The sequence below is a fragment of the Martelella sp. NC20 genome, from assembly GCF_013459645.1.
GTDB lineage: Bacteria > Pseudomonadota > Alphaproteobacteria > Rhizobiales > Rhizobiaceae > Martelella.
Genome location: NZ_CP054861.1, coordinates 5,545,645 through 5,586,823, shown reverse-complemented (window position 1 = coordinate 5,586,823; position 41,179 = coordinate 5,545,645). Strand labels below are relative to the sequence as shown.

The window sequence follows — 41,179 nt, the reverse complement described above, 5'->3', positions numbered from 1 at the left end:
GTCCTTCCTCCCTTTTTGTCCGTTCAGGCGGCGGCTTCGCGGGTCGCCGTCGCCATGAGCGTATGCGCATCGACGGGCTCATCGAAGCTTTCGGCGGCAACGCCGTCGATGAGCACCGTGGACCCGTCCGCCAGTCCGCCGACTTCCTCCGCGTCGGTCGAAATCACGATGATGGCGAGCCCCTGGTCCGCCAGCCGCCGCAGATGGGCGTAGATGTCCTTGCGCGCGCCGAGATCTACGCCGCGCGTGGGTTCTTCCAGAATGAGCAGCTTCAGGTCATCGACCAGCCAGCGCCCGATGCAGACCTTCTGCTGATTGCCGCCGGACAGGCCCGAGATCTTCTGGTCGACGCCGGTGGTGCGCACGCCAAGCGCCTCGATCCATTTGCGGGCATAGCCGCGCTGCGAGGCGGTCGACATGTGCTGGCCGCGGCTGTGGCGATCGAGAAAGGGCAGGGTGAAATTGTCAGCCAGCCCAAGATCTGGCACGATCCCCTCGGACTTGCGCTCGGCGGAGACGAAGCCGACGCCGGCGCGGATTGCATCGTTGACGCCTGCGGGCCGGAATGCCGACCCCACCAGCGTCAGGCTGCCGCTTTCGGGGTGGCGGGCGCCGAACAGAACCTTGCCGAGATCCTCGATGCCCGAGCCGATCAGGCCGAAAATGCCGTGAATTTCGCGTGCATGGACGTCGAAGGTGACATCGCGCACGCGCGGCGGGGCGCTGAGGTTGCGGGACGAAAACACCGTTTCGCCGAAACCCGACGAATGCGACGGAAACAGGTCGGTCAGCTCGCGCCCGAGCATGGCCGTCAGCACCGAATGGGTGTCGGTTTCGACTGTCATGAAATTGGCGACGTTGCGGCCGTCGCGCAACACCTCGATCCGGTCGGAGATCTGGAACACCTCGTCGAGGAAGTGGGAGATGAAGATCGTGCATACCCCGCGCGCCTTCAACCGCCGCATGATTTCGAAAAGACGGTCGCATTCGGGCGCCGAAAGCGAGGCGGTCGGCTCGTCCAGAACCAGAATGCGCGCATCCGCGGCCAGTGCGCGGGCGATCTCGACAAGCCGCTGCTCCGAGACCGAATAGCGCGACAGCCGGTGCGTCACATCGATATGGCTGATGCCGAGACTGTCGAGGATTGCGCTCGCCCGTTCGCGAAGCGTCGTCACGTCGACGCGCGACAGGGGACCGTCGCCATGGGTTGGCAGCGCCCCTAGAAAGATGTTTTCGGCGACGCTGAGATCGGGCAGGACCTGCAGCTCCTGCGGCACCAGCCGGATGCCGTGACGCATCGCGTCGGCGGGATTGCGGATCGTCGCTTCCCTGCCGTCGATGAAAATCGCGCCGGCATCGCCGGAATAGATGCCGGTCATGATCTTCATCAGCGTCGACTTGCCGGCGCCGTTGGCGCCGAGCAGCGCCACGATCTCGCCCTCATCGAGGGTGAAACGGACATCGTCGAGAACCTTGCCGGACCCGAAGCTCTTGGTGATCCCGGTCATTTCCAGCAGCATGACAAATCTCCTCCGCAAGACGCGGGCCCCGCGAACGGGACCCGCCTTTTTCTTTCATTCGGACGGAATCAGGTCCTGGTAATCCGACAGGTCGGGATTTTCGGCCTGAACCTTCAGATGTGCGGCAAAGGCCTCGGCCGGGAATGCGAAGTCTATCTCGTTCACGTCCGCGCACTGGCTATCGGGATAGAACTGGCAGAGATTGCCGCGGGTCACCATTTCATGGGTGACCAGCACTGCCGGCGGCAATTCCCTGCCGGCAAGCTCCATCAGCGCGAGCGGCACAAGATAGTTGCCGTAATTCTCCGGAAAATAGCCGACGGAGGCGATGAAGGCCGGGGCGGCGGCCATCGCCGCAATCTCGTCGGCGCCCATGCCGACGAACATCGCCTCGTCGCCGCGGTTGGCCTGCTCGACGGCGCGCAGCATGCCAAGGATCGACTGGTCGTTGATCGCAAGACCCAGGATCGGTGCGTCCTCGGGGATCCGGCCGATGAGGTCGTTCATCACGCGGAATCCTTCCTCCAGCGTTCCCTTGGTGTCGATCTTGATGATGTGATCCTCGGGAAAACCGGGATATTCGGCAAGGAAGCCCGCGACCTGACCGTCGGTGCGCATCGCCGGAATGGCGCCCGACTGCGGTAATTCGCCGATGACCAGATAGCCGGTCTCGACCTTGTCGTCGCCCCATTTCTCCCGGGCGGCCTGGCCGAGATAGGCCCCGCCCATGAAGCCCGAACGCGGGTTGTTCGCGCCCATGAAGGTCGCACCCGGCATCGGAATGTCGATCGCCGTGACCGGGATGTTCTCCTGGTTGAAATTGGTCATGATCGTCGGGCCGAAATTGGCGTCGGTCTGGAATTCGATCACGTAGTCGACATTGCGGCGCACATAGCTCTGCGCATTGGCAAGCGCGGTCGCGCCGTCGAAGGCGTTGTCGGTGACCAGCACCTTGACGCCGGCGAGTTCGGCGTTTTCGAGAATCCCCTTTTCCACGTTGAGGAAGAACGGGGCGTTGCGGCCGAGATTGGCGAAGCCGAAGGTGTAGCTATCGCCGTTCTTCGGCGGCGTGACCTTGCTGGCGGCGTCCACGAGGGCCTGATAGTCGGCCTCGCTCAGCCTCTGTCCGGCAAGATCGCCCGGCTCCAGCGCATAGGCTGGAAGTGCCAATAGTGAAACTCCGATGATCAGCATGCTGCGAAATGTCATCATTTCCTCCATACGAAACATTTCATTGGTTTATGCGAACACGCATCTCAGGCGGGCACGGGCTTGCGCAGGTTCCTGCCGGAAAGGTGATTGGTTATGTCGGCGGCCACCAGTTCCTGCAGCCGGTCGATCGCATCCTCCGAATACCAGGCGGCATGGGGAGAAAGCAGAAGGTTGGGCGCCTCGCGCAGCGGTGAATCCGCTGCAAGCGGTTCCTGTTCGAACACGTCGAGTGCTGCACCGCCGATCACGCCTTCGGCAAGTGCCGCCGCAAGTGCTGCCTCGTCGATCAGCGCCCCGCGCGCCGGATTGACGATCACGGCATGGGGCCGCATCTGCGACAGCCGATCGGCGTTGACGAAGTGACGTGTCGCGGGCGTTGCCGGCGCGTGCAGGCAGATGGCGTCGGCGCTGCGGAACAGGTCATCGGCGGACACTTTCGAAAGTCCGAGGGCCGCCGCATCCGTCTCCGACAGCGCCGGATCGGCAACCATGAAGGTGAAGCCGAGGCCGGAAAGGTTGGCATGCACCGCCCGCCCGATCTGGCCGAAGCCGAAGAAGCCGACCACGGTCTTGCCGAATGGCAGCACCGGCTTGGCGGCGCGCACCGCTTCCCATTTGCCGGCGCGCACGGATCTGTCGAGCGTGTGCAGCTTGCGCAACAGGGCAAGAAGGCTGGCGCAGGTATGCTCGGCCACCTCGCTGGTGCAGTAGTCGGGGACGTAGCCGACACTCATGCCGAACTCGCGCGCGGCGGCGACGTCGATATTGTCGAAGCCGATGCCGTAGCGCACCAGGGCAGCGCCGCTTGCCATCCCGGCGATGGCGCGGCGGTCAACCGCCGCGAACTGGACGAGCGCCATCGCCGCGCCGGCGATCGCCTCGGCGACCTCGTCGGCCGTCCGGCACTGGAAGGCCTCGAGCGTGTAACCCGCGGCCTCCGCGGCGGCGGTTTCCCTTTTAAGGTCGGGAAAGGTGTAATCGGTGACCACGACCCGGCGCGACATGTCTTCAGTCCTTCTTGTCGGAATTGTTCGCGGACACTTCGTCGAGCGCCCTGCGGGTGGTGGTGTAGACCTGCTGCATATGCGCGCGCATGGCCTCGCGGGCGGCGTCCGGTTTCCGGCTCTTGAGGGCAGCGAGAATGCGGCGATGGTCCTCTATCGACCGGCTCTGCGCATGACCGGCTTCGGCGGAGGCCCGGCGGAATTCGATGCCGAGCACATTCATGCTCTGCGCCGCGCGCGCCAGGAACGGATTGTCCGAGGCCACGGCCAGACGCTCATGGAAGGCGGAATCGAGCGCCAGATAGGCATCGACATCCTCGATAACCTCGATCTGGCCGGCGATCAGCTCCTCGAGCGCCTCGCACAGCGCGTCGTCGGCATGCTTTGCGGCAAGCGCGGCAAGCTCGCCCTCGATCAGGACGCGCGCCTCATAAAGCCTCTCGACCGAAACATCCGAAAGCGACAGGAAAAAATTAAGCGGCTTGAGCAGGTCCGCTGCATCGAGTTCGGTGACGAAGGCCCCGCCACCGTGGCGGATCTCGAGCACGCCCAGCACGGAAAGTCCGCGCATGGCCTCGCGCACCGTTGGGCGGCTGACGCCGAACCGTTCGGCGAGATCACGCTCCGAGGGAAGCTTGTCGCCCGGACGCAGACGCCCTGCCTTCACGAAGCCGAGAATCTGCTCCACGAGCAAATCCGAGACGCCCGTTCTGGAAATGGGTGTGATGTCAGCATCATTCAGAATGACCCCGTCCTCCCGATCAGGATTTAAATTGCCCAGGCTGTGTCGTTAAATGACCAAGTGGCCTGTCCACTTATTGACTAACCAAGGAATCCCGGCTAGTCAAGTCCCGACATTGAAGGTTTCCGGGAGGAGAGAAATGAAGGCTTCTGCAAGCGGCACGGACGGGAAGGCGCCCCGGAACGGCCTGAAGGACCTTATGGGGCGTGAATGCGCGGGCGTTGCATTGCTGGGGGCGTTCTACGTCCTTATCTTCGTCGTGTTCAGCCTGCTTTCCCCGTATTTTCTGCAGTCACGCAACTTGATGTCGATCGGGCTCAACATGTCGGTGATCGGGTTGATGGCGATTGCCGGTACGCCGCTGATCGTGGCCGGCGCGCTCGATCTGTCGGTGGCCGCGGTCGCCGGTCTATCCGGCGTCGTCGTGTCGCTGCTTTATTCGATGGGGATCAACATCTGGGCCGCAAGCGCGATCGCGATAGCGGTGGCCGTGGCGCTCGGCGGCCTCAACGGCGTGCTCGTCACCCGGCTCAGGCTCAATCCCCTCATCGTCACGTTGGGCACGATGAGCATCTATACCGGCGCCGCCCTGGTGCTGACCGGCGGTCTCAGCAAGCCGCTGATCGTTCCGGGGTTCAACTGGCTCGGTTCCGGCCGGCTGGCCGGCATACCGGTGCCGCTGCTGCTGATGGCATTGCTTGCGATTGCCACATGGTGGGTCATGAGCAAGACCCGGTTCGGCCGCGAAATCTATGCCTCGGGCGGCAATCCCGATGCGAGCCGGATCATGGGCATCCATGTCGGCCGGGTGCAACTCGTACTCTATCTGATCTCGGCGGCGGTCGGCGCCTTTGCCGGCATCGTGCTTGCCGCCATGCTGGGTGCCGCGGCCCCCAACGCGGCGGGCTCCCAGCTACTGACGGTGATTGCGGCGATCATCCTCGGCGGCACCAGCCTCTACGGCGGGCGCGGCAGCGTCTGGGGTACGGTGCTTGCGGTGCTGATCCTCGGAACCCTCAATAACGGCCTTACGCTGCTCGACATTTCGAGTTTCTGGCAGGAGATCACCCGCGGCGTCGTTCTAATCCTGGCGGTCACGTTCGACCAGTTGCGCGTCCGGAATGCAGAATAGGTAAAGGGGCATTGTCACGTTAAGTTTGCCAGGCCGAGAAAGGCCAGCGGCTCCAGAATTTTTAGGCGATGCAGGCCGCAGTTTTCCATGCATCGAACGCTTCGAGGCGATGGTAGCGAATTGTTTGTGCGGCACGACGGCGGGACGGAACTGAAAAGCAATTGCGGGTAGCGGAGTGCATGGCGACGAACCGCTGCAACGCTCCCGGTGACCGGTGGCCTTGCATGGTTCGTTCCCGTTTTCGAAACGGCAGGTGGTTATTCTCAGCCCTTTTGTCGCGTCGCTTTTGCAAGACTTCTTCGAGAACGGTGCCATGTTGGTCGACCACGCGCCAGAGCCAGAACTTGGTTCCAGCGCATTTCACAACGACTTCGTCCAGATACCAAACATCGCCGGGGCGGGCTTGCGGCCGCCGCAAGTTGCTAGCGATCTGGGGTCCGAAATTGGCGATCCAGCGGCGGACCGTCTCATAGGAAACGTCGATACCACGCTCGAGCAGGATTTCCTCAACTTCACGCAGGCTCAGATTGAACCGCAGGTAAAGCCAAACTGCGTGAGCAACGATTTCAGGCGGGAAACGGTGACGCTTGAAACTGATATCTGGTGTCTGCATCGTCGAAATTTACGCCCAACCGAAAACGCAGGCAAAGGCAATACAGGTTTACCTGACAACGCCGCGTAGACATAGTTCTCATCGCTATCCCGCATGCCCCGCCAGATTTTCCTCTACACATAGTGCCGCTCACGCGGGCTGCAACTGGCCGGTATCGAGGAACCGGTCGAGTTGATCGACGTAGGGGGCGATGTCGAGGTCGTTTTCCTTCAGCCAGTCGGGATTGTAATAGGTGTCGGCATAGCGCGCGCCGCTGTCGCAAATCAGCGTGACGAGCGAGCCTTCGCGCTTCTCCTGCATCATCTGCGCCGCGATCTGGCAAAGGCCGAAGAAATTCGTACCCGTCGAACCGCCGACCTGGCGGAATATGCGCTGCGAGAGCACGTGCATGGCCGCAAGCGATGCCGCATCGGGGACCCGGATCATGTGGTCGATGACCGTCGGCAGGAAGGATGGCTCGACGCGCGGACGGCCGATGCCCTCGATCCTGGAGCCGTCATCGCGGCTGACGGTGCGGTCGCCGCTGACATAGCTGTCGTAAAACACCGAGTTCTCGACATCGACGACGCAGAGCCGCGTCGGCAGGTTGCGGTAGCGGATGTAGCGGCCGATCGTGGCCGATGTGCCGCCGGTGCCGGCGCTCATCACCACCCATTCGGGGGTCGGATGCTCCTCGTTCTCCATCTGCGCGAAAATGCTCTCGGCGATATTGTTGTTGCCGCGCCAGTCGGTGGCGCGCTCGGCGAAGGTGAACTGATCGAGATAATGGCCGCCGGTTTCACCGGCGATCCGCTGCGCCGCCTCATAGACCTCGCCCGAGCGCTCGACCAGGTGGCAGCGGCCGCCGAAGCGCTCGATTTCCTCGATCTTCTGGCGCGACGTCGTGCGCGGCATCACGGCGATGAACGGCAGATGCAGGATCCGGGCGAAATAGGCCTCGGACACCGCCGTGGAACCCGACGACGCCTCGACCAGCGTCGTGCCCTCGCGGATATGCCCGTTGCAGATGCCGTAGAGAACCAGCGAGCGGGCGAGGCGGTGTTTCAGGCTGCCGGTCGGATGCGTGCTTTCATCCTTCAGATAGACGGACAGGCCGGCAAGGCCCGGGAAAACCGGCTTGATCAGGTGGGTGTCGGCGGAACGCCGGGCGTCCCCCTGCAACAGCCCGATGGCGCGGCGCGCCCAGGCGCGTTCGGCGCAGGCGGGCAGTGCGATCGAAAGACTGTCGGCCAACAGGCTGTTGCTGCTCATGGGTCAGATCCCGATGATCGCTTCGATCTCGACCAGCGCACCCTTCGGAAGGGCCGAGACTTCATAGCAGGCCCGCGCCGGGAAGGGTTCGGAAAAAGCCTTGCCGTATTCCGCATTGACATCGTTGAAACCGGAAAGGTCGGTCAGCAGCACGGTGGTTTTGAGCGTTTTCGTCAGGTCTGTTCCCGCCTCAGTGGCGATGGCCGCGATATTCTTCAGGCATTGCCGCACCTGCTCGACCGCGCCGCCTTCCACGAACGCGCCGGTTGCCGGGTCGATCGGCAGCTGGCCCGATACGAACAGCAGATCGCCCTGGCGGATGGCCTGGCTGTAGGGGCCGATTGCGGCCGGAGCGTTTGCGGTGGAAATGGCTTTCATGACGAGGTCCTCTTGTCTTCATTGTCTGAATGGCCGAGCGGATGCATCAGGCGGTTGGCCCAGCCGAAGATTGCAATAGCATGGATGAGGTCGATGATCTCGAAAGGTTCGAGGCCTGCGGCCTTCAGATTCTCGATATGCGTGCCGTCCGCGCGCGGCGGCGTCGCCGTCAGCGCTTCGGCGAAATCGACGATCGCGGCATCGCGGGCGGACAGCGCCTCCCGGTTTTCCGTCCACAGCGCGGCAATCACGGACGAGGAGCCGGAGAGGCGGATATGCTGACGGGCGTGGACATTGGCGCAGTAGCGGCAGCCATTGACCCCGGAGGCGGCAAGCGCGCCCAGCTCCCGTTCGGCGCGCGGCAGACCGCCCTCGGCATACATGATCGCATTGAACAGCGTCGTGCGCGCGACATAGCTTTCCGGATCGTGGGCGAGGGTGCGCACATAGGGCGAAACCTTCTTCGCCGACGGCGTCACCTTCATCGCTTCCAACTGTTCGGCCGTGGCGTGTTCGACTTCCACCGGCGGCAGATGCGGATGCCAGGTGAGCGGCTTGATGCGGATGGCTCCGAGAGCGCTCATGCTGATTGCTCCAGCAGGTGAAGACCGTGAGCGACCCTGATCTGAAAGCATGCGAAGGCCAGAAGCTCTGAAAGTGCGACCACCTGCGGCACGGTCAAACCGGCCGCAAGCAGCGCGTCAAGGCTTTCGCGGGTGCTTTGTCCTGGATCGGCGGCGATCATGTCTGTATGGGCGGCGATCGCGGCAAGGCGGCCATCGTCCGGCATCTTGCCGCGCGAAAGCTGTGCAAGGGCCTTCTCCCCGGGGACCGGATATTCGGCAAGCAGCCGTTCATTGCCGGCCGTCAGCGCCACCCGACGGGCGATTGCCGCGCGCAGCGCCGGAGAGAGACCGAGATCGTCTTCAGGGGCGAGAACGGCCACGCGGCAATCCTCCGCGCCGTTGAGGAATTCAGGGCGAAGCGCGCGAAGGGCGAAGACGGCGTCGTTTTCGGCAAGGCCGCCGGCGCGATCCAGCGCGTCGGGCCGGGCATGATGTATTGTCATTGTGGTCCCATGATGAGATTGGGGAGCCAGAGCGTGATCGCCGGCACGGTCGCCAGCAGGACAAGCACGATGATCGGCGGGATCAGCAGTGGCAGGATAGAGATCGCCAGCTTTTCGAAGCGCACGCCCGAAACAGCCGACATCAGATAGAGCCCGACGCCAAGGGGCGGCGTGGCGATGCCCAGAAGCAGGGCAAGGGTGATCACCATGCCGAACTGCACCCGGTCGATGCCAAAGGCATCGGCGGCGGGCAGCAACAGCGGCAGGAGGATGATCTTGGCCGGCGTCGCCTCCATGAAGCAGCCGATAATGATCAGCAGCACGATGGTGAACCCCATGAACACCCACGGCTTGCTGATCGCCTCCAGAATGCCCGAGGCGAAGGCCTGCGGCACCTGTTCGAAGGCAAACAGCCAGCCCATGATCTGTGAAAAGCCGATGATCATCATGATCAGCGACGAAAGCACGGCGCTTTCAACCAGTGCATTGCGGACGCCCTCCCAGGTGACCGAGCGATAGCAAATGCCGATCAGCAGCGAATAGCCGCAGGCGATCACGCCCGCTTCCGTCGCCGTGGCAAAGCCGAAGATGATGGAACTGAGAATGATCGCGGGCGCAATCAGAGCCGGCAATCCCTCGATCGTGGCGCGGCGCAGATCGCGCATGCTGGCGCGTTTTTCGCGCGGCATCGGCGTCCAGATCGAGATGAAACGGATATAGAGGATGAAGGCCAGCGCGACCAGGATGCCGGGAACGATGCCGGCGAGAAACAGCCGGGCCACCGACTGGTTGGCAAGCCAGGCATAAACGATCAGGCTGATCGAGGGCGGGACGATCGGCCCGACAAGCGAGGTCGCGACGGTGAGGGCCGCGGAGAATTCGAGCGAATAACCGCGCTCGCGCATCGCCTTGACTTCAAGCTGGCCGAGGCCGGCGATATCCGCGGTCGCCGCCCCGGATACGCCTGCAAACAGCAGCGAGGCGATGACGTTGACATAGGCGAGGCCGGCCCGGAAATGGCCGATCAGCGCCAGGCAGAAATTGAAGATGCGGTCGGTCAGGCCGATCGTGTTCATCAGGTTGCCCGCCAGCACGAAGAACGGGATGGCCAGAAGCGCGGGCTTCGCCGCGCCGTCGAGAATCTGTTGCGGGATGACGAGGCCCATATCCCCGAAACCGGCCCAGTAGAGACCGATGATGGCCCCGGCGCCGATGGCGATTGTAACCGATACGCCGAGAAGCATCAGCAGGACGAAGCCGCCGATGACGATCAGACCGAGGATCATTCGACCGCTCCTTTTTCCACCGGTTCGATGTCGCGCGGAAAGGCTTCGACCCGGCCCGTGGCGATCTCGATGAAGGATAAGAGAAAGTGCAGGAAAACCAGCGCCGAGGAGATGAACAGCGGCAGCGACTGGGTCCAGATCGGAAGGCCGGTGCCATCCATCGGCGCGCGCTGCAAGGCGATCAGCGCCGGGGCTGCGCGCAGGATCGCGATCATGACGGCCATGCCGACAAGACAGGCGAACAATCCGCCGATCCGGCGCCATAACGGCGGCAGGCGCGACATGAAAATGTCGACAACCACATCGCGGCGGTTGCGCATGTAGACGAAGAAGCCGAGCAGCAGCATCCAGACGAACAGCAGCAGCGTCCAGGAGAATATCCAGCCGAAGGCATGATCGAACACCGCCCGGAAGGCGACGTTGAACAGGTTCAGGGCGACCATGACGGCGAGACAGAGGGTTGCCAGCCCCTTGAAGAGGCTGGCGATGGCGTCAAGAAGGCCGTCAAGCGTCCGCATCACGATCACTCTTGCTTTGCGGCCTGAACGGCTTCGATCAGGCCGGCCGGTAGTTCGCCGTTGTCGGCGCGGTCCTGATAGAAAGCGGCCATCTTGTCGCTGAACTGCGTGGTGTCAAAGTCGAAGTTCACGGTGACGCCCTTCTTCGATTCCAGGTCAGACTTCAGCGTCGTGGCCTGCTCTTCCAGCAACTGGCGGGCATAGGCGGCCGCTTCCTGGTGCGCGCGTTCGAAGGCTTCCTGCTGCTCGCCCGTGAGCTTGTCCCAGGCATTGGCGTTCATCATCCATGCCACGGCCTGCGGATATTCGTCGGTCCTGATGATATAGGGCGCGACTTCATAGAACCGCGTCGATTCGATCAGTTCCGCCGGAGATGTCACGGCGTCGACGATGCCGCGATTGATGCCGTCATAGACCTCGCCCCAGGGCAGGACGCGCACTTCCGCGCCGAGATAGGTCCACGCATCGATGACCAGCTGATCCTGAAACTGGCGCAGCTTCAAGCCCTTGATGTCGTCGACCGACGCGATCGGCTTGTTGGACAGGAGCGTGCGGAACGTGCCGCGCGGCATGTCCGGAATGCTGCCGAGAATGGTGATGTTGGCCTTTTCGTTCACCGCGCCGAGCCAAGACTGGAACAACTCGCCATCGATGAAATTCGACCACTGATCGTAATTGTCGAACAGGAACGGCGCCGAGGCATAGCGGATGCTGTCTTCCCAGCGCGACATGAAGGACAGGCTCGACGGGGCGAGCTGGATGATCCCCTGGCTGAGCTGCTCGATGACCGAATCCATCGAGCCGATCTGCTCATTGGGATAGATTTTCACCTCGATGTCGCCATCGGTGTATTCGGACACCAGATCGGCGAATTTCTGGTAGGCCTTGCCCTCGAAACTGTCGGGCGTCATCATCGAGCTCAGTCGCCAGACCTCGGTTGCTGATGAAGGCTGCGCCAGGGCGATGGTCCCGATGGCGATCGTCGCGATACCCGCGATGCGTGTTATCAAAGACATGCTGCTATTCCTCTGTTTTTATCGTGTCGTTGCGTTTGCCGCGCATCGCCGCTTGACGGCGTGTTGCGCATCGATGACTTAATCTGCACTTGCCAATATCACATATATGGATAATGATGAGTTCAATATGTCAATATCGAATGATAAAATTTCTGATGTGAAGACGCTGGAAGCCTTCCAGGCCGCCATGGCCTGCGGCTCTATGACGGCGGCTGCCAGACAGCTTGGCATCGGTCAGCCGGCCGTGACCCGGCAGATCAGGGAGCTGGAGGATTCGGTGGGCTTCCCGCTGTTCCATCGCAACGGGCCGCGCATATCGCCGACCGAACGGGGCCTCCAGTTCTACGATGAAGTGCAGCGTCTGATGTCGGGCCTGCACCAGATCCGCGAACGCGCCGCGGCCATCCGGGACGGCCGCATCGCGGCGATCGATATCGCCGCAACGCCGACCATGGCGGGCGGGCTGTTGAGCCCCACTTTGGCGCATATGGGCGACGACCTGCCCGGCGTCGTCAATATCGAGACCATGAATGCCGAGCATGTCGCGCGCGCGCTTACCAGCCGGACGGCGGATTTCGGCATCTCCGCCCTGCCGCTCGAACATGCCACGCTGGAGGCAAAGGTGATCTGCGGCTCCCGGCTGGTGGCCGCCATTGCCGAAGGCGGCCCGTTCGATGTCAGCGAACCGCTGCCGCTTGAAAGCCTTGCCGTAACGCGGCTGCTGACCGTCGGCAATGCCTATCGCATCCGCGGCAAGATCAACGGCGCTCTGGAGCGGGATCGCATTGTCCCCGCCGCCGAGATCGTCACCAATTCGTCGCTCAACGCGATGATGGCCGCCCGCGCCGGGCTCGGCATCGCCATCATCGATCCGGTCACGGCGTTCGGCATTCCCGTCGAGGGCGTGTCGATCCGGCCGCTTGCCGTGGACCTGCCCTATGTCTGGGGCCTTTTCAGCGCCGCCGGTCGGGTGCTTCCGAGCGAACTTCTTTCTTTCGTGGCAGGTTTCGAGGCTGCCTGTTCGACGACAATACCAGACTGCGTGTTTCACGACCCCTCGGATGTCCGGTCGCTGGAACGCTCCGGTGTGTAACGCAAGGAACTGAACCCGAATGACGGAAACCTCTGGCCTTGTGGCGCTGGAAGCCGAACTTGAGCGGCAGCGCACACTGCTGAACCTGCCTCCCAAGGCATGGATGCCGGCGACGGGCGGCCCGGATGGCGCCGAGGTCCTCGATGTGGCGATCATCGGGGCCGGATTGTGCGGCCTTGTCGCCAACCTTGCCCTGCGGATGGAGGGGATTTCCAATGTCCGCCTGTTCGACCGGGCGCCGAAGGGGCGGGAGGGGCCGTGGATCACCTATGCGCGAATGGAGACGCTGCGCACCGTCAAGGCCGCCGCCGGCCCCGCCATGGGCATTCCCGCGCTGACCTTCCGCGCCTGGTTCGAGGCGCAATGGGGCGGGAAGGCCTGGGACCGCATGGATCTCGCGCCGCGCACCATTTGGATGGACTATATGAACTGGTTCGCCCGGGTGACCGGGGCGGATGTCGTCAACGACTGCGATGTCGCGGGGATCGCGCCGGAGGGCAATCTGCTGCGCCTGACGACGACGAATGGGCCGGCGCTCGCCCGCCGGGTGGTGATCGCCACCGGGCTTGACGCCATGGGCGCGCCGCGCCTTCCGGCTTGCGCGCGCCATATCCCGAAGGGCAAGGTCTATCATTCCGCCGATGTCTTCGACACGAAAACGCTGAAGGACAAGCGCGTCATCGTGGTTGGGGCCGGGGCCTCGGCCATGGACAATGCCGCGACCGCGCTGGAGCAAGGCTGCGCGCGGCTCGACCTGCTGGTGCGCCGCCCCGCCATTCCGGTGATCGACAAGTTCACCGGAACCGGTTCGCGCGGCATGACGTCCGGCTATGTCGGCCTTCCCGACCGGGTCAAGTGGGAGATCATGAACGAGGGCGACCGTTTTCCCGTTCCTCCGCCGAAACACTCGGTCGAGCGCGTCGCCCGCCACGGCAACGCCTTTCTCCATGTCGGCGCGCCGGTCACCGCGGTTGAGGAAACCGCGGACGGCATCCGCGTGGTCACGCCCAAAGGCGCGCTTGAGGCCGATGTCGCCATTTTCGCCACCGGCTTCGGCATCGATCTGGCCGAGCGGCCGGAGCTTCAAACCTTCGCGCCGCATATCCGCACATGGGGCGATGTCATGGGCCCGGAAAAATCGGCTGAAAATCCCGGTCTTGCCGCCCATCCCTATCTCGGACCCGACTTCGCCTTCACCGCAAAGACGGAAGGGGCCTGCCCGGCGCTTTCGAAACTCACCTGCTTTGCCTATCCCTCCGTGCCCAGTCACGGCAAGGTGACCTCCGGCATTCCGTCCTCGAGCGAAGGCGCGCGTAGGCTTGCCTCCGGCCTTGTGCGCTCGTTCATGGCGGAAGACGCCGAAATCCATCTCGCCCGCTTCCGCGACTATGATGTGCCCGACATGACCGGCGAGGAATGGCTTGCGAGCGACCTCACCGTCACGGCCTGAATTTTAGGAAAACTGCCATGAACGAACTCCATTCCTCCTCGATCGTCATCGACGCGCTGCAATGCTCCGATTTCAATCGCGACATCCTGCTGGAAGCCCGGAGCGGCGGCGTGACTGCGATCAGCGCTTCCTCCGTCCTGTGGGAGAATTTCCGCGGCGGCATCGACTATGTGATCATGTGGAAGCAGAAGCTTGCCGAAAACGCCGATATCGCCATGCCGGTCAGGACGCTGGACGATATCCGCCGCGCCAAGGCGGAAGGCAAGGTCGGGATCATTTTCGGCTGGCAGAACACCTCGCCGGTCGAGGACCGGCTGGATTATTTCGGCATCTTCAAGGATCTCGGCGTCAACATCATGCAGTTGACCTATAACACCCAGAACCTGTTCGGCGCCGGCTATCTTGAGGAAAAGGACAGCGGCCTGACCGGTTTCGGGCGCGAGGCGGTCGACGAGATGGGACGATGCGGCATTCTCATCGACCTGTCCCATGTCGGCATCCAGACGTCGCTGGATACGATCGCCTGTTCGCAAAAGCCGGTTGCCATCACCCACTGCCTGCCGCGCGGGCTGAAGGATGTGCCGCGCAACAAGCCGGATGAGGTGTTCAAGGCCTGCGCCGAAAAGGGCGGCGTCATCGGAACCTCGCTGTTTGCGCCCGGCCTTGCCAGGGGCAACGACGCGACGGTTGCCGATGTGATCGACGCCATGGAATACACGCTGGATCTGGTCGGCGAGGACCATGTCGCGATCGGCACGGACTTCAACCACAACCGGCCGCGTCCGGGCCCATGGCTGTTGTGGGCCAACAAGGACAAGGGCACCGGCCGTACGCTGACCGAATTCGGCTCGGCGAAGATTACCAAGCCGGAAGGAATCCGCCGCAATGACGAATTCCCGAACCTGACCGCGGAAATGCAGCGCCGGGGCTGGTCGCAAGCCCGCATCGAAAAGATCCTCGGCGGCAACTGGATGCGGCTGTTCGGCACGGTCTGGGGCTGAAGGGCTTCAGCGCTCCCGGATGGGTCAGAGGCGTTGCGCGCCGGAGGCGGAAAAGGTCCGGTTCGCCAGTTTCGGCAGCATCAGCCGGAAGACGATCGAGCGTACGCCCTGAAACAGCAGCATCGCGATCCAGAGGCCGTGATTGCCGAACAGCGGCTGCAGCACGGCCCAGGCGGCGAAATAGCACGCCAGCGACACCAGCATCAGCGTGCGCATCTCGCGCGACCATGTGGCGCCGATGAACACGCCGTCCATCTGGAACGCGATGACGCCGATGAGCGGCATGATCGCGGCATAGGGCAGGTAGGTGTTGGCGAGCGCCTGCGTTTCGGGGATCGGCGCGATCAGGGCCACCACGGCGGGGCCGGTCAGGAAGAAGGCTGCCGACACCAGCAGCGCCATCACAATGCCCCAGAGCGTGGTGAGCTTGATGACGCGATCGAAGGCCGGGCGGTAGAACGCGCCGACCGCTCGCCCCGCGAGCTGTTCAGCGGCGGTCGCAAAGCCATCGAGAAAGGCAACGCCGAGGAAGTAATAGCGCAGCAGCACGGTATTGGCGGCCAGGATTTCGGTGCCCAGCACGCCCGACTGGCGGGTGAAGAAGGATAGGCCGATCAGAAGGGCGAACGAGCGGATCATCATGTCGCGATTGACCGAGAACATGCGCTTGACGGTGGAAAGATCGGGCCACTCCCAAAGCTGCCGGTCGGTGCGCTGTAGGATGAGGATCGCGCCGATCGCGGCCGTCAGCCCCTCCGCGATCAGGCTTGCGGCCCCGGCTCCGGCAAGCCCCAAACCGAGCCACAATACGCCGGCGAAAGCCAGAAACAGGTTGAGGGCGTTCAGGACCACCTGCAGTAGCAGCGCCGTCACCGCTTCCCCCCGGCCGATCACCCAGCCGAACACCACGAAATTGAACAGCGCAAACGGCGCCGACCAGACCCGCCAGGCATAATAGGTCCATGCCGCCTCGCCGACCGCGCCGTCGGCATCAAGCGCTGCCAGACCCAGATGGCCGATCGGCACATGAAAGAGCAGGATGAGAAGGCCAGCAGCCAGCGCGATCAGGATGCCGCCAAGCAGCATGCGCTGCTCGAGGCGGCGGTCGCCGGCGCCGACGGCCTGCGCGGTAAAGCCCGTGGTCGCGCCGCGCAGAAAATTGAAGGTGACGAACAGGACATCGAAGATCACTGCGGCAAGCGCCACGCCGCCGATCAGCACCTGATCGCGCAACTGACCGACCACGCCGGTCGCGGCGAGGCTGACCAGTGGCGTCGAGAAATGAGCGATCATCATCGGCAGCGCGATCGTGAAAACCTGCCGGTGCGTGACCTGAAAGGGGCGCGAAACCCGACCGGCGGTATTCTCCACGATGACCTGTTCCCTGATTTTCAGTCCGTCGATTGCAGCCGGGTGATCCGGTGCGAGAAGCGAGGTCATGGATTAGGGCGAGGATCTCCGGGTCGTCAAGGTCGGTCGCCTGATTGCGATGACCCGGAAAGCTTGGATACGGGAACCGGATCTTCCGGGTCGGACGCCAGACCTTCAGAGCGACGACAGGACGCTCGTGACGCCCCAGATCACCACGCCCAACGGAACGAGGGCGAAGAGGGCGAAGATGCCGTCGCGGGTCAGGATCGAGAATGCGATCAGCGTGACGGCGACGCCGATGAGGGATGACGAGAACGGGATGAACTCCATCAGCGGCATCATTGCGCCGAAGATCACGCAGGAAAGCGGCAGCAGCCAGAGGAACGGAGGTTTGAACAGGAAGGTCAGGCGTTCGCGTGCGGCCCTGTCGATGAGGCGCGTCAGCGGCAGAAGCCTCCGCATGGCGGGATGCAGCTTATCGCTATTTACCTGCCTGTTGCGGATCCAGCGGGGGAGCCAGATCTGGCTGTGACCGACGAGTTGCTGGGCGGCGATCATCATGATGATCAAACCGCATACGGTCGAAAGACCGGGCACCCCGCTCAGCGGCGTGATCAGCACCAGCGCCGGCAGGACCAGAAGCGGCACGAACGAGGCATGGCCGAAGGAGGACATGAGATGGTCCACCGAAATATGGCCGTCCCCCGCTTCTTCCATGGTTTGTTCAACGATCTCCGTCAGCGAGTGAAACTCGCGTTCGGACGAGGCGGCGGGTGACAAGCAAGGCTCCTGCAAACATTGATGTGATGTCTGGCAAACGCCGCGGGCAGCGCTTGGTTCCGGCAAGCGGTGATCGGCATTGCATTTTGCTGTGCGCTGTGTACCTCTTTTATGCAACACGGGAAAGCGAGGAAACTATGTCGGAACATCGTTTGGATCGGTTGGAAGCGCAGATGGCGGCTCATCAGGAGGTGTTGATCGCGCTTGCCGCGGCCCTTGCGGAGGGCAAGGATTATTCGGTCTTCCGCCGCGCCCTCGACGGGCTGTTGACGGTCAAGGGCCAGGAGGAGGACCCGGGCTTCGAACCGGACGAGGCCTTCGCCTTCCAGTACCGGGTCGCCGACACGATCCGCGCGATCGTCGACGGCGCGGAAGCGCGCGCCGACCGGTAGTCGCCCGGAACCAAAAGCCGGTCTCCGTCGTTCCCTCAGAAGTTCGATCGGAGATTGATGACATGGTTGCCGCGAGAAATGAAGCCTCGGTCAAGGACGAGGATACCTACAAGGCTTTGCGGCGCGACGGAGCCTCCAAGGAAAAGGCCGCGCGCATTGCCAATGCAAAAGCCAACGACCGCATGAAACCCTCGAAAAAGGGCGGCGAGGCGTCCCCCTACGAGGAGTGGACGCGCGATGACCTTTATGATCGCGCGCGCGAGATCGGCGTCGAGGGCCGGTCGAAGATGAGCAAGCAGGACTTGATCAGGGCGCTGAGAAACCACTGAACGGGATCAGCGCGCCATGCTGTCAGGCTTTCCCGCGTCTTCGCGATCAAGCAGATCCGCAACCATCCTGAAGGCTGCGACGATGCTTTGCTGCTCGCCGCCGGTAAAGGTGGCGAAGTCGGAGGCAAAGCCATCCGCGAAAAGCGACGGCGCTGCCTCAAGCGTGCGCGCACCCGTTTCCGTCAGTTTGGCCTGTACCGTGCGCCGGTCACTGGTCGAGCGGATGCGGGTGATCAATCCCTTGGCCTCGAGCTTGTCGAGAATGGTGACGGTGGTGGCCGGACTGAGATCGGCCTGTTTCGAAATTGCCGCCGTCGTCAATGCGCCCTGGTCGCTGACGGCCTTCAGCACCACGATCTGCGGGATGGTCAGCCCGGTCTCGCGCCCGATCCGTTTCGAACGAATGTCGATCGCATGGGCGATGCGGCGGATCGCCTTCATCACGGCATCGGCGTTTTTGATCGCTATATCGGGGTTGTTGTCCATCATCAGGGCATTTAATTACAACAGAAATCATTTGAACTCAAATGATTTCTGTTGTAATTAAACACAACCCCAACGCGCGGGCTCCGGCTCGCGATGGATGAAACAGTGCGCCGCGCGACGACCGCGCCGGCGCTTTGACCTATGCGCCCGGCCGAATCGGGCCGCCATTCTAAAGGAGCGACCGACCAGACCATGTGTGGTATTGCCGGAGAGATCAGATTCGATGGAACACTAGCAGATTCCGAAGCCGTGGCCCGTATTACCGCAGCGCTTGCGCCGCGCGGGCCGGACGGCAGCGGGATATTCGCACAGGGGCGCTTCGCCTTCGGTCACCGGCGTCTGAAGATCATCGACCTTTCCGAAAAGGCCGCCCAGCCGATGACCGATCCCGAGCTCGGTCTCACCATCGTGTTCAACGGCTGCATCTACAATTACCCGGAGCTCAGGCGCGAGCTGGAGGACAAGGGCTACCGGTTCTTCTCCACCGGCGACACCGAGGTCATCATGAAAGCCTATCATGCCTGGGGCCGCGATTGCGTGAAGCGGTTCCACGGCATGTTCGCCTTCGCCATTGTCGAGCGCGACAGCGGCAAGGCGATGATCGCCCGTGACCGTTTCGGCATCAAGCCATTCTATTACGCCATGAGCGGCCGCAATATCCGCTTTGCCTCGACGTTGCCGGCGCTTCTGAAGGGTGGCGGCATCGACAAGACTGTCGATCCGGTGGCGCTGCATCACTACATGTCGTTCCACGCCGTGGTTCCGCCGCCGCATACCATCGTCAAGGGCGTGCGCAAGCTGCCGCCGGCCACCACCCGCTGCTTCGAGCCGGACGGCTCGTTCGAGGATATCCGTTACTGGTCGCCGAAACACGAGCGCGACGCCGCCACCGCCAAGCTCACGCGTGAGGAATGGCGCGACCGGGTGCTGGACGCGCTGCGCACCGCCGTCAAGCGCCGCATGGTGTCAGACGTTCCGGTCGGCGTATTGTTGTCGGGCGGCGTCGATTCCTCGATCATCACCGGCCTGCTCGCCGAAGAGGGGCAGAAGGACCTGATGACCTTTTCGATCGGCTTCGAGGAAGCCAATGGCGAAAAGGGCGACGAGTTCTCCTATTCCGACCTGATCGCGGAGCGTTTCGGGACCGATCATCACAAGATCTTCGTGCCGTCCTCGGAACTGATGAGCGCGCTGCCCGACACGATCCACGCGATGTCGGAGCCGATGGTCTCCTACGACAATATCGGTTTCTTCCTGCTGTCGCGCGAGGTCTCCAAACATATCAAGGTGGTCCAGTCCGGCCAGGGCGCGGACGAGATCTTCGCCGGCTATCACTGGTATCCGCCGCTCGAAAATTCCAACGATGTCGTGGGCGACTATGCCAGGGGCTTCTTCGACCGCGACCGTGCCAAGCTGTCGCGCCACCTTTCGCCCGAATGGCTGGCCGAGGAGGATGTCAGCCGCGCCTTCGTCGAAAGCCATCTGATGGCCGCCGGCGCCGAAGGCCCGGTCGACCGGGCGCTGCGCCTCGACAGCCAGGTCATGCTGGTTGACGACCCGGTCAAGCGGGTGGACAATATGACGATGGCCTGGGGACTGGAGGCGCGCGTGCCGTTCCTCGACCATGAGCTTGCCGAGCTTGCGGCCTCGATCCCGCCGGAGTTCAAGCTCAATGACGGCGGCAAGGGCGTGCTGAAGGACGCCGCAAGGCTGGTGGTTCCCCACGAGGTGATCGACCGCAAGAAGGGTTATTTCCCCGTGCCCCAGCTCAAATATATCTCGGGCGAATATCTGGACATGGTGCGCGACGTCCTGACCAGCCAGGTTTCCAGCGAGCGCGGGCTGTTCAGGAAGAGCTATCTCGATGACCTGTTCCTCGATCCGATCGGCCACATCACGCCGCTGCGCGGTTCGGAACTGTGGCAGGTCGCGCTTCTGGAAATGTGGCTGCAGTCACACGACATCTGAGGGGAGGCCGATGAGTTCGGACAAAGGCTCCAGGGACGAACACCGCAGCCGCGACGCCTATGCGCATCGCCTGAAGCGGATGCGTTCGCAAGGCATGAAGCCGCCGATCCCCGGCGGCGAGGAGCACGGCGGCATGACGGCCGATGCCTCGATCGATTGCGGCTGGGGGCGGGTGGTGTTCGGCCAGACGTTTTCCGATACCAAGCTCCTGATCGAGACGCTGCGCGCCGAGGTGCCCGACCACCGCGATATCGCGATCTATGTCCGCGACCCGCATGTGGTTCTGGCCAATGCGCCGCAGGAGGTGTTTCTCGACCCCTCGCATACCTTCCGGCTTGAACTTTCCACATACCGGCCGGCCTCCAAGCCGCCGCAGGGTTTCTTCATCCGCCGGCTGACATCGGAGATCGACGCCCAGGCGATCAACCGGATCTACGCCGCGCGCGGCATGGTGGTGGTGCGACCGGATTTCTTCTGGCGTCAGCGCGATGCCCGCTCGATCTCCTATTTCGTCGCCGAAGACGAGCACCAGGGCAATATTCTCGGCACGGTGACGGGCATCGACCATTCGCGGGTGTTCAACGATCCGGAAAAGGGAGCGTCGCTCTGGTGTCTGGCGAGCGACCCGCAGGCCCGACAGCGCGGCATCGGCGAGGCGCTGGTGCGCCGGCTCGCCGAGCATTTCATCGCGCGCGGCGCTTCCTATCTCGATCTCTCCGTGCTGCACGACAATGATCCGGCGATCCGGCTTTACGAGAAGCTCGGTTTCAAACGCGTGCCGTTCTTCACGGTCAAGCGCAAGAACCAGATCAACGAGAAACTGTTCACCGGGCCGGAGGAGGAGGATTACGAGGCGCTCAATCCCTATGCCCGGCTGATTGTCACCGAGGCGCGCCGCCGGGGTATCTCGGCCGAAATCACCGATGCCAGGGGCGGCTTCTTCCGGCTGTCCTATGGCGGCCGCTCGATCCATTGCCGCGAAAGCCTGACGGAACTGACCACTTCGGTGGCGATGTCGATCTGTGACGACAAATCCGTGACCCGCCGCTTCGTGGAAGAGGCGGGCGTGAAGGTGCCGCGCCAGATGACGTCGGATGCCGGCGAGGAGGCGATCCGCGGCTTTCTGGAGGATGCCGGCCATCTCGTGGTCAAGCCCGCGCGCGGCGAGCAGGGTAAGGGCATTTCCGTCGGCATTTCGACATTCGAGGCGCTCCAGGACGCGGTCAAGGACGCCAAGGCCTATTGCGATACGGTGCTGATCGAGGAAATGGTCGAAGGCGAGGATTTGCGCCTGATCGTGATCAACTACCGGCTGGTGGCCGCCGCCGTGCGTCGCCCGGCCCATATCGTGGCCGATGGAAAATCGTCGATCGAACAGTTGATCGCAAGCCAGAGCGCGCGGCGCATGGCCGCCACCGGCGGCGAATCCTCGATACCGCTCGATGCCGAGACCGAGCGTACGGTGCGCGATTCCGGCTATACCTTCGCCGATGTGCCGGCGGCTGGCACTGAGATCCGCGTGCGCCGGACCGCCAACCTGCACACCGGCGGCACCATTCACGATGTCACCGATATCGTCCATCCGAAGCTCGTGGACGCGGCGATTTCGGCCGCGCGCGCCATCAATATTCCGGTGGTGGGGATTGACCTGATGATCAAGTCCCCGCAAAACCCGGACTATGCCTTTATCGAGGCCAATGAGCGGCCGGGGCTTGCCAATCACGAGCCGCAGCCGACGGCCGAACGGCTTGTCGACCTGCTGTTCCCGCTTTCAATGCCGGCCGGCGTCCGCCATTCGGTGCGCGAGGCCCACAGGAACGAGTAGCAGATGAAACGATTGACGATCGACGCCGATTACCTGTCCGACATTCTGAAGTCGCTGCTCGCGATCCCCTCACCGACAGGCTATACCGACCCCATCGTGCGTTTCGTGACCGGAGAACTGGAAAAGCTCGGCCTCTCCGTGGAACTGACCCGGCGCGGCGCGATCCGCGCCGTCAGGCGCGGCGTCGACAGTCGCGGCGCGCGCGCCGTGGTCTCGCATGTCGATACGCTCGGCGCGCAGGTGAAATATCTGAAATCCAACGGCCGGCTGGAACTGGTGCCGATCGGCACATGGTCGGCGCGGTTTGCCGAAGGGGCGCGGGCCACGATCTTCACCGAAAAGGGGTCCTATCGCGGCACCATCCTGCCGCTGAAGGCGTCCGGTCATACCTTCAACAATGAAATCGACGAATTGCCGATCGGCTGGCGATATGTCGAGCTGCGCGTCGATGCGCTGACCCGCGACGAAGCCGACCTCGACCGTCTCGGCATCGAGATCGGCGATATCGTCGCGATCGATCCGCAGCCCGAATTCCTGGAAAATGGCTTCATCGTCTCGCGCCATCTCGACAACAAGGCCGGCGTGGCGCTGATGCTCGCGGCGCTGAAGGCGATGCAGGATGAGAATGTCGAAACCCCGGTCGCCAGCCACTGGCTGTTCACGATTGCCGAGGAAGTCGGCGTCGGCGCCTCCTCGATCGTCGCGCCCGAGGTCGCCTCGCTGGTCTCGATCGACAACGGCACGTCTGCGCCGGGCCAGAACTCCTCCGAATTCGGCGTGACGATCGCGATGGCCGACCAGACCGGGCCGTTCGACTGGCACCTGACCAAGAAGCTGGTCGATGTCTGCAAGGTCAATGATATCCGTTACCAGAAGGACGTGTTCCGCTACTACCGTTCGGATTCGGCAAGTGCGGTGGAGGCGGGCGCGGATGTGCGCACCGCCCTGATCGCCTTCGGCGTCGACGCCTCGCACGGCTATGAGCGCATCCACATGCATGCGCTGCGGTCTATCGCCGAGATGATCACCGCCTACCTGACCTCCGACGTCGAGATCAAGCGCGACTTCCAGCAGTCCGGCCCGATGACCGGCTTCACCCGCCAGCCCACCGGCAAGGCCAAGCAGGAACTCTCCACCGACGTCGAAAGCGAGAAGATCGACGATCCGGCGCATCCGCATCATGCGGGGCATGCCTGAGGCATCTTCGTTGCCTTCAGGGACAGCGCGCACCGACTTGCCGTTCGCGGGTTCGATGCTATTCTTGAACGCCCAGCGGTTGGGCTAGGGGGTGCGGATGAAGGTATTGAGAGGGGCGGTCGTCGCGGCCTGCCTGATGGGCTTCCTCGGGGCCGCGTCAGCGGAAGCCGCGACCGAATGCTTGACGGTTGATGCCCGCAAGGGCTGGCAGACGATGGAGAGTGAAGGCGGATTTTTCTTCGATGCCGGGTGGAGGGGAGCCTGGTCCGTCGATGCCGTGAATTACGATCCTGTCGGCCCTTTCGGGCATTCCGGCAGTGCGGCGCAGGCGCTTCAGCCTTATGAACAGTATAAGTATGAAACCTCGCTTCCGTTCGGCGCCATGCTTGTCGAGATGAACGACGAGGTCATGAGTCTCGACAGTTTTGTGCAGTTACTCGACGAAGAAGCCGATGAACTCTATTCGGCGCCTCATGCGTTTTACGCATTCCGGATCAATGACAGCGACAGAAGTCTCGGCGACAATGGCGGAGCAATAGAACTCTGTTTCGAGTTCGTAGACTATTGAGGACAGAGCGCCGTGTGTCTCTGCACAAAGGACGCTCCGACGTGTGGAAACTGCGCATCCTTGCCGGCGATCAGCCGAATACGATCCTTGGAAAATAAAACGACACCACCCAGTTCGGCGCATCGACGATCTCGCTGATCTTCAGGTCGCCTGCGACCGAGCAGAGCATGTAGGCGTCCTCGGGGGCAAGCTTGCGGGTGCGCGACAGGTGGTCGATCATCGCGGAAACGGCATCGCGGGCAGCCGCCATCAGGTCGGGGCCGATGCCGGTGGTGACCTCGTAGCCGGCGGCATCGAGATGGCGGGCGATCGGGCCGGGCGTGGAAAAATGCGGGGTTTTCGGCGCTGCCCCCTTGATCACTTCCACCGTGACCGAGACATCCATCGCGCTTTCGATCGCCGTGCCGCAGACCTCGCCATCGCCCTGGGCGGCGTGGGTGTCGCCGAGCGACAGCAGCGCGCCCTCGACCTCCACCGGCAGATAGAGCGTGGTCCCTGCGGCGATGTCACGGATATCCAAATTGCCGCCGACGCGGCGCGGCGGGATCACCGAATGATTGCCGGGCTCGGCCATGGCCACGCCGATGGTGCCAATGAACGGGTGGAGCGGGACCGTGGCGATATCGTTATAGACGGCGGGTTTTCGGGCCGCCGTGTCGTAATCCCAGAGCTTGAGTTTCGGTTGGGTGAACTGATCCGACAGCAGGCCGAAACCCGGTATGATCGCGGTCCAGCCGAAGCCTGAGGGCGAGAATTCGCGGATCGTCACCTTCAGCGCATCGCCGGGTTTCGCACCCTCGACATAGACCGGGCCGGTCAGCGGATTGATGGTCGCCGGATCGGCGGTGAGGATGTCGGCCGCGCTGCTGTCGTGATGATAATGGCCATTGCCGGCGTCGCGGCAGGAAAAGGCGATGGTCTCGCCGGACTTTGCATAATGCACTGGCTTGATCGCGCGGTCCCAGCCGAGATGGCCTTCGTGGGAATGGATGGTGCGGATCATGGTGTGCTCCCGTCGCGGTTTCCGACTGATGCAGCGCCCCGCGCCGCATAGCCCCCAAATCCTCTCGCCCCGGAGGGGAGAGATACCCCGAAAGGGGGAGTGAGGGGGGAGACCCTCCTCACGATCGCCCTTGCGGGACGAAATGTTGTTTCACCCTCACTCCCCCTGTCGGGGGTATCTCTCCCGCAGGCGGGAGAGAATAGTTGGAGCACGTCAGCCGCGCGCTATGCAACTGCCCCGCCTCAGCCGCCCCGGTTCAACCGCGCCCGCTCCAGCATATAAGCCTCGGCCTCGGCCATATGTTCCGCCATGATCTTGCGGGCCCGGTCCGGGTTGCGGCCGCGGATCGCCTTGATCAGCTCGATCTGGTAGAAAACCCCGGTCTCGCGCAGGCCCGGATTGGGCGTCTGGTAGATTGCGCGGCATTCCGGCAGGTCGCGCAGAAGGTTCAGCAGCAGGCCGCAGGCAAAGCCGAGTACCGGGTTTTTCGCATGGCGCGAGAGTTCGGCGTGGAAGTCGAGTTCGGCAAGGCGCTGGACATATTCCTCATCGGCGGATTTCGGTTCCGCCTCGTAGAGCCGGATCGTGGCCTGCAGGCCCGCAATCGCCTCGTCGGGCAGATGAAGCGCTGCCTCCGCCGCCAGTTCCGGCTCCAGCGATTTGCGCAGCGCGTAGATATCGGAAATCGAGGGCGGCGCGCGCAGGAACAGGTTGGTGACGGTCTGGATCGCCTCGCCGGGCGCCACCGCGCGCGCGAAAATCCCGCCGCCGGGCCCGGTCTTGCTCGCGATCATGCCCTGGAATTCGAGGATCTTGAGCGCTTCGCGCACGGTGCCGCGCGAGGCCGAAAGCTGCTCCGGGTCCAGCCATTCAGCAGGCAGCCGGTCTCCGGGCTCAAGCCCGGCCTCGATCATCCGCTCGCGCACCATGTCGGCGATGATATCCGGCCGCTTGCGCTTCTTCTCCGCAAATGGCGGCGCAAAGGCCTGGCGGCTTTCAAGGCTGGGTCTGGTCATGCCGTCCTTTTCATCATCGGATGGAAGCAGGCGGCTTCGTGACCGGGTCGCCCTTGCGTCTCATCTATCGGGGGAACACGCGTTGTGCAATGCTCCGTCCCGTTGGGACATCGGGCGAAGAAGGCGCAGCCTTTCGGCGGGTTGTAGGGGTCCGGAAGCTCCGCCTCGCTGTCGCCGCCCGAAACCGCCTTGCGGCCCGGCGCGGGCGCGGAGTTAAGTAGCAGGTGGGTGTAGGGATGGAGCGGCTCGGCAAACACCGCGTCACGGGTTCCCAGTTCCACGATCCGTCCGAAATACATCACCGCCACCCGGTCCGAGATCGATTCCACCACCGAAAGGTCATGGCTGATGAACAGGTAGGTGAGCCCGAACCGGCTCTTCAGGTCGTCGAGAATGTTGAGTACCTGCGCCTGCACCGAGACGTCGAGCGCCGACACCGGCTCATCGAGCACGATCACCTCGGGATCGGCGGCGAGCGCACGGGCGATGCCGATGCGCTGCGCCTGCCCGCCGGAGAATTCATGCGGATAGCGCTCGAGGAATTCGGGTGCGAGATTGACGGCGTCCATCAGCTCTTCCAGCCGCTTCCCGCGCGCCGCCTTGTTCATGTTCAGAAGGTGGATCAGCGGCGCTTCCAGAATGGTGCGGATCTTCTTGCGCGGGTTGAGCGAGGAGACCGGGTCCTGAAACACATATTGTATCTGGCGGGCAAGCGCGCGCGGATGCTTCCGCGCTTCATGGGCGAGATCGCGGCCCTCGAAGGTGATCCTGCCGCCGGTCGGAAGGTCGAGGCCGGAGAGCAGGCGGGCAAGCGTCGACTTGCCGCAGCCGGATTCGCCGACAATGCCAAGCGTCTCGCCCTTCTTCACGTCGAGGGTGACATCCTGAACGGCATGGACGGCGGGGAGTTTCTTTCCGAACAGCGTCTTGCCGCCGCCGAAGATGCGCTCGGCCCGATCGATGGCGATCAGCGTTTCGTTGGCCTCAGGCATCGGCGGTCTCCCGGTTGAGCGGATGGATGCAGCGCGCGCCGCGCTCATCGCCGAAGGAGAGCATCGGGATGTCGCCCTTCAGACAGTCGTCCTGAACATAGGGACAGCGATCGGCGAAGGCGCAGCCGTCGGGCAGGTCGTTGACGACCGGCGGGCGGCCCTTGATCGCATCGAGCCGCCGTTCGGGTTGGCCCAGCACCGGAACGCAGTCGATCAGCTTGGCGGTATAGGGATGGGCGGGGTTTGCGAGGATTTCCTCGGTGGTGCCGGTCTCCACGATGCGCCCGGCATACATCACCGCCACCCGGTCACAGATCGCCGAGACCACGCCGAAATCATGGGTGATGAACAGGATCGCGGTGTCGCGCTCCTTGCGCAGCCCGTTCATCAGTTCGAGGATCTGCGCCTGCACGGTAACATCGAGCGCGGTGGTGGGCTCGTCGGCGATGATCAGCTTTGCGTCATTGGCCAGCGCCATCGCGATCGAAATCCGCTGGCGCATGCCGCCGGAAAGTTCGTGCGGAAAGGCGTTCAGCCGCTCGCCGGCATTGGGGATGCGCACCGATTGCAGCAGGTCGGTGGCCTTTTTCCGGGCTTCCGATTTCGACAGCGGCTGGTGCGCCTGGATGGCCTCGATCAACTGATCGCCGACGGTAAACAGCGGATGCAGCGTCGACAGCGGGTCCTGGAATACGTGGGAGACCGCGCCGCCGCGCAACTGGCGGATGCGCTCGTCGCTTGCGGCAAACAGGTCCTCGCCGGCAAACCATGCAGCGCCCCCCGCGATTTGTCCGGGCGGCGTCGGCACGAGGCCCATCAGCGACATGGCGGTCACGGATTTCCCCGATCCGCTCTCGCCGACGAGGCCGAGACATTCGCCTTGCCGGAGATGCAGGTCGACGCCGCCGACGGCCCTGTAGATGCTGCCGCCGACATGGAATTCGGTGCGCATCTGCTGCACGTCGAGGACGGCGTTTTCGCGCGGCTTCCGGTCGGGCGCGGCATCGCGTTTGACGGCGGTGCGGGCGCCGGGGCGGGCGAGCGCGCCGGATTTCAGCCGGGGGTCGAGCACGTCGCGGATGCCGTCGCCGAACAGGTTGATGCTCATCACGAGGGCGAAGATCATCAGGCCCGGCACCATCGACACATGGGCGTCGGTGAACAGCACCTTGCGGCCGTCGCCCAGCATCGAGCCGAGATCGGCCTGCGGCGGCTGCGCGCCGAGGCCGAGGAAGGAAAGGCCGGCGGTCTCCAGGATCATCCAGCCGATCGTGGTCGACATGGTGATGATGATCACCGGCAGCACGTTTGGCAGCACCTCGCCGAACAGGATCGCGAAGTGCGACTTTCCGGAAAGCCGGGCCGCATCGACGAATTCGCGCCGCGACAGGCCGAGCGTCATGCCGCGAATGTTGCGGGCGAAGAACGGGATGTTGACGACGGCAATGGCATAGAGCGCATTCAACAGGCCGGGGCCGAGCACCGCGACGATCGCGAGCGCCAGCAGGATATAGGGAAAGGCCATGACCATATCGATGCCGCGCATCAGGATATTGTCGGTGCGCCCGCCCGCATAGCCGGCGACAAGGCCGATCAGCGAGCCGAAAAACGCCGCGATCAGGGTCGCCGAAACGCCGACGGCGAGGCTGACGCGGGTACCCCAGATCAGCCGCGACAGCAGATCGCGGCCGAGCGCGTCGGTGCCCAGAAGATGGCCGTCGGAAAGCGGCGGCAGCAGGCGCACGGATGGATCGGTCACGTTCGGCGGCTGCAACGGCAGGATGGGGGCGGCCAGCGCCACCAGCACGATCAGCGTCAGCACGATCAGCCCGGTGGTGGCGAGCGTGTTGTTGAGCAGCAGCTTGATCGCGGTCGGGCGGCTGCTTTTCTTCTTCTTTGGGGGAGCGGCTATCGCGGCGTCGGTCATCAGCGCAACCTCGGATCAAGCATGGTCTGGACGACGTCGGCGGCGAGGTTGAACAGCACATAGGCCGCCGCCACGATCAGAACCCCGCCCTGAACGGTCAGCAGGTCGCGGGTGGAGATCGCGGTCACCAGCATCGAGCCGATGCCCGGCCACTGGAACACGGTCTCGATATAGACCGCGCCGCCGAGCACGAAGCCGGCCTGGATGCCGAGCACCGGAATGACGGAGACGAGCGCCGCCTTGAAGGCGTGGCGCATGATCACGCGGCGCTCCTTCAGCCCCTTGGCGCGGGCGGTGCGGATATAGTCCTGGCGCAGCACTTCAAGCATCGCGGTGCGGGTCAGCCGCGCCACCACGCCGGTCGCCACCACAGAGAGCGTGAACGCCGGCAGGATCAGGTGTCTCAGGAGATCGAGCGGCCCGCCGCCGCCATAGATCGCGTACATGCCGCTTGCCGGCAGCCATTGCAGCTTGACCGCGAAGACCAGAATCAACAGCAGGCCGAGCCAGAACGAGGGCACCGAAATGCCGATCAGCACGAACAGCGTCACCAGCTTGTCGGTGAGGCCATACTGGCGGACCGCCGAGACGATGCCGGCCAGAAGGCCGAGGATGGAACAGAGCACCAGCGATGTGCCGGCCAGGATCAGCGTATTGCCGAAGCGCTCGGTGATGATGTCGAGGACCGGACGGTTCTGGGTGTAGGACCGGCCGAAATCGCCATGGAGAATATTGCCGAGCCAGATGAAATATTGCTGCACCAGCGGCTTGTCGAGGCCGAGCGCGCGGTTGATGCGGTCGACATTTTCAGGCGTCGCATAGGAGCCCAGAATGGCCGTCGCCGGATCGCCGGGGATCATCGCCATGATCGCGAACACGATCACGGTGAGGCCGAGAAGCACCGGAATGACAGCCAGTAGCCGCCGCAGGATGTAATGTGCCATGGCGTGTTCTCCGTGGGATGGGAAGCTGTGCAAAGCGCCTGTCGTCTTCTCTTCGATCTCTCCCCTTGAGGGAGAGATGCCCCGACAGGGGCAGAGAGGGGTGAACCCTCTCCGAGAGCACGGAGTATGCGGCTTATGCCCTGTACCCCTCTCTGTCGCTTTCGCGACATCTCCCCCTCAAGGGGGGAGATTGATGGGGGCTATGCGGCCCCGTAGAGCCGATCAGTTCGGCTTGGCGACCTTCTGCAGCAGCAGGAAGAACGACGGCTGGAGCTTGAAGTTTTCCACGCTCGCCTTGGTGACGGCGTTCTGCTTCCAGTTGGCGACGAACACCCACGGGGCGTCGTCCTGCACGATCGCCTGCATCTTTTTGTAGAGTTCGGCGCGCTTTGCCTGATCGGTGGACGTGCGGGCTTCTTCCAGCAGCTTGTCGACTTCCGGATTGGCGTAATAGCCGGAGTTGAAGCCGCCCTTGTCGGGGAAGGCTTCGCTGCGCAGCGCCAGATAAGGCAGGGTGTCCGGGTCGTTGGTCATCCACGCCATCTCGGCCATGTCTGCCTTGCCTTCGAGGCCGGGATTGACCTTGCCGAGGAAGGTGTTCCACTCATAGGTCTCGATCTTGACCGGAATGCCGACAGCTTCGAGATCGGCCTGGATCTGGGTCGCCATCGCCTGCGGCTCCAGCATGCCCGAACCGCCCTCGGTGACGTAGAAGGTCAGTTCCGAACCGTCATAGCCGGCTTCCTCAAGCAGCGCCCTGGCCTTTTCCGGGTCGTAGGGGTAGGGCGACAGGCTGTCGTCATAGGCCCAGGCGAAAGCCGGCGGCGTCGGGCCGGCGGCGACGTCGGCCGTGCCCTGCAGGATATCGTTGACGATGGCTTCCTTGTTGATCGCGTAGTTGGCGGCCTGGCGGATCTTCTTGTCGGCGAAGACGCCGTCCTTCATGTTCAGGATCAGGAACCAGACATGCGGGCCGGCCTGCTCATAGACCTTGTAATTGTCATTGCCGGAAAACTGCGAGAGCGCATCCGGCGGCACCTCGACCATCACGTCGAGACCGCCCGAAAGCATCTCGGCAACGCGGGTATTGGCGTCGGTGACCGGACGGAACACCACGGCCTCAAGCGGCGGCGCGCCGTCCCAGTAGTCCGCGTTCTTCGACACCACCACCTTGGCGTTCGGGTCCCATTCCTCGAACTTGAACGCGCCGGTGCCGGAGGGGTGGCGGCCGAAATCCTTGCCGTATTCCTTGACCGCCGCCGGCGACACGATCAGGCCGGTCGGATAGGCGAGGTTGGAGAGGAAGGGCGCGTAAGGTTCGGTCAGCGTGAACTTCACGGTCATGTCGTCGACGACATCGACCGTGTCGATCGAGGAGAAGAAGAAAGCGAGCGGGAACGGGCCGGTGTCGTAATACTCGTTGTCCTCGTTCAGCATGCGGTCGAAGTTGAACTTCACCGCCTCGGCGTTGAAATCCGAACCGTCGTGGAACTTCACGCCCTCGCGCAGCTTGAAGGTGTAGGTCTTGCCATCTTCCGAAATGTCCCAGCTTGTCGCAAGCGCAGGCTCGACCTCAAGCGTGCCGTCCTTGTAGCGCACCAGGCCGTCATACATGTTGACGAGGATGCGAAAGTCGTTGACGGCGGTGTCGGTGGCGGGGTCGAGCGATTTCGGTTCGGCGATCTGGCCGACGATCAGAACATTGGGTGGCGTTTGGGCGATCGCCGGCGCGCCGAAGGCGAGCGACGCGGCAGCCAGCGCGGCTGCGAGAAGGCGTTTCATCGATCGGTTCTCCTCTGTTGGTGGTTTTCTTAATTAATTATGAAAAATTTGTAATTGACAAGGATTGATTATGATAATTCCAGATGGCGCAGCTGGGAATTTTCCCTAAATCCAAATTTTTCAATTATTTAAGGCGATGGTGCGGCAGAGGCGAACAGGTGGCCGCGAGCATCCGGAGATCCATGACAAAGGCATTCCGCCTTCAAATCGCCAACTAGCAGCCCACTCTGACAATGACTGTGAGCGGGGCTCACATGAAAGCTGATGGACGATGATGAAAGGCAATGAACATGACTTCGATCGCGTTATGCCGCCGCAATATTTTCATCGGCGGAGCCGTGACGGCGGCGATGACCGCACTGGCCTCGGTTTCGGCCTCGGTTTCGGCATTGGCGGATGAGCCGCCGGAGGATTACGCCGAACAGACGCTGAAACTCGATCTGTTTTCCTGCGATATCAGCGAGCTGGCCGCCAGGAAGGCGGTGCACCCGGTGGTCTACAAGTTCGCCGAACTGGAATCCGAGGAGGCCCAGGCGATTGCCGGCGTGCTTCTGAATGCCGGCGCTTCGAGACCCACGCGCCCGGATACGCTGTCGCAAATGGTCGATACGCTCGACCGGATGGACCCGGGCCCCGCCTTCGACCTGGCTTATATCCAGCACCAGATCGATAATCACAAATCGCTTCTCACGGTGCAGAAACGCGAGGCGGAAAACGCATCGCATCAAGGCGTTCAGAAGACGGTTGCTACCGTTCTGGTACCGCTGATCGCCTCCCATCTCAACATGCTCCACACGGCTCACACCGATCTCGCATTCTAGAGTTTGTCAGGGAAAAGTGGAATCCGGTTTTCCCGAAAAGACAAACGAAAACAAATAAATCTAGAGTCTGTCTGGTTCGATTTGAACCTGACAGACTCTAGGTCTCGGCATGGAGGCCGCCCCACCGGAGAACGTCCGGCGGGGCCGGAACCCGTGAAACCGCTTCCGACGCCATGCGGTCCTATTTATTATGAAGAATTTGCGATATCGCGATATTTATCATAATGAATTGATCAGCAAGGGAGGCGGAATGAGACCCGGGATCAACAGCGAGCGGCTGAAAACCCTGCTCGACGGCATCAATGCCTTCGGGCGCGCGCAAGGCGGCGGCTTCAACCGGATCGGCTTCAGCGATGCGGATATGGCCGTGCGGGACTGGTTCGCGCGCGCGATGGCGGCGGATGGGCTGATCGTCAGCCGGGACGGCGCCAATTCGGTGTTCGGGCGTTTCGGCGCGGCGGATGCGCCTTCGATCATGGTCGGCTCCCATCTGGACACGGTCGCCGATGGCGGCGCTTTCGACGGTGCGCTCGGCGTTGCCGTCGCGCTCGAATGCGTGCGGGCGATGAAGGAAGCGGGCGTCCGGCCGCTTGTGCCGGTCGAGGTGGTGGCGACCAGCGAGGAGGAGGGCCGTTTTGGCGGCATGCTCGGCTCGCAGACAATAGCCGGGTTGGTCACGCCGGAATGGCTGGGCGCGGCGGCCGACGCCGATGGGCTATTGCTCAGCGAAGCAATGGCCGCGAAGGGGCTCGATCCGCAGGCGGTGCTCGCCTCGGCGCGGCCGAAAGGCTCGGTGAAGGCGTTTCTCGAACTGCATATCGAGCAGGGCCCCGTGCTGGAGCGGGAAGGCATCGCCATCGGACTGCCGGAGGGTGCTACCGGCATCGTCAATCTTCAGGTGCGGCTCGGCGGCATCGCCAATCATTCCGGCACCACGCCGATGGATATGCGCGCCGATGCCTTTGCGGGGCTGGCCGAAATCGCCGTCGAAATCCCGGCTATGATCGCGGCCTCGGGCTCCGCAGACGCCCGCATCACGATCGGCAAGGTCGAGCTTTCCCCCAATCATCCGCACACCATACCGGGCGAGGCGGTCTTTACCGTAATCATCCGCGATGCCGCGGAAAGTGTCATGCGCGGGCTTCAGGCGCGGTTCGCGGAGGTCGCGCAGGCCGTGGCGCAAAAACATCGGCTTGGTCTGTCGATTGCGGAAAACAGTTTCATCGCTCCGGTCGCTTTCGATCGCGGCCTGATCGACACGCTGGAGGCCGAGGTGCGTAGGCTCGGCCTCCCGGCGCGGCGGATGATTTCCGGCGCCGGCCACGACGCGCAGATGATGACGGCGCTCTGCCCGTCGGCGATGATCTTCGTGCCGAGCCGCAACGGTATTTCGCATGCGCCGGAAGAGCATTCGGAATGGGCGGATATCGAAAAGGGCGCGCGCTTGATGCTTTCGGCATTGATGCGGCTTTGCGCGGGCTGACAAAGCCGTGGTCGGTGAAGCGGCATGGTGCTATGCAGGCCGTGCAATCGCTGCAAGAGATAGCCGCCATAGATAGCTGCCATGACCGCCCGATACGATAGCTACATCATCTGCACCTCGCCGCGCAGCGGCAGCACATTGCTTTGCAAGCTGCTTGCCGCCACCGGCGTCAGCGGCAATCCCGATTCCCATTTTCACCGACCGTCGCTCGCCGCATGGCAGAAAAGCCACGGCGTTGCGGAAATCGAAGGCGAGCATGAACGGGCGGCGCTCGCCCGCGTGTTCGCCGCGGCAATCGCCAAAGGCAGCGGCGATACCGGCATGTTCGGCCTCCGCCTGCAGCGCGGCAGCTTCGATTATTTCACGGAAAAACTCGCCGTTCTTCATCCCGGCCTCGGTTCCGACGTGAGCCGCGTCGAGGCGGCGTTCGGACGCACGCTGTTCATCTATCTGTCGCGCGCCGACAAGGTCGCCCAGGCTGTCTCCTGCGTGAAGGCGGAGCAGACCGGGCTGTGGCATGTGGCGCCGGACGGCGGTGAACTGGAGCGCACCGCCCCGCACCGCGAGCCGGTCTATGACGGCCCGGCGCTGATGAAATGGCACGACACGATGACGGGTTATGAGCGCGAATGGGAGGCCTGGTTTTCGCGCGAGAACATAGAACCGCTGCGGCTCGATTACGATGCGCTGTCCCATTCACCGCGTGAGACGCTACGCACCGTCTTGCTGGCGCTCAGCCTTGGCGGGCGCGCGGCGGATGCCGCTTCGCCCGGCGTCAGGAAGATCGCCGATCGGGTCAATGACGAATGGGCGGAAAGGCTGCGCCTTCAGATCGCCGAGTAAAACCGGAAGGCCGCAAAGCCGACCGCGATGATCGCCGCCAGCACGACGCCGGCGATAAGCGCGAATTCGGCGCTCTGACCGAAGGCGTTGCGGCGTTCAGATCTTTGCGGCATGACGGTTCTGGCTCTGGCTGCTTCGGTGACGGTCATCATGGCGCGCTTGCCTTCTCGCGGCGTTAAAATACATGGTTACTATTTGATAAAACACATATCAGCCGGGACGTGTTCCCGTTTCGGATTTCGCGTGTCCGCAACGCGTTATCACCGATGGTTTGCCAAGCCGTCGGGCAGGCGATAGACATGCGTAAACGCATCATATGGAATGGACCGCATGGCTCGCGCCTTTCTTTACGTTCTTGATTCCTTCGGCATCGGCGGCGCGCCGGATGCCCGCGCCTATGGCGATCTTGGCGCCGATACGCTCGGTCATATCGCCGAATTCTGCGCCGCCGGGCTCGGCGACCGGGAAGGGCTGCGCTCAGGCCCGCTGCGGCTTCCCAATATGGCGGCACTCGGGCTCATCGAGGCGGCGAAGCTTGCGAGCGGCAATTATCCGGCCGGCATGGAGCGGTCCGAGCGGTTCTTGGGCCGCTACGGCGCGGCAAGCGAGGTCTCGCGCGGCAAGGACACGCCGTCAGGCCACTGGGAGATCGCCGGCACGCCGGTGATGTTCGACTGGGGTTATTTCCCCGACGGGCCGGATTGTTTTTCACGGGAACTCCTGGAGGCGATCTACGCCGAGGCCGGCATTTCCGGCAGTCTCGGCAATTGCCACGCGTCGGGCACCGAGATCATCAAGCGCTATGGTCAGGAGCATGTCTGGACCCGGCGGCCGATCTTCTACACCTCCTCCGACAGCGTGTTCCAGATCGCCGCCCATGAATATCACTTCGGGCTGGACCGGCTGATGAAGCTTTGCGCCGTCGTGCGCCAACTGACCTATGCCTACAATATCGGCCGGGTCATCGCCCGCCCGTTCGCCGGCGAGACCGCCGAGACCTTCAAGCGCACTGGCAATCGCCGCGACTTCTCGATCGAGCCGCCGGACAGGACCCTGCTCGACCGGGTGAGCGAGGCCGGGCGCAAGGTGCTGGCGGTCGGCAAGATTTCCGATATCTTCGCCGGCAAGGGGGTGACCCGGCTCTACAAGGGCGATGGCAACGAAGCGCTGGTCGATGCCAGCCTCGAGGCGATAGCGCAAGCGGATGACGGTGATCTCGTGTTCACCAATCTGGTCGATTTCGACATGCTCTACGGCCATCGCCGCGATGTGCCGGGCTATGCCGCAGCCCTCGAGGCCTTCGACGCCCGGATCAACGATATCGCCGAACGGCTGAAGCCCGGCGATATCGTGGTGCTGACCGCCGATCACGGCTGCGATCCCACCTGGCGCGGCTCCGACCATACCCGCGAGCGTGTGCCGGTGCTGGTCTTCGGCCCGGGGCTGAGGCCTGGTTCGTTCGGCGTGCGCGACAGCTATGCCGATATCGGGGAGAGCATCGCGGCGCATCTGGGCCTCGCGCCCGGCACGAACGGGAGGTCGTTTCTGTGATCAAGGCCGAACTTCATTGTCATATCGAAGGGGCAACGCCGCCGGCGCTGGCGGGCAGGCTTGCCGAAAAATACGGCATCGACCTTTCCCGCCATCTGAGCGGCGGACGCTATGTCTGGCACGATTTTTCGAGTTTCATCGCCTGCTATGCGGCAATCGCGAACGTGTTCCGCTCGGAGGAGGATTTCGCGGCCCTTGCCGAAGCCTATCTGAGCGAACTGGCCACGGCGAACACGATCTATGCCGAGCTGTTCGTATCCCCGGAACAGGGCCTGTCCGCCGGCCTGTCGAAGGATGGCTACATGCGGGCGATCACCGCCGGCATCGAGGCCGCGCGCGAAAAGACCGGCATCGAGGCGCGCATGGTCATGATCGGCGAGCGCCATATGGGGCCGGAGCAGGTGGAGGGAGCCGCGCGCTATGCCGTTTCCTGCGATTTTCCGCTGCTGACCGGTTTCAACATGGCCGGCGACGAGCGCATGGGCCGGGTTGCCGATTTCGCCCGCGCCTTCGATATCGCGCGCGATGGCGGGCTCGGCATCACCATTCATGCGGGCGAGGTCTGCGGCGCGTTTTCGGTGCGCGATGCGCTCGATTGCGTCCGGCCCGACAGGATAGGCCATGGCGTCAGGGCCATCGAGGAACCGGATCTGGTGCGCCGGCTTGCCGATGAGGGCGTGGTGTTGGAAGTCTGTCCGGGCTCGAATATCGCGCTTTCCGTCTATCCGGATCTGGCGGCCCATCCGCTGCGCCGGCTGTTCGATGCGGGGGTGAAAGTCACGCTCAATTCCGATGACCCGCCGTTCTTCCACACCTCGCTTGCCCGCGAATACGAAGCTGCCCGCGACGAGATGGGGTTTTCGCGGCAAGAAATCGACACGATGACGCGGACGGCGATCGAGGCCGCCTTCGTCGATGAACCGACCCGCAAACGGCTGCTTACGCGGCTTTCGGGCTGAAACAGTGAAAACCGGACGCTTTCGTTGGCGCGATGCTTGCCGGGCGCAAGCCTTTTGCGCCATAAACAGCTTCACTGCATAAAGGACGGGAAGACACCATGGACGGCGTAACGGTCATCAATCACCCCCTGGTTCAGCACAAGCTGACCAAGATGCGGCAGAAGGAAACCTCGACGGCGAGCTTCCGGCGTCTGCTCCGGGAGATTTCGACGCTGCTGTGCTACGAGGTGACCCGCGATCTCGAACTGACCATGGAAACCATCGAGACGCCGATGACGACGATGGAAGCGCCGGTGCTGGAAGGCAAGAAGCTGGTGTTCGCCTCGATCCTGCGCGCCGGCAACGGTCTCTTGGAAGGCATGCTCGATCTGGTGCCGTCTGCCCGCGTCTCCCATATCGGCGTCTATCGCGATCATGAAACGCTGGAGGCGATCGAATATTTCTTCAAGGCGCCGGAGGATATCGGCGAGCGTCTGGTGATCGTCGTCGATCCGATGCTGGCGACCGGCAACTCCTCGATCGCCGCCGTCGACCGGCTGAAGGAGCGCGGCGTCACCAATATCCGCTTCCTCTGCCTGCTGGCCGCCCCCGAGGGCATCGAGAATTTCCGCAAGGCGCACCCCGATGTCGCGGTCTACACCGCGGCGATCGACAGCCATCTCAACGAAAAGGGCTATATCGTCCCCGGCCTGGGTGACGCCGGCGACCGGATGTACGGCACGAAATAGCGGCCTCGGCCGTCATTTTCGCAGCGGCAGCCGGTAGCGGACGAAGCCGTCGGCCTTGTCGTAACTGTCGTAGAGCCGGCGCGCCGTGGCGTTGTCGTCATTGGTGTGCCAGTAGAGATTGGTCCAGCCATCGCGGCGGCCGGTCGCGATCAGGTCATCGATCAGCGCGCGGCCGACGCCGCTGCCCCGGCTTGCGGGGTCGACGAACAGGTCTTCCAGATAGCAGGCCGGCTCCACCGCCCATGTGCGCGGATGCAGGATGCAGGTCGCAAAGCCCGCGATCACGCCATCGACAACCGCAAGACGGGTGAAGACCGGGCTTGTCGGATCAATGATCCGGCTCCAGGTCATCGCGGTCACCGCCTCGTCCAGCTCAGTGCCATAAAACGCCAGATAGCCCTGCCAGAGCGTCAGCCATGCGGCCTTGTCGGTGGGTGCGGCCGAGCGGATCACGGCGGCGGTCACTCGCCCGCCTCCTGAAGGATCTGCAGATGCTCGCCGGAAAGTTCGAGTTGAGGCGCCCGGATCAGGCTCTCCATCTGTTCCAGCTTCGAGGCACTGGCGATCGGCGCGGTGACGCCGCGTCGTGTCATCAGCCAGGCAAGCGCGATCGAGGCCGGATGCTCGCCGGTTTCGGTGCTGACCTGTTCCAGCGCCTTCAAAATCCGGCGGCCGCGGTCGTCGAAATATTTGGCGACCCCGCCGCCGCGCGCGGTCCCCTCCGTCTCATCGGCCGATTTGTATTTTCCGGTGAGGAAGCCGGAGGCGAGGCTGAAATAGGTGATGACGCCGATATCGTGCTCGACGCATAGGTCGGCAAGCGCGCCCTCGAAGGCTGCGCGGGCGTAGAGATTATATTCCGGCTGGAGTACGTCATAGCCCGCCCGCCCGGTATGCGCGGCCACTGCCAGCGCCTCGCCAAGCTGCCCGGCATCGAGATTTGAAGCGCCGATCGCGCGGACCTTGCCCTGTTCCCGTAGTCGGGTGAAAGCGCCGATGGTCTCGTCATAGGGCGTGTTTTCATCCGGCCAGTGGGCCAGATAGACGTCGATATAGTCGGTCCCGAGTCGCTTCAGCGATTCCTCCACGGCTTGAGTGATCCAGCCCTCGCCGAGCCCCTTCCTGTCCGGCGCCATTTCGGAGCCGACCTTGGTGATGATCACCACGTCCTCGCGCCTGACGCCGCCGCGCTTCAGCCAGTTGCCGATGATGGTTTCGGACTCTCCACCCTGGTTGCCATCCACCCATTTCGAGTAGACGTCCGCCGTATCGATAGCGTTGAAGCCGGCATCGACGAAGCGGTCGAGCAGGGCAAACGAGGTCTGCTCGTCCGCCGTCCATCCGAAAACATTGCCCCCGAACACAACCGGCCCAATGGCGATATCGGTGCGGCCCAGAATTCGTTTATGCATGATTTCCTCCGGCATGGTTAAAAGGCGGTGCAGCATTCTAGATAGCGCCCAGTCTATGCTTTGCAATCGCCGCGATGCAACGCTTGCGCTGGTCGCGTCCGGTTTTTATGCTGGCCCGCGAAAAAGGTGAGGAGACCCGATGTTGCGTTTTGGAATTATGTCGACGGCCAAGATCGGCCGCGAACTGGTCGTGCCGGCAATTGTCGATGCGGAAAACTGTGTGCTTGCGGCCATCGCGAGCCGCGATATCGGCCGTGCGCGAGCAATGGCCGAGCGCTTCGGCGCGCCCCACGCCTTCGGTTCCTATGAGGAGATGCTGGCAAGCGACGTGATCGACGCCGTCTATATCCCGCTGCCGACCTCCCAGCACGTCGAATGGGCGATCAAGGCGGCGGATGCGGGAAAGCATGTTCTGGTGGAAAAGCCGCTGGCGCTGAAGGCGGACGACATCGCGCCCGTGATCGCCGCGCGTGACCGCAACAAGGTGCTGGTCAGCGAGGCCTATATGGTCACCTATACGCCGGTGTGGCGCAAGGTCCGGGCGCTGCTTGCGGAAGGCGCGATCGGCGAACTCGTCCATGTGCAGGGCGCTTTCACCTATTTCCTGCGCGATGAGACCAATATGCGCAACATTCCCGAACTCGGCGGCGGCGGTCTGCCCGATATCGGCGTCTATCCGACGGTCACCACCCGCTTTGCCACGGGCCGGGAGCCTGCGCGCGTTCAGGCCACAGTGCGCTATGACGAAAAGTTCGGCACGGATATCTATGCCTCGGTGCGGGCGGAATTTCCGGGCTTTGAACTGAGCTTCTACATCTCCACCCAGCTCGCCAATCGCCAATCCATGGCCTTTCACGGAACGGAGGGCCTGATAGAGGTGGTATCGCCGTTCAATGCCGACCGCTGGGGCGAGGAAACCGTGCTGCTCTCCAACCGCAACCACAGCGAAACCCGGGCCTTCCGCTTCCAGGACAGCCGGCAATATGTATGCGAGGTCGAGGCCTTTGCGAAGGCGGCAATGGGCGCGGACGAGGCGGTGTTCACGCTTGAGGATTCGGTGCGCAACCAGCGTTTCATCGATGCCGTCTACCGGGCCGGCAATGCCGATGGCGGCTGGACGGAGGTCTGAGCTTCAGCGCATCCGTCCGCCGCGCCATGGCCGTGAGGCCATGGCCACTTGCCTACTATGCGAACCGTTCACTCGGCGTTTCCGGCTGCGGCGCGACCAGGAAGGCCGACAGCGCCTCGGGAAGTTCCGCGCCATCGGCAAGCCGGATATTGACGTGGAAGCCCGGCACGGCCGCCGTCACCGGATACTCGAAGCCCTCGGCATCGGTTTCGCTTTCGCCGGTCGGCCCATGGACCAGGCCGTCACAGGCAGAACCCACCGCCTTGACGATCAGCATGCCTGCCGGAAGGTCCGTGTCGTGATAGGCGAGTGCATCGAGCTGGAGGCCGAGAGCCTCGAATGCGGCGAGCGCTTCAGCGTGATCGGTGAATTTCAGAAAAGCATCATG

43 protein-coding genes (2 of these 43 running past the window's edge) are annotated in these 41,179 nt (G+C 63.3%); 17 read left to right on the top strand and 26 right to left on the bottom strand.

The genetic code is table 11. From position 1 onward, the window contains the following. Positions 1-23: 23 nt before the first annotated feature. The 4 genes from HQ843_RS26575 to HQ843_RS26560 are packed head-to-tail and all read right to left on the bottom strand — an operon-like array spanning position 24 to position 4,424. Positions 24-1,520 carry a sugar ABC transporter ATP-binding protein gene (locus HQ843_RS26575; protein ID WP_180900391.1) on the bottom strand — a complete coding sequence of 499 codons (1,497 nt, stop codon included), beginning with the start codon at positions 1,518-1,520 and terminating at the stop codon, positions 24-26. Between the two features lie 54 nt (positions 1,521-1,574). Beyond that, a complete protein-coding gene (locus HQ843_RS26570) occupies positions 1,575-2,729 on the bottom strand; it encodes a sugar ABC transporter substrate-binding protein (RefSeq protein WP_246710232.1) in 1,155 nt (384 codons plus the stop codon). Positions 2,730-2,776: 47 nt separating this feature from the next. Continuing rightward, positions 2,777-3,736, bottom strand: coding sequence for a C-terminal binding protein (locus tag HQ843_RS26565; RefSeq protein ID WP_180900393.1), 960 nt, complete (start codon positions 3,734-3,736; stop codon positions 2,777-2,779). 4 nt (positions 3,737-3,740) lie between these two features. Continuing rightward, entirely contained in the window at positions 3,741-4,424 is a 684-nt protein-coding gene (locus tag HQ843_RS26560) for a FadR/GntR family transcriptional regulator (RefSeq protein WP_180900394.1), read from the bottom strand. 193 nt (positions 4,425-4,617) lie between these two features. Between HQ843_RS26560 and HQ843_RS26555 the strand changes: the two genes are divergently transcribed. Continuing rightward, positions 4,618-5,610, top strand: a complete 993-nt coding sequence (locus tag HQ843_RS26555) for an ABC transporter permease (protein WP_210280278.1) — start codon at positions 4,618-4,620, stop codon at positions 5,608-5,610. A 61-nt stretch (positions 5,611-5,671) separates the two neighbouring features. Here the strand turns inward: HQ843_RS26555 and HQ843_RS26550 are convergent, their stop codons facing one another. The 8 genes from HQ843_RS26550 to HQ843_RS26515 form a co-directional block, all read right to left on the bottom strand. Then, positions 5,672-6,223 (bottom strand): IS6 family transposase, encoded by a 552-nt coding sequence (locus tag HQ843_RS26550; RefSeq protein ID WP_180900395.1) that lies wholly within the window; start codon positions 6,221-6,223, stop codon positions 5,672-5,674. Between the two features lie 129 nt (positions 6,224-6,352). Then, positions 6,353-7,474 carry a PLP-dependent cysteine synthase family protein gene (locus HQ843_RS26545; RefSeq protein ID WP_180900396.1) on the bottom strand — a complete coding sequence of 374 codons (1,122 nt, stop codon included), beginning with the start codon at positions 7,472-7,474 and terminating at the stop codon, positions 6,353-6,355. A 3-nt stretch (positions 7,475-7,477) separates the two neighbouring features. Beyond that, a complete protein-coding gene (locus HQ843_RS26540; protein ID WP_180900397.1) occupies positions 7,478-7,852 on the bottom strand; it encodes a Rid family detoxifying hydrolase in 375 nt (124 codons plus the stop codon). Continuing rightward, entirely contained in the window at positions 7,849-8,436 is a 588-nt protein-coding gene (locus HQ843_RS26535) for a peroxidase-related enzyme (protein WP_180900398.1), read from the bottom strand. The genes HQ843_RS26540 and HQ843_RS26535 overlap by 4 nt, the downstream gene beginning before the upstream one ends. Next, entirely contained in the window at positions 8,433-8,921 is a 489-nt protein-coding gene (locus tag HQ843_RS26530) for a hypothetical protein (RefSeq protein WP_180900399.1), read from the bottom strand. The genes HQ843_RS26535 and HQ843_RS26530 overlap by 4 nt, the downstream gene beginning before the upstream one ends. After that, positions 8,918-10,207, bottom strand: coding sequence for a TRAP transporter large permease (locus HQ843_RS26525; RefSeq protein ID WP_180900400.1), 1,290 nt, complete (start codon positions 10,205-10,207; stop codon positions 8,918-8,920). Before HQ843_RS26525 ends, HQ843_RS26530 begins: the two co-directional genes overlap by 4 nt. Continuing rightward, the gene (locus HQ843_RS26520; protein WP_180900401.1) at positions 10,204-10,725 is read right to left on the bottom strand and encodes a TRAP transporter small permease; all 522 of its coding nucleotides are present in this window, start codon (positions 10,723-10,725) and stop codon (positions 10,204-10,206) included. The genes HQ843_RS26525 and HQ843_RS26520 overlap by 4 nt, the downstream gene beginning before the upstream one ends. Before the next feature lie 5 nt (positions 10,726-10,730). After that, the gene (locus HQ843_RS26515; RefSeq protein ID WP_180900402.1) at positions 10,731-11,741 is read right to left on the bottom strand and encodes a TRAP transporter substrate-binding protein; all 1,011 of its coding nucleotides are present in this window, start codon (positions 11,739-11,741) and stop codon (positions 10,731-10,733) included. A 127-nt stretch (positions 11,742-11,868) separates the two neighbouring features. Between HQ843_RS26515 and HQ843_RS26510 the strand changes: the two genes are divergently transcribed. The 3 genes from HQ843_RS26510 to HQ843_RS26500 are packed head-to-tail and all read left to right on the top strand — an operon-like array spanning position 11,869 to position 15,285. Beyond that, positions 11,869-12,834: a LysR family transcriptional regulator gene (locus tag HQ843_RS26510; protein ID WP_246710231.1), complete on the top strand. Its 966-nt coding sequence runs from the start codon at positions 11,869-11,871 to the stop codon at positions 12,832-12,834. Positions 12,835-12,853: 19 nt separating this feature from the next. Beyond that, positions 12,854-14,284: an NAD(P)-binding domain-containing protein gene (locus HQ843_RS26505; RefSeq protein WP_180900404.1), complete on the top strand. Its 1,431-nt coding sequence runs from the start codon at positions 12,854-12,856 to the stop codon at positions 14,282-14,284. Positions 14,285-14,301: 17 nt separating this feature from the next. Further along, positions 14,302-15,285 (top strand): membrane dipeptidase, encoded by a 984-nt coding sequence (locus tag HQ843_RS26500; protein ID WP_180900405.1) that lies wholly within the window; start codon positions 14,302-14,304, stop codon positions 15,283-15,285. A gap of 24 nt (positions 15,286-15,309) precedes the next feature. On the opposite strand, the gene HQ843_RS26495 is transcribed toward HQ843_RS26500, so the two are convergent. Together HQ843_RS26495 and HQ843_RS26490 are read right to left on the bottom strand one after the other, a co-directional pair. Then, positions 15,310-16,725 (bottom strand): MATE family efflux transporter, encoded by a 1,416-nt coding sequence (locus HQ843_RS26495; protein ID WP_246710230.1) that lies wholly within the window; start codon positions 16,723-16,725, stop codon positions 15,310-15,312. 105 nt (positions 16,726-16,830) lie between these two features. Then, entirely contained in the window at positions 16,831-17,436 is a 606-nt protein-coding gene (locus tag HQ843_RS26490; protein ID WP_180900406.1) for an exopolysaccharide biosynthesis protein, read from the bottom strand. A 173-nt stretch (positions 17,437-17,609) separates the two neighbouring features. On the opposite strand from HQ843_RS26490, the gene HQ843_RS26485 reads away from it, so the two are divergent. Then, a complete protein-coding gene (locus HQ843_RS26485; RefSeq protein ID WP_180900407.1) occupies positions 17,610-17,828 on the top strand; it encodes a hypothetical protein in 219 nt (72 codons plus the stop codon). A 62-nt stretch (positions 17,829-17,890) separates the two neighbouring features. Beyond that, positions 17,891-18,157, top strand: a complete 267-nt coding sequence (locus tag HQ843_RS26480) for a DUF7218 family protein (protein WP_180900408.1) — start codon at positions 17,891-17,893, stop codon at positions 18,155-18,157. 6 nt (positions 18,158-18,163) lie between these two features. On the opposite strand, the gene HQ843_RS26475 is transcribed toward HQ843_RS26480, so the two are convergent. Next, positions 18,164-18,646, bottom strand: a complete 483-nt coding sequence (locus HQ843_RS26475) for a MarR family winged helix-turn-helix transcriptional regulator (protein ID WP_180900409.1) — start codon at positions 18,644-18,646, stop codon at positions 18,164-18,166. Positions 18,647-18,835: 189 nt separating this feature from the next. Between HQ843_RS26475 and HQ843_RS26470 the strand changes: the two genes are divergently transcribed. The 4 genes from HQ843_RS26470 (at position 18,836) to HQ843_RS26455 (ending at position 24,201) form a co-directional block, all read left to right on the top strand. Beyond that, the gene (locus HQ843_RS26470; protein WP_180900410.1) at positions 18,836-20,611 is read left to right on the top strand and encodes an N-acetylglutaminylglutamine amidotransferase; all 1,776 of its coding nucleotides are present in this window, start codon (positions 18,836-18,838) and stop codon (positions 20,609-20,611) included. Between the two features lie 10 nt (positions 20,612-20,621). After that, on the top strand, positions 20,622-22,436 hold the full coding sequence (gene ngg, locus HQ843_RS26465) for an N-acetylglutaminylglutamine synthetase (RefSeq protein ID WP_180900411.1): 1,815 nt from the start codon (positions 20,622-20,624) through the stop codon (positions 22,434-22,436). A gap of 3 nt (positions 22,437-22,439) precedes the next feature. Then, positions 22,440-23,633: an osmoprotectant NAGGN system M42 family peptidase gene (locus tag HQ843_RS26460; protein WP_180900412.1), complete on the top strand. Its 1,194-nt coding sequence runs from the start codon at positions 22,440-22,442 to the stop codon at positions 23,631-23,633. Between the two features lie 97 nt (positions 23,634-23,730). Further along, positions 23,731-24,201, top strand: a complete 471-nt coding sequence (locus HQ843_RS26455) for a hypothetical protein (RefSeq protein WP_180900413.1) — start codon at positions 23,731-23,733, stop codon at positions 24,199-24,201. Between the two features lie 70 nt (positions 24,202-24,271). Here HQ843_RS26455 and HQ843_RS26450 read toward each other — a convergent pair whose 3' ends face one another. The 6 genes from HQ843_RS26450 to HQ843_RS26425 all read right to left on the bottom strand — a co-directional run bounded on the left by HQ843_RS26450 (position 24,272) and on the right by HQ843_RS26425 (position 31,865). Further along, a complete protein-coding gene (locus tag HQ843_RS26450) occupies positions 24,272-25,204 on the bottom strand; it encodes an acetamidase/formamidase family protein (protein WP_180903360.1) in 933 nt (310 codons plus the stop codon). Between the two features lie 242 nt (positions 25,205-25,446). Next, positions 25,447-26,220, bottom strand: coding sequence for a FadR/GntR family transcriptional regulator (locus HQ843_RS26445; RefSeq protein WP_180900414.1), 774 nt, complete (start codon positions 26,218-26,220; stop codon positions 25,447-25,449). Further along, positions 26,217-27,212 (bottom strand): ABC transporter ATP-binding protein, encoded by a 996-nt coding sequence (locus HQ843_RS26440; protein ID WP_180900415.1) that lies wholly within the window; start codon positions 27,210-27,212, stop codon positions 26,217-26,219. Before HQ843_RS26440 ends, HQ843_RS26445 begins: the two co-directional genes overlap by 4 nt. Then, positions 27,205-29,139 carry a dipeptide/oligopeptide/nickel ABC transporter permease/ATP-binding protein gene (locus tag HQ843_RS26435; protein WP_180903358.1) on the bottom strand — a complete coding sequence of 645 codons (1,935 nt, stop codon included), beginning with the start codon at positions 29,137-29,139 and terminating at the stop codon, positions 27,205-27,207. Before HQ843_RS26435 ends, HQ843_RS26440 begins: the two co-directional genes overlap by 8 nt. Then, the gene (locus HQ843_RS26430; protein WP_180900416.1) at positions 29,139-30,083 is read right to left on the bottom strand and encodes an ABC transporter permease; all 945 of its coding nucleotides are present in this window, start codon (positions 30,081-30,083) and stop codon (positions 29,139-29,141) included. The genes HQ843_RS26435 and HQ843_RS26430 overlap by 1 nt, the downstream gene beginning before the upstream one ends. A 222-nt stretch (positions 30,084-30,305) precedes the next feature. Further along, a complete protein-coding gene (locus tag HQ843_RS26425) occupies positions 30,306-31,865 on the bottom strand; it encodes an ABC transporter substrate-binding protein (RefSeq protein WP_180900417.1) in 1,560 nt (519 codons plus the stop codon). Between the two features lie 290 nt (positions 31,866-32,155). Here HQ843_RS26425 and HQ843_RS26420 point away from each other — a divergent pair, with 290 nt between their 5' ends. The 3 genes from HQ843_RS26420 (at position 32,156) to HQ843_RS26410 (ending at position 35,012) form a co-directional block, all read left to right on the top strand. Further along, a complete protein-coding gene (locus HQ843_RS26420) occupies positions 32,156-32,686 on the top strand; it encodes a DUF4142 domain-containing protein (RefSeq protein WP_180900418.1) in 531 nt (176 codons plus the stop codon). Positions 32,687-32,936: 250 nt separating this feature from the next. After that, positions 32,937-34,169, top strand: a complete 1,233-nt coding sequence (locus tag HQ843_RS26415) for a Zn-dependent hydrolase (RefSeq protein ID WP_246710229.1) — start codon at positions 32,937-32,939, stop codon at positions 34,167-34,169. Positions 34,170-34,250: 81 nt separating this feature from the next. Further along, on the top strand, positions 34,251-35,012 hold the full coding sequence (locus HQ843_RS26410) for a Stf0 family sulfotransferase (protein ID WP_180900420.1): 762 nt from the start codon (positions 34,251-34,253) through the stop codon (positions 35,010-35,012). Here HQ843_RS26410 and HQ843_RS26405 read toward each other — a convergent pair. Then, positions 34,997-35,164 carry a hypothetical protein gene (locus tag HQ843_RS26405; protein WP_180900421.1) on the bottom strand — a complete coding sequence of 56 codons (168 nt, stop codon included), beginning with the start codon at positions 35,162-35,164 and terminating at the stop codon, positions 34,997-34,999. The genes HQ843_RS26410 and HQ843_RS26405 overlap by 16 nt on opposite strands. Before the next feature lie 178 nt (positions 35,165-35,342). On the opposite strand from HQ843_RS26405, the gene HQ843_RS26400 reads away from it, so the two are divergent. The 3 genes from HQ843_RS26400 to upp all read left to right on the top strand — a co-directional run bounded on the left by HQ843_RS26400 (position 35,343) and on the right by upp (position 38,250). Further along, on the top strand, positions 35,343-36,563 hold the full coding sequence (locus HQ843_RS26400; protein ID WP_180900422.1) for a phosphopentomutase: 1,221 nt from the start codon (positions 35,343-35,345) through the stop codon (positions 36,561-36,563). After that, positions 36,560-37,522 carry an adenosine deaminase gene (locus HQ843_RS26395; RefSeq protein ID WP_180900423.1) on the top strand — a complete coding sequence of 321 codons (963 nt, stop codon included), beginning with the start codon at positions 36,560-36,562 and terminating at the stop codon, positions 37,520-37,522. Before HQ843_RS26400 ends, HQ843_RS26395 begins: the two co-directional genes overlap by 4 nt. Before the next feature lie 98 nt (positions 37,523-37,620). Next, a complete protein-coding gene (upp, locus tag HQ843_RS26390; protein WP_180900424.1) occupies positions 37,621-38,250 on the top strand; it encodes a uracil phosphoribosyltransferase in 630 nt (209 codons plus the stop codon). Positions 38,251-38,262: 12 nt separating this feature from the next. On the opposite strand, the gene HQ843_RS26385 is transcribed toward upp, so the two are convergent. Together HQ843_RS26385 and HQ843_RS26380 are read right to left on the bottom strand one after the other, a co-directional pair. After that, positions 38,263-38,715: a GNAT family N-acetyltransferase gene (locus tag HQ843_RS26385; protein WP_180900425.1), complete on the bottom strand. Its 453-nt coding sequence runs from the start codon at positions 38,713-38,715 to the stop codon at positions 38,263-38,265. Beyond that, positions 38,712-39,662 (bottom strand): aldo/keto reductase, encoded by a 951-nt coding sequence (locus tag HQ843_RS26380; RefSeq protein WP_180900426.1) that lies wholly within the window; start codon positions 39,660-39,662, stop codon positions 38,712-38,714. The genes HQ843_RS26385 and HQ843_RS26380 overlap by 4 nt, the downstream gene beginning before the upstream one ends. 139 nt (positions 39,663-39,801) lie before the next feature. Between HQ843_RS26380 and HQ843_RS26375 the strand changes: the two genes are divergently transcribed. Further along, positions 39,802-40,791, top strand: coding sequence for a Gfo/Idh/MocA family protein (locus HQ843_RS26375; RefSeq protein WP_180900427.1), 990 nt, complete (start codon positions 39,802-39,804; stop codon positions 40,789-40,791). Between the two features lie 55 nt (positions 40,792-40,846). On the opposite strand, the gene HQ843_RS26370 is transcribed toward HQ843_RS26375, so the two are convergent. Then, on the bottom strand, positions 40,847-41,179 hold the 3' portion of the coding sequence (locus tag HQ843_RS26370) for a hypothetical protein (RefSeq protein ID WP_180900428.1). Its footprint extends 3 nt past the window's final position; only the last 333 of its 336 coding nucleotides appear in the window; its start codon lies beyond the right edge, outside the window; the stop codon is at positions 40,847-40,849. Next, on the bottom strand, positions 41,175-41,179 hold the 3' end of the coding sequence (locus HQ843_RS26365; protein WP_180900429.1) for a phage head spike fiber domain-containing protein. 1,354 nt of this gene lie beyond the right edge of the window; only the last 5 of its 1,359 coding nucleotides appear in the window; its start codon lies off the right edge, out of view; its stop codon occupies positions 41,175-41,177. The genes HQ843_RS26370 and HQ843_RS26365 overlap by 8 nt, the downstream gene beginning before the upstream one ends.

What these genes read in the sequence shown, in the direction of transcription:
- HQ843_RS26495 (WP_246710230.1), bottom strand. Translation starts at nt 16,725, where the DNA reads ATGACCTCGCTTCTCGCACCGGATCACCCGGCTGCAATCGACGGACTG.
- HQ843_RS26400 (WP_180900422.1), top strand. Translation starts at nt 35,343, where the DNA reads ATGGCTCGCGCCTTTCTTTACGTTCTTGATTCCTTCGGCATCGGCGGC.
- HQ843_RS26565 (WP_180900393.1), bottom strand. Translation starts at nt 3,736, where the DNA reads ATGTCGCGCCGGGTCGTGGTCACCGATTACACCTTTCCCGACCTTAAA.
- HQ843_RS26505 (WP_180900404.1), top strand. Translation starts at nt 12,854, where the DNA reads ATGACGGAAACCTCTGGCCTTGTGGCGCTGGAAGCCGAACTTGAGCGG.
- HQ843_RS26470 (WP_180900410.1), top strand. Translation starts at nt 18,836, where the DNA reads ATGTGTGGTATTGCCGGAGAGATCAGATTCGATGGAACACTAGCAGAT.
- HQ843_RS26440 (WP_180900415.1), bottom strand. Translation starts at nt 27,212, where the DNA reads ATGCCTGAGGCCAACGAAACGCTGATCGCCATCGATCGGGCCGAGCGC.
- HQ843_RS26480 (WP_180900408.1), top strand. Translation starts at nt 17,891, where the DNA reads ATGGTTGCCGCGAGAAATGAAGCCTCGGTCAAGGACGAGGATACCTAC.
- HQ843_RS26545 (WP_180900396.1), bottom strand. Translation starts at nt 7,474, where the DNA reads ATGAGCAGCAACAGCCTGTTGGCCGACAGTCTTTCGATCGCACTGCCC.
- HQ843_RS26555 (WP_210280278.1), top strand. Translation starts at nt 4,618, where the DNA reads ATGAAGGCTTCTGCAAGCGGCACGGACGGGAAGGCGCCCCGGAACGGC.
- HQ843_RS26540 (WP_180900397.1), bottom strand. Translation starts at nt 7,852, where the DNA reads ATGAAAGCCATTTCCACCGCAAACGCTCCGGCCGCAATCGGCCCCTAC.
- ngg (WP_180900411.1), top strand. Translation starts at nt 20,622, where the DNA reads ATGAGTTCGGACAAAGGCTCCAGGGACGAACACCGCAGCCGCGACGCC.
- HQ843_RS26535 (WP_180900398.1), bottom strand. Translation starts at nt 8,436, where the DNA reads ATGAGCGCTCTCGGAGCCATCCGCATCAAGCCGCTCACCTGGCATCCG.
- HQ843_RS26445 (WP_180900414.1), bottom strand. Translation starts at nt 26,220, where the DNA reads ATGACCAGACCCAGCCTTGAAAGCCGCCAGGCCTTTGCGCCGCCATTT.
- HQ843_RS26515 (WP_180900402.1), bottom strand. Translation starts at nt 11,741, where the DNA reads ATGTCTTTGATAACACGCATCGCGGGTATCGCGACGATCGCCATCGGG.
- HQ843_RS26475 (WP_180900409.1), bottom strand. Translation starts at nt 18,646, where the DNA reads ATGATGGACAACAACCCCGATATAGCGATCAAAAACGCCGATGCCGTG.
- HQ843_RS26380 (WP_180900426.1), bottom strand. Translation starts at nt 39,662, where the DNA reads ATGCATAAACGAATTCTGGGCCGCACCGATATCGCCATTGGGCCGGTT.
- HQ843_RS26430 (WP_180900416.1), bottom strand. Translation starts at nt 30,083, where the DNA reads ATGGCACATTACATCCTGCGGCGGCTACTGGCTGTCATTCCGGTGCTT.
- upp (WP_180900424.1), top strand. Translation starts at nt 37,621, where the DNA reads ATGGACGGCGTAACGGTCATCAATCACCCCCTGGTTCAGCACAAGCTG.
- HQ843_RS26455 (WP_180900413.1), top strand. Translation starts at nt 23,731, where the DNA reads ATGAAGGTATTGAGAGGGGCGGTCGTCGCGGCCTGCCTGATGGGCTTC.
- HQ843_RS26525 (WP_180900400.1), bottom strand. Translation starts at nt 10,207, where the DNA reads ATGATCCTCGGTCTGATCGTCATCGGCGGCTTCGTCCTGCTGATGCTT.
- HQ843_RS26530 (WP_180900399.1), bottom strand. Translation starts at nt 8,921, where the DNA reads ATGACAATACATCATGCCCGGCCCGACGCGCTGGATCGCGCCGGCGGC.
- HQ843_RS26435 (WP_180903358.1), bottom strand. Translation starts at nt 29,139, where the DNA reads ATGACCGACGCCGCGATAGCCGCTCCCCCAAAGAAGAAGAAAAGCAGC.
- HQ843_RS26550 (WP_180900395.1), bottom strand. Translation starts at nt 6,223, where the DNA reads ATGCAGACACCAGATATCAGTTTCAAGCGTCACCGTTTCCCGCCTGAA.
- HQ843_RS26405 (WP_180900421.1), bottom strand. Translation starts at nt 35,164, where the DNA reads ATGATGACCGTCACCGAAGCAGCCAGAGCCAGAACCGTCATGCCGCAA.
- HQ843_RS26450 (WP_180903360.1), bottom strand. Translation starts at nt 25,204, where the DNA reads ATGATCCGCACCATCCATTCCCACGAAGGCCATCTCGGCTGGGACCGC.
- HQ843_RS26570 (WP_246710232.1), bottom strand. Translation starts at nt 2,729, where the DNA reads ATGACATTTCGCAGCATGCTGATCATCGGAGTTTCACTATTGGCACTT.
- HQ843_RS26485 (WP_180900407.1), top strand. Translation starts at nt 17,610, where the DNA reads ATGGCGGCTCATCAGGAGGTGTTGATCGCGCTTGCCGCGGCCCTTGCG.
- HQ843_RS26460 (WP_180900412.1), top strand. Translation starts at nt 22,440, where the DNA reads ATGAAACGATTGACGATCGACGCCGATTACCTGTCCGACATTCTGAAG.
- HQ843_RS26420 (WP_180900418.1), top strand. Translation starts at nt 32,156, where the DNA reads ATGACTTCGATCGCGTTATGCCGCCGCAATATTTTCATCGGCGGAGCC.
- HQ843_RS26410 (WP_180900420.1), top strand. Translation starts at nt 34,251, where the DNA reads ATGACCGCCCGATACGATAGCTACATCATCTGCACCTCGCCGCGCAGC.
- HQ843_RS26415 (WP_246710229.1), top strand. Translation starts at nt 32,937, where the DNA reads ATGAGACCCGGGATCAACAGCGAGCGGCTGAAAACCCTGCTCGACGGC.
- HQ843_RS26375 (WP_180900427.1), top strand. Translation starts at nt 39,802, where the DNA reads ATGTTGCGTTTTGGAATTATGTCGACGGCCAAGATCGGCCGCGAACTG.
- HQ843_RS26575 (WP_180900391.1), bottom strand. Translation starts at nt 1,520, where the DNA reads ATGCTGCTGGAAATGACCGGGATCACCAAGAGCTTCGGGTCCGGCAAG.
- HQ843_RS26425 (WP_180900417.1), bottom strand. Translation starts at nt 31,865, where the DNA reads ATGAAACGCCTTCTCGCAGCCGCGCTGGCTGCCGCGTCGCTCGCCTTC.
- HQ843_RS26520 (WP_180900401.1), bottom strand. Translation starts at nt 10,725, where the DNA reads ATGCGGACGCTTGACGGCCTTCTTGACGCCATCGCCAGCCTCTTCAAG.
- HQ843_RS26510 (WP_246710231.1), top strand. Translation starts at nt 11,869, where the DNA reads ATGTCAATATCGAATGATAAAATTTCTGATGTGAAGACGCTGGAAGCC.
- HQ843_RS26500 (WP_180900405.1), top strand. Translation starts at nt 14,302, where the DNA reads ATGAACGAACTCCATTCCTCCTCGATCGTCATCGACGCGCTGCAATGC.